This is a genomic window from Granulicatella sp. 20925_1_45 (assembly GCF_041433555.1).
Lineage (GTDB): Bacteria > Bacillota > Bacilli > Lactobacillales > Aerococcaceae > Granulicatella.
Window position 1 is genome coordinate 57672 of the sequence record NZ_JAPWBR010000003.1, and the last position, 57334, is coordinate 115005.

The window sequence follows — 57334 nt, forward strand, 5'->3', positions numbered from 1 at the left end:
ACAGGACTGACGTCCACTTCCTGATATGTCCGCACGACTCGTTCCGAGTCCCTTGTGGCATATCAGTCCAGTGTTTCAGTCCTGAGCGTTCGCCCTCGTATCCTTTAAAAAAGAGTCTGAAACTGTTGCTTCAGACTCTTCGTGTAGTAGAATCTTACCCGTTTACTAAGTTTGATAAGATACCATTAATAAATTTCGCTGATTTTTCGTCACTGTATGTTTTTGCGATTTCAATTGCTTCGTTTAACGCTACAGTTTGTGGAACTTCTAATTCTGGAGAAGTCATTTCGAAGATAGCTACTCGCATGATGATTAAGTCTAAACGAACGATACGGTTTAGCTTCCATCCTTTTAAGTACTTTTCGATTAACGCGTCGATTTTCTCGACGTTATTTTGAACTCCTCGTACTAATGCTATGCTGTACGCAATTTCTGGAACTTCGTTAAGTAACTCTTCTTCCGTAATTGCTTCGATAGAATAAGGTGAATCTTCTGAGCATTCCAACGCAAGACTAAGCGCATCTACAATGTGCATTTCAGGCGACACATCTAGTTGGTATAGGGCTTGAATGGCCAATACTCGTAGTGCTCGTCTTTTTAATGGTTTACGACTCACTATTCATCCCCCAATTCAAATAATTCAGCATCTTCGTGATGCACTGGTAAAATTTCTTGAACGTGAACATTCACTTGTGAAATCACTAATTCACAGCTGAATAATAATTGTTCTTTAATTTTGTTTTGCAATAATAGAGCTGTTTTTGGAATTGAAACACCGTAATCTACATTTCCGTAAATATCAATTACGAATGATCCGTTTTCTTCAGTTAAATAAGCCCCTTTAGATAATTGTTTTCCACCAAAAATAGTGTTCAAGAATCCAGGAACTGGATAGAAGCCTTCCACTTGTGCAGCTACAATCCCAGCAATGCTTTCGATAACTTCAGGAGCAATCTCAATTGCACCTAGTTCTTGTTCTTTAGAATATGTTTTGTTTTGTTCCATTTTGTAACCTCCCCGTTTGATAGAAAATTACTCATAAAAAGATTTTCCAATTCTCATTTAGTTTACCATGAAACAGCTATTCTCACAACTACCGTCTATTTTAGAGAATAATGAGTTCACGAGGAACTTTTTGAATCACTTCGCCACCAGTTTCAGTAATAATAATATCGTCTTCGATACGAACGCCACCGATACCTGGTAAGTATACTCCTGGTTCATTTGTAATCACGTTTCCTGGAACAAATGCTTGTGTCGCAATACGAGAAACATTTGGTGCTTCGTGAATTTCAAGACCAATACCATGTCCTGTTGAGTGAGTGAAGTATTCGCCATAACCACGGCTAGCAATGTAGTCACGAGCAATCTTGTCTAATTCTACCCCTGTTTTGCCAGGAGCGGCTGCTTCGCTTACTTTTAATTGAGCTTGTAAAACAACATCGTGAATTTCTTTTAATTGGTCGATTGGCTCACCAACAGCAATTGTTCTAGTCATATCAGATACATAACCGTTGTAGTAGCAACCAAAGTCAAGCGTTACTAAGTCTCCAGTTTCGATGACTTTAGCACTTGCAACTCCGTGAGGCATTGAAGAACGAACACCACTTGCGATAATCGTATCAAATGAAACACCACTTGCTCCAAGTCCGCGCATGTAGAAGTCTAATTCATTTGCTACTTGAATTTCAGTTACACCTGGTTTGATGAAATCTAAGATGTGTAAGAATGCAGCATCTGAAATACGGCAAGCTTCACGAATAGTTTGGATTTCTCCTTCATCTTTTACTTCACGAATTTTTTCTACAATGTTTTGTGTTGGAATTAATGCTGTATCAAATGCATCTTCGAAGATTTCTAATTGAGAAACTGAAACATGATCTGCTTCAAATCCAACAAATTTTAAGTTGTTTTCACGAATGATTTTTTCAAACGCTGGAACCCAACCTGTCTTATGTTCAATCACATGGAAGCCTTTTGCTTGTTGTTGTGCTTGTTGTGTGTAACGTGCATCTGTTACAAAATAAGCATCTGTCAACGTGATTAATGCAAACCCTGTTGTTCCTGTAAAGTTTGCTAAATAACGTAAATTGTATGGGCTATAAACAATAAGTCCATCAATTTCTTGTTCTTTCATGGAATTTCTTACTTTTTCTAAACGTGTCATAAATTGTTCCCTCCAATGAAAATGATAACTCTAGTATAACAAAAAAGAGCCTAACAAAAAAGTCAGGCTCCTTGGAATTTTCATCAAATTCTAATATTGATTAAATCGCTCTAAACGTTGGCTTACAATTTCTTCTTTCGATTTCTGTGACCACTCATTTAATTGAACTTCTAATTGTTCTCTCATATCTAAAGCAATCTCTTCATTTGTCTTTTTCTTTTCTGGAATAATACGGTCTACAATCTTTTGCGCCAACAAATCCTTACTTGTAAATTTCATAAGTTCAGCGGCTTGACTAGCTTTTGAACCGTCTTTCCACAAGATGGACGCAAATCCTTCTGGAGAAAGAATTGAATACATCGCATATTCCATCATCCAGACTTCATTGGCAACAGCAAGCGCTAATGCACCACCACTTCCACCTTCACCACAAAGAATGGCAATAATCGGAACTTTCAAGTGGCTCATAATACGAAGATTATCCGCAATAGCTTCACCAATACCACGTTCTTCTGCAGTAGCCCCGCAGAATGCACCAGCCGTGTTAATAAACGTCACAACAGGACGATTAAACTTCTCAGCTTGTTTCATCAAACGCGCACTCTTACGGTATCCTTCTGGATGGACTTGTCCGAAGTTTGTCTTCAGGTTTTCTTGAAGCGTATGCCCCTTCTCCATCCCAATCACCGTAACAGGTTTGCCGTTTAATGTCGCAATTCCACCTACAAGAGCTTTATCATCGGCATAGTAACGATCACCATGTAATTCAATAAAATCGTCAAATACGGCGTTAATCCATTCTTTTGTGGTTGGACGTTTCACATCACGTGCCAACGCAACAATTTTCATTGGTTTCATGCATTCGACCCCTTTCCATGAAGGACAAGTAGACGATGAATCATCTTCTTCATTTCTTTACGGTGAACAACCGCATCAATAAATCCTTGTTCAAGAACAGTTTCTGCTTGTTGGAAATCATCTGGGAGTTTTTGGTTCATGGTTTGTTCCACAACACGTTTTCCAGCAAATCCAACGATCGCTTTTGGTTCTGCTAAAATAATGTCGCCTTGCATCGCAAAGCTTGCAGTGACGCCTCCTGTAGTTGGATCCGTCAATACTGTTAAATAGAATAATCCAGCTTGATGGTGTTCTTCCACAGCTCCTGAGATTTTCGCCATTTGCATCAGAGAAAAGATTCCTTCTTGCATTCTGGCACCACCTGAAGCGGTAAAAATCACAACTGGCAATTGGCGTTTGATTCCCTCTTGAAAAGCCTTCGTGATTTTCTCACCAACGACTTGTCCCATCGACCCCATCATAAAGAATGAGTTCATGACGCAGCAAATAAAGGATTCTTCCCCAATCGTTGCCACACCGACTGTTACAGCTTCATTTTCTTTGGCTACTTTTGAGGCTTTCTCCAATTTCGCTTCGTACCCAGGAAAGGCTACATCCACTTTTGGTTTTTCATCCTCAAAAAGTTCTTGGAAAGTATCTACCGTAATGGCCAATCGTTCAGCCGCATTAATTCTAAAATGAGCATCACAGTGCGGACAAACTTTTAAGGATCCTAAGTCTTCTTTGTAGACAATCTTGTCACAAGAAGGACATTTCACCCATTTCCCATCCGGAACTGTAGGTAACTCAGACTGTTCAGATAAGTCTACTTTGGTACGATTAATAGTGATATACGACCGTTTTCTAAACAGACCCATCTAATCACTCCTTTACTAAATCATTCTATTTCTCTTTTGGTTGATTCCAGTGTTTCAAAAATTCAGTTTCAACATACGCAGTTGTATAATCTCCGCGTCTAAATGCTGGTGAATCTAATAAATCTTCAACGAATTCTTGGTTAGTATCGACACCTTCTACCACGAGTTCAAAAAGCATTCGTTTCATGCGAAGAATCGCTTCTTCACGTGTTTTACCGTGCGCAATTAGTTTCGTTAACATTGAATCGTAGAATGGTGGGATTTGATACCCTGTATACAATGCGGATTCAATACGAACGCCCATACCACCAACAGGTTGGTGTAAGAATGTTACTTTCCCTGGAGAAGGACGGAAGCCTTCAAATGGATTTTCAGCGTTTAAACGACATTCAATCGCATGTCCTTGGAAAGTAATATCCTCTTGGGTAAATGGTAACTCTTCTCCTGCAGCAATTTTAATTTGTTGTTGCACAAGATCCACATTCGTAATCATTTCTGTAATCGGATGTTCAACTTGAATACGCGTATTCATTTCCATGAAATAGAAATGTTTTTCTTCATCCACAAGAAACTCAATCGTTCCTGCATTTTGATAGCCGACTGCTTTAGCAGCACGAACAGCTGCTTCCCCCATTTCTCTTCTGAGTTGAGAAGAAAGAGATGGACTTGGCGCTTCTTCGATAATCTTTTGATTTTTACGTTGAAGTGAACAGTCACGCTCTCCTAGGTGAACTACATTTCCGTGTTGATCGGCTAAAATTTGAAATTCAATATGTTTGGCTGGATAAATAATACGTTCCATGTACACATCGGCATTTCCGAAGGCTTGTAAGGCTTCTTGACGTGCTGTTACGAATTGATGTTCAAATTCTTCAACTGTTTCAACACGACGAATCCCTTTACCCCCACCACCGGCAACAGCCTTAATTAAAAGCGGGAACCCGATACGCTTGGCAAGTTCAATTCCTTCTTCAACCGTTTCAACTACATCATCACTACCAGGAATTACGGGTACATTGGCCGCAATCATTTGCTTACGTGCTTCTGCTTTATCCCCCATTTGAGAAATGACTTCGCTTGAAGGTCCAATGAAAGTGATATTGCATTCCGCACACATTTTGGCAAATTTGGCATTCTCCGATAAGAATCCAAATCCAGGGTGAATCGCTTGTGCGCCTGTTATAACAGCTGCGCTCAAAATATTTTCAACTTTTAAGTAAGAATCTTTTGAAGCAGCAGGTCCGATACAAACGGCATGGTCGGCTAATTGTACATGAAGAGCATCTTTATCCGCTTGGGAATAGACAGCTACCGATTCAATTCCTAACTCGCGACAAGCACGAATAATGCGGCAAGCAATCTCTCCACGGTTTGCGATTAGTACTCTATTAAACATAGGCTTAACGTCCAATAATAAAGGTTAATTCAGCTTCTGCGACTTTCTTACCATCGACATAAGCAACGCCTTTACCGATTCCTGCATATTCTTTTAATTTCACGATATCCACTTGAAGTGTTAATACATCTCCTGGAGTTACTTTTTGACGGAATTTAACATTGTTTAATCCACCTAAGTAAGCTGTTTTTCCTTTGAAAGAATCTAATTTCAATAATGGAATTGAACCCGCTTGTGCTAATGCTTCAACGATTAACACACCAGGCATTACAGGTTCACCAGGGAAATGTCCTTGGAAGAAGCTTTCGTTAAATGTCACGTTTTTACGTGCCACAACGTGCTCACCTGGTACTAATTCATCTACACGGTCAATAAATAAAATTGGGTAACGGTTAGGGATTAACTCAGCTACGTCAGTTACAGTCATAATGTTCATCTTAATTTCCTCCTAAAATTGGGTTTAGCGAATCGCAAATAGTTTTTGTCCGAAATCAACCATTTGGCCGTTTTCTACAAGGACTTCTAAAACTTCACCATTGAAGTCGCTCTTAATTTCGTTCATGATTTTCATTGCTTCGATAATACATACAGTGTCGTTTGAAGTGATTTGTTTACCCACTTGTACAAATGGATCTGCGTCTGGTGAAGATTGTAAGTAAACCACCCCAACGATTGGGCTTGTAATGTATTTTGCATCTGTTGCTACTTGTGGAGCTTCTTGAGCTTCAGCAGAAGGCGCGGCACTCACTGGTGCAGCTTCTACTGGGCTTGCCACGTTTGCGACTGGTGCAACGGCATTAGAAACGACTTGAGGATATTCCTCACGTTTACTAAATTGCACTTCGAACTCTTCGTTTGATAAATGAAACTCAGTCATGTTTGAATCATTGAACAAAGTCATTAGTTCTTTAATTTCTTCTACATTCATGTATTAATCCTTCCATTTCTTCACGCAGATTACGGCATTATGTCCACCGAAACCTAACGAATTACTAATTGCTACGTCTACTTTTGTAGAAACTCCAACGTTTGGAGTTACGTTTAAGTCACACGCTTCGTCTTGCTCTGTTAAATTAATCGTTGGTGGTACGAAGTCTTCTTCAACTGCTTTGACGCAGGCAATCGCTTCGATAGCACCAGCAGCTCCTAATAAGTGTCCTGTCATTGATTTTGTACTTGAAACATGAACCTTATCGGCAGCTTCTTTTAACGCATAACGAATTGAAGTTGTTTCAGCTGAATCGTTTGCTGGAGTACCAGTACCGTGAGCATTCACGTAATCTACTTCACTTGGAGCCACTCCTGCTTCTTCGATAGCTTGTAAGATAGCTTTACCAGCACCGCTTCCATCAGGATTTGGAGCTGTCATATGGTAAGCATCTCCTGTAGCACCATATCCAACGACTTCTGCATAAATTTTAGCGCCTCGTTTTTGTGCGTGTTCTAGACTTTCAAGAACAAGAACTCCTGCTCCTTCACCCATTACGAATCCACCACGTTTTTTATCAAATGGTAATGAAGCTGCATCTGGATTATCACTGCTTGAAAGGGCCGTTAATGCTGCGAATCCTGCAATTCCGATTTCACAGATAGAACCTTCAGCACCACCGGCTAAAATCACATCTGAGTATCCATGCTTAATGTTACGGAACGCTTCTCCGATGGCATGTGTTCCTGTTGCACAGGCTGTCACTAATGATGTACATACACCACGAGCTCCGATTTTCATTGAAATGTTTCCTGCAACCATGTTTCCGATTGCCATTGGAACGAATAATGGTGCAACACGTGTTGGGCCTTTATCATGCATTTTGATGATTTGACTTTCCATCACTGTTAACCCACCGATACCAGAACCAACCATGACACCAAAGCGGTCGTAATCTGTGTTTTCTGGAGTAATACCGCTATCTTCAACGGCTTGGATTGCTGCAGCTAGTCCGTATTGACAGAATAAATCCATACGTTTTGCTTCTTTACGATCCATGTATTTTGTAGCATCGAAGTCTTTTACTTCAGCCGCCACATGAACATCTAAGTCTTTTTTATCAAATTTTGTAATTGGAGCAATTCCGTTCTTACCTTCTTTAAGGCCTTCCCAGAAGCTATTAACATCATTTCCTAAAGGAGTGATTGCTCCCATTCCTGTAATTACTACTCGATTCATTGTTTTCCTCCTTTAAGAGATTACATATATAATCCGCCGTTAACGTTTAACACTTGTCCTGTAACGTATTTTGTTTCCGCTAAGAACACACAGGCTTCTGCAATATCTTCTACTGTACCGAAACGACGTAATGGAATTTGTTTTTCCCATTCGTTACGAATCTTTTCAGGTAATGCTTGTGTCATATCTGTATCGATGTATCCAGGAGCAATAGCATTCACTGTAATCCCACGAGAACCGATTTCTTTAGCAACCGATTTTGTTAAACCAATGATTCCGGCTTTACTTGCAGCGTAGTTTGCTTGACCTGCATTTCCTGTAACTCCAACAATACTTGTAATGTTAATAATGCTTCCTGATTTTTGTTTTACGAAAAATGGAGTCGCAAAACGAATCATATTGAAGTATCCTTTTAAGTTAATATTCATTACATCGTCAAAATCAGATTCACTCATACGCATTAATAAACCATCACGCGTAATTCCAGCGTTATTGACTAACACGTCGATGCGTCCAAAACGCTCTTTTACTTCGTTAATAAAGTTTTCAGCTACGTCGAATTTCGAAACGTCTCCAACAAATGTCATTACTTCACCAGGATAAGCATCAAATTGTGCCAGTGTTTCTGCATCAATTTCACGAGTACCGTTTAAGACAACGTTAGCGCCAAGTTTAGCGAATTCTAACGCGATTCCAAGTCCGATACCACGACGGCTTCCTGTTACAACAACTGTTTTATCTTTAAATTTCATTTCGTTATCCTTTCAGTTCCTTTACTTTTTCAATTGTTTCTGTCACCGCTTTAAGGTTATCTGTGTGGAATAATTGAACAGAAGCACCTTTTGCTTTGGCAATTTGTTTCACCATTTGCGTCAATGTTTTTCCAGGCCCTACTTCAATAAAGACATCTACGCCCTCTTGAAGCATCCACTCTACATTTTGTTTCCATTTCACGGCATTTGTAATTTGATCACAGAGAACGTCTTTTGAAGGAATCCCTTCATGCGGTGTACCAAGCGTATTGCTTAATACAGGGCATTTGCTTTCGTGTAACTCTGCCACTTCCATCACAGGAGCAAAACGAACTTTCGCCTCTTCCATTAATGGTGTATGGAAAGGTCCAGATACCACAAGTGGTACGGCTCTTTTAGCGCCGGCTTCTAAGCATTTTTCACTCGCTACATCTACTGCAGAAGCGTGCCCACCAATCACTAATTGTCCTGGCGTGTTGTAGTTTGAAGGAACGACAAGCGCTTCTGGAGTAGAAACTTCACGGCAAATGTCCTCGATTACATTATCTTCAAGACCTAGAACAGCCACCATTTTCCCTTCGCCTTCAACAACTGCTTCTTGCATATATTGACCACGTTTTGCGACTAAGTTTAATGCTTCCTTGAAATCAAGGACTCCTGCTTCCACTAATGCTGAGTATTCACCAAGAGATAATCCCGCAGTCACATCCGGTGTGATACCTTCTTGTTTTAAGACGCTTGCGATTGCATGTGAAACCGTCAATAACAACGGTTGCGTATATTCTGTTTGATTGATTAGTGCGGCAGGTTCTTCTGAAAGAATGTCAGTCACACGATAGGACAGAACGCTACTTGCTTCTTCAAAGACAGCTTTTGCCACTTCGAAGTTGTCAGCTATTTCTAAGCCCATTTGTGCTTTTTGACTCCCCTGACCTGGAAATAAAAATGCGATTTTCATGAGTTTCCTCCTATTGCGCTGTAAAAAAAATGGTGGAAGTATGCTAAATAAGCATATTTCACCATTCCCTTTTTCATTTAATTAAAAACGTGCAAGTTGTTTTTGGATGACTTCATGAGATTCTGCCATCAATTCTTGGATAATTTCAGAACAGCTTTGTTCTTTTGAAATTAAACCAGCAATTTGACCAGCCATCATTGATCCCATTTGAGTATCCCCTTCAACTACGATTCTACGTAGAGCTCCACGTCCAATATCTTCTAAGCGTTCAAAGTCTGGATTTTCTTTACTAGTTTCCTCTTTCTCAGCTTGTAAGTAGATTTTTGTTAATTTATTACGTAACACACGTACAGGGTGTCCTGTAATTTGTCCTGTAATCACAGTATCGATATCTTTAGCTTTTAATACAGAAGCTTTGAAGTTATCGTGCGCAGTACATTCAGTTGCAACAAGGAAACGAGTTCCAAGTTGAACTGCATCGGCACCAAGCATTAAAGCCGCTGCCATTCCGCGCCCGTCACCAATTCCTCCAGCACCGATTACTGGAATGCTTACCGCATCAACTACTTGTGGTAAAAGAGCCATGGTAGTAGACTTACCGATATGTCCGCCCGCTTCCATTCCTTCTACAACAACAGCGTCCGCGCCTTCTTTTTCCATTCTTTTCGCTAGAGCAACTGAAGCTACTACTGGAATTACAGTAATTCCTGCTTCTTTAAATTTCGCCATGTATTTGCCAGGGTTACCAGCACCGGTACAAACCACTTTCACGCCAGCCTGACAAACGACATCCACAACTTCATCAACAAATGGACTTAATAGCATAATATTTACACCATATGGTTTGTCTGTTAAACGTTCCATCTCCTCGATGAATCCTTTAACGACATCGCCAGGAGCGTGTCCACATGCAACGATTCCTAAACCGCCGGCATTGGACACTGCACTTGCAAGCGCAGGATTTGCAACCCATGCCATCCCTCCTTGGATAATCGGATATTCAATTCCAATCATGTCGCAGATTTTTGATTTCATGTGTTACCATCCCTTTTTAAAATTATTTGTCAGCTAATTGAGCATCAACGTAGTTTACTAAGTCTTGAACTGTTTCTAGTCCTTCTTCAGTATCGATTTTCACATCGAATTCATCTTCGATATCGTTGATGATTTGGAATAAATCTAAGCTGTCTGCGTCTAATTCATCTTTAAGACGAGTTGTTAATTGTACTTCTTCTTCCTCTTTACCTAATTGATCTACGATAATTGCTTGAATTTTTTCAAATGTCATTGTGTTTTCCTCCAGTAGTTTAAAAATTATAGTGTGATTGTGATACTTCCCCAGGCTAGGCCACCGCCAAAACCTGATAAAAGTAATTTTTTATGTTCTCCGATTTTCAATGTCCCGTTTTCTACCAGTTCATTTAGTAAAATCGGAATACTTGCAGCCGAAGTGTTTCCAACATGATCGATATTCATTGGGAATTTTTCGATCGGTTGTTTTAATTTCTTAGCCACTTGTTCGACTAAACGACGATTTGCTTGATGTAACAAGTACAAATCAATATCGTCGGCAGTATATCCAGCCTTTTGTAAAGTATCTTGGATATTGACTGGAACAGTTTTGCTGACTAATTCATAAACGCCTCGACCATCCATTGTCATGGTTGAAAGTGTTTGATTTGTCATTCTTTTTCCAGCGACTAACGCCTCAGATTTCTGTCCATCATTTTGTAATGTTTCCGCCAATAAAAATGGCTCTTCATCTTTTTGTAAAAGAACAGCTCCAGCGCCATCTCCAAAGAGAATAGCCGTTGAGCGGTCTTCCCAATCGAGTGAACTGAGCATTGTTTCAGCACCAATAACGATTCCGTATTTTCTTTGTCCGTGTTCCAACATTTTTAATCCTGTTGATAAGGCAAAGACAAATCCGCTACAAGCCGCACTGACATCGAACGCAAATGCATTCGTTGCCCCGATTGCTCCTTGTACAAGTGACGCGCAAGAAGGACTTGCTGCATCAGGTGTCATCGTTGCTACAATGATAAATTCAATGGATTCAGGAGAGATATTGCTCTTTTCAACTAAGCGTTTTGCGGAAATTGTCGCAAGTTCACTTGTTGTCTGTTCTTTAGCCCAATAACGGGTTTTGATTCCTGTTCTCTTAACGATCCATTCATCAGAAGTATCTACTCGTTTCGCCCAGTCATCGTTTGTAATGACGGACGTTGGGAGATAGGAACTTGTCGCTATCACTTGAACCCCCACAATGTCTACTTCCCTTCTTGATTTGCTAGTACAGCCTCGTGTAAGAAATCATATAAATTATGAAGTCCTTTAACAAGAACTGCTATTTCTTCAGCATTCATTCCCTCGATTGTTTTTAAAACTAACTTCTCGTGGAATTTACGATGAAGACGATAAAGTAAGCGACCTTTCTTGGTCAGACCTAAAATTACAATTCTTCGATCGGTTTCACTCTTCAAACGAACAACATAGCCTTTTTTCACTAAAGCATTAACCGCAACTGTTAGCGTCCCAACTGTTACATTTAATTTATTAGCGACTTCTGTTGTCGTATGTTCGTTATACATTCCAATCGCTTCAATGGCATGCATCTCTTTAATGGATAAATCATTAAATTGGCTTTGCGCCAGCGAAGATTCTTCAATGTCGAGCATTTGATTAAAGACGTCCACCAAATACCCGTTTATGGTCTCTAGAGTTGGTTCCATAAAAGATGTTCTCCTTTTTGTTTGAATATCAAATCATTTGATAATCAAAGTATATAAGAAAGATAGTTTGATTGTCAAACCTTTTTTAGTTATTTGTTTTGAATTTCAAACTATTTTCAAAATTTAAAAAGCTTACATTCCTTTCAAATTAGGAATTATTGTTTGTAATTTTCATAAAAAGAACAATTTTGAAAGAACTCTAGGCAAACAAATAAAGGCTAGATAGATTACACTATCTAACCTTTTATTTATTTTTTATAGGCACATTTTCCATTAACGTATGTTGCAAGTACGTTCGTGTTTAACAGTTGAACAGCTTCACCTTCAAGAATATTTTGGTCTAGAATAACAAAATCCGCTAACGAACCAACTTCTAGTGTGCCAATATCTAAACGACTGAGTGCTTTTGCTGCCCCACTCGTGTGTGCTTTTAATGCTTCACCAATCGAAATACGTTGTTCTGGCATTAAACATGGCACTGGTAGCTGCTCTTTCGTTTGACGAGCTACCGCATTAAATAGCGATTCAAACGGTGTCACGTCCAGTACAACTGGAGTGTCTGTTCCAAACCCAAGTGTTGCGCCCTCTTCTAAGAAAGATTTAAACGGAAACATATGACGCGCACGCTCTGCCCCGACTTCTTCATCCAGAGTCTCATAACCAACCAATAAATGACTCGGTTGTACCGAAACGATTAATGATGGTTGAGCCGTTAATGGAAGGTCTGTTGGATCCATCACTTCCAAATGTTCAATCGTGTTGAATTTATTTGGTGCATCAAAAGGAGTCTCTTCCTGCACTTTTTTAAAGTTTTTGAGTGTTAATTCAATCGCCTTATCTCCAACGGTATGAATCCGCATTGGCCACCCTTCTTTGTTAGCAAGAAGCGTTAAGCGTTCCATCTTCTCTTCTGTTAAGAGTGGCCCACCCACGTCTCCTTCAAAGAAAGGCATCGGATATGGCTCTTTTAAATAAGCCGTATGCGAACTTGTCACGCCATCATAAAATTGTTTTACGCCCCCCATTTGGAGCATATCTGAACGGTATGTCTTGTAGAGCTCGCGGTTACGTTCGACCTCTTCACGCATCGCTGGGAAGAAGCTTACACGGACGGTTGCATCCTTTTCCACTTTACTATAGAGTTCTGGATACACAATGTCATCTGGGCTCTCACCCGTTAAGGCAACATCTCCAACAGCCGTCACGCCCATTTTGTTTAAATACGACATATACTCTTTTAAGGCTTGTTCTTCATCGTCTTTATAGACAGACAATACTTTCGATAAATAATAAATGGCTTTTGCTTCAAGGAATACCCCTGTCAGTTCGCCATTCTCCACGACCGCTTCTCCACCGATATTTTGCGGGATTGCTTCCGGTGTTAATTTCAACACTTCTAGTGCCTTGGAATTCAACCAAATCGTATGCGCATCCCCTGCGATTAAACAAATCGGTACGTCTGTTGAAGCTTTATCTAAGTCTTCTTTCGTTGGTAGGATTTGTTGACCAAAGTCACTCGCATACCAACCAATTCCGATTTTCCATCCATTATATTCAGGAATAGACGTTGCTTGAAGAACGACCTCATCAATGGTTGGGCCTCCTACAGCCTTCATCTTTCCTAAATGAATCAACGCTGATAAGTATAAATGCACATGAGCATCAATAAAACCAGGAACCACTAGCTTATCGCCAGCATCTAGCACTTCACCTTCAACAGGCGCATTGTAATCCAAATGGTTCACAATGCGCCCGTCTTTAATTTCTAAAATACCAGCTACTGCAGTCGTTGTAATACCAATAAAGAGATTTTTAGCTTTTAAATAGTAATGCATATTATAACTCCATCTTGAAGTCTAAGAAGGCTTCGTTATATTTTTGAATCCAGTCATTTCCTAGATATTCATAGTGTTCTAATGAATTGATAATTTCTTCTGAAGGATAGAATGTTTCATCAGCAGTGACTTCTGGATCCATCAATTCTTTTGCTTTTTCGTTTGGTGTTGAGTAACCTACGTATGCTGCATTTCTTGCTGCATTTTCTGGTCGAAGCATAAAGTTAATAAAGGCATACGCACCTTCGACATTGACAGCCGTATGCGCAATCGCAAAGTTATCTGTCCAAACCGCACTACCATCTTTTGGCAAGATATATTGTACATTTGGATTCTCTTCCGCAACTGCAGCAGCGTCCCCTGAATACCCCATTCCGATTGGAGCTTCTTCGAGTTTCATCATTGTTTTAATTTCTTCGTTAAGGACTGCGCGAACATTTGGTTTCAATTCTTTTAACTTCACTTCTGCCGCATGTAATTCATTCTCATTCTTCGAATTTAATGAATATCCTAAAGATTGAAGAGCCATCCCTAACGCTTCACGGTTTCCATCTAGGACGAGCACTTTATTTTTGAAATCTTCTTTCCATAAATCACTCCATGTTTGGATGCTTTCTGGATCGATATATTTCGTATTGACCATAATTCCAACGGTTCCCCAGAAATACGGAATCGTATATTGATTTCCATTATCCACTGGACTGTTTAATAAGAAAGGAGAAATATTCTCTAGTCCTTTAATTTTTGAATGGTCGAGTTTTTGAAGTAAATTTTGATTCACTAATTTTGTAATGCTCGATTCACTCGGAAAGACAATATCATAACGCGTCCCACCTTGTTTTAATTTGGCTTCCATCGCATCATTTGAATCAAATGTTTCATAGACCACTTGAATGCCTGTTTCAGCCTCGAATTCCTTAATTAATTCTGGATCGATATAGTTTCCCCAGTTAAATAGGAATAGTTGCTGTTGTTCCCCTGAAGTTTCTACTTCTTCTGTAGATTCCTTTGCTTGAAGCATGTTTTTTACTCCAAATAAAATGGCAACCATTGCAAGAATTGCAACAATTAAAGATACTAGTTTTTTCATTTATGACCCCTTCTCATTAAAAAAACTGCTTTTAATACAGTATGGCACCTAGATTAAAAGCAGTTCTCATTCTTATTTAGATTTTACGTAGTTCTTACCGTTAGCGGCTGGTCCTTCCGATTTTCCAATGAATCCTACCAATACAATGATAGTAATCAAATATGGAGCAATCGTCAAGCCAATTGATGGAATATCTTTAATTACTGGTATATAGTTTCCGATAACCCCTAAACTTTGAGCGAGTCCGAAGAGTAACGCCGATAGCATAACGCTCACTGAATTCCACTTACCAAAGATCATCGCAGCCATCGCAATGAACCCTTGACCAGCAATCGTTGTCGCTGAGAAGTTCAGTGTAATCGATTGAGCAACGATGGCTCCTCCGATACCTGCCAAGAACCCTGATATTAATACTCCTGCAAAACGCATATGGTAAACATTAATTCCTAATGTATCTGCTGCTTGCGGATGTTCCCCTACAGAACGTAATCGTAATCCAAATTTTGTCTTATTTAAAACCGTCGCACAAACAAATGCTAATCCAATTGCTAAGTAAGCCGGAACAAATGTATCTGTAAAGAAGATTTTCCCAATGACTGGAATCGAACTGAGTACTGGAATCGTTGTTTTACCAAAGTAGTTTGTAATGATTTCCGTTTGTCCGATTTCGTTATACATCAAGCGACATAGGAACACGGTTAAGGCAGGTGCTAGTAAGTTTAACACTGTCCCTGAAATAATATGGTCTGCACGCAGATAAACTGTTGCGAACGCGTGAATCGCTGAATACAACATTCCAGCAACTGCCGCGACAATTAGAGCAACCCATGGCGTCCATGAACCAAATTGTGATGCGAACGCTAAGTTAAAGACGGCTGATGCAAAGGCTCCAATCACCATTGTTCCTTCAAGACCGATATTTACAATCCCGCTTCGTTCTGAGAAGATACCCCCTAAAGCTGTTAAAATCAGCGGTGTTGAGTAGATGAGCATGTTCCCAACAACTACTTGTAAAAGTGTTACTAAATCCATTTCTCATTACCCCTTTCTCTTCCCAAATTGAGGGAATTTATCAACAATAACTTCCATTAAATAGTTCGCACCCACAAAGAAGATGATAAATGCCACCACAATAGATACGACTTCTGTAGGAATCTTTGCTAGTAGTGGCATTGAAATCCCACCGATACGAAGAATGGCAAATACTAATGCAGAGAATAGAATACCGATTGGATTATTCAACCCAAGAAGCGATACCGCCATTCCGTCCCATCCAATACTTGGAAGACTTTCTGAAGCGAATGCGTTTTGGAAAGTTCCTAACCCTTCCATTACTCCACCAAGACCTGCTAAGGCACCAGAGATAACCATCGCAAGAATAATCGTCTTTTTCGCACTCATTCCTGCATATTCTGCAGCGTGTTTATTTAATCCTACTGTTTTTAATTCGAAACCAGTTGTTGTTTTATTCATAATTAACCACACAATGAAGACAGCCAGAATCGCAATAAAGATACCTCCATGCAAGGTTGATTTTCCTGTCAATTGATACAAGAATTGCATTCTTAAGCTTGCTGCTTCTGGAACTGAAGCTGTGATTTCTGCTTTTTCTGTTAATACTTCACGAATCACATAGTTTACGATATGAAGCGCTGTATAGTTCAACATAATCGTCACAATTACTTCACTTGCGTTAAAGTACGCTTTTAAGTAACCAGCAATTCCTGCCCAAATAGCCCCTGCAAACATCCCCATGAAAATACATAATGGTAATAGAATGATCTTAGGTAAATCTGGCAGTAAGAGACCTGTTGCAACGGAAGCAAACCAACCGACTAACGCTTGACCAGCAACCCCAATATTGAAGAAACCTGCGTAACTTGCAAATGCAAATCCGAGCGCGACAAGAATTAAAGGTGTGGCTTGTCTTAAGGTTTCACCAATATAAAATGGTTTTCCAAGCGATCCTTTGAGTAATGCGGAATATCCTTTAACAACATCAAAGCCGAATACCCACATAATAAGAGCTCCGACTAATAATCCAAGCACAACTGAAAGGACTGGAATAAGAATCTTTTTGTATTCTGCACCCTTCATCTTATAACGCCTCCTGTTCCTTGGCTCTTACTTGTTCTCTTGTCGAACCCGCCATTAATAATCCTAATTCAGTTTCATTTGTTTCTTTTGTATCTAACACATCAACGATTCGACCTTCATACATGACAGCAATGCGGTCCGCAACGTTTAGAATTTCATCTAATTCAAAGCTCATGAGCAATACGGCTTTTCCTTTATTCCGTTGATCAATCAAACGCTTATGAATGTATTCAATCGCACCAACGTCAAGTCCACGGGTTGGTTGTGCTGCAATGAGTAAACTTGGGTCACGGTCGATTTCACGCGCGATAATCGCTTTTTGTTGGTTCCCACCAGAAAGAGCTCCAGCTGCCACCGTTGGACTTGGAGTACGCACGTCAAACTCTTCGATTAAGCGTTCCGCTAAGTCCACAAAAGCCTTCTTATTTAAGAAGCCGTTCTTCGATAACGGTTCTTTATAGTATGTTTGAATACCGATGTTTTCATCGAGTCCCATTTGAAGAACAAGACCATGTTTATGACGGTCTTCTGGAATATGCCCAAGACCTCCTTCAGTCCGTTGTCTTGTAGGTAACTTCGTGATTTCTTTTCCATCTAGTTGAATCGAACCACTCTCGATAGCACGCAAACCAGATAAGGCTTGAATGAGTTCTGATTGTCCGTTTCCGTCAACCCCTGCAATCCCTACAACTTCACCATGTCTTACAGTTAAATCTAATCCTTTCACCGCTTCGATACCACGGCTATCTTTCACAATAAGATTTTTAATGACTAATGCATCTGTTGTTGGTTTAGCAGGTTCTTTTTGCGTCTTGAAAGATACCGAACGTCCCACCATCATATCCGCTAACTCTTGGTCTGAAACATTACCAATCTCAACAGTTCCAATCACATTGCCTCGACGAATAACCGTACAGCGATCCGCAACCGCTTGGATTTCTTTAATCTTATGCGTAATTAAGAAGATCGATTTTCCTTCTTTAGTTAATTGCTTCATGATGACAATAAGCTCTTCGATTTCTTGAGGAGTTAGTACTGCTGTTGGTTCATCAAAAATCAAAATATCGGCACCACGATATAAAGTTTTCAAGATTTCAACACGTTGTTCCATTCCAACTGTAATATCTTCTACTTTTGCATCAGGGTCTACAGCTAGATGGTATTTCTTAGAAAGTTCCATAATTTCTTCTTTTACCGCATTTTTATCGATAAAACCGAACTTTGTTTGCTCCTTACCCAGGATAATGTTCTCCACTACGCTGAATTTCTTCACAAGCATAAAGTGTTGGTGAACCATTCCAATTTTTAAGCGATTCGCTGTATTTGGCGAATCAATTTTTGTTGGAACACCATTTACTTTAATTTCTCCTTCCGTTGGTTCTAATAACCCTGAAAGGATATTCATTAATGTCGATTTTCCCGCTCCGTTTTCTCCAAGAAGCGCATGGATTTCGCCTTTTTTCAATGTTAAATCAATCTGATTATTGGCTACAAAATTACCAAACTTTTTTGTGATGCCTTTCATCTCAATCACAAATGTTTCTTCTACCAATCGTCTCACCCCACAAAGTGTTCTATGTATAAAAAAGTAGGAGCGAAGAAATTCGCATTCTCTTCAACTCCTACTCCTCTCAATTCAAGTTCGTTTATTTAAAATTAAGGTTTCGCAGGAACTTCTTGTTTTCCTTCGATAATTGCTTTTTTGAATACAGCAATTTTTTCCTTAACTGAGTCTGATAATTGACCATCTGTTAAACCAACACCATTATCAGATAATCCGTAAAGTACTTGTTCACCACCGTGATAGTTCCCTTTAGAAGCATCTTCACTAAATTTGATTAGTGCTTGTTTTACACCTTTAAGTGTAGATGCCAATGTTACGTTACGAGAGTCGTTCACTTTACCTTCTGCTTGTTGGTCTTGGTCAACCCCGATTACCCAAATTTGACGATCTGGATTTGCTTCAACGATTGATTTAGCTGCTGCAAATACTCCAAGTCCTGCACCACCAGCTGCTGCATAAATAATGTCAACATCTGAAGCGTACATTGCTTCTGCAAGAGATTTTGCTTTAGCACCATCTGAGAATGATTCAGCATATTGAATTTCAACAGTTGCTTTAGGGTTAACTGCTTGAACTCCTGCTTTGAAACCAGCTTCGAATTTGTCTAATGCTGGACCGTGCATACCACCGATGAAAGCAACTTTATTTGTTTTAGTTGTTAAACCAGCTGCAACCCCTGCAAGGAATGCTGCTTCTTGGTCTTTATAGTTGATTGAAGCAACGTTTGGTTGTTCAACCACACTATCGATAATCGCAAAGTGTGCATCTGGATTTTGTTTCGCAGCTTCATCAACAGCTTTTTGTAATTTAAATCCGATTGCGAAAATAATATTGTATTCATTTAAAACCGCAGTGTTAAGGTTTGTAGTATAGTCAGATTCTGCTTTTGAAAGAATGTAATCAATACCATTCCCTTTTGTTTTACCACCGTTGTTTTTACCCCATTCTTGAAGGCCTTCCCAAGCGCCTTGGTTGAATGATTTATCGTCAATACCGCCAGTATCAGATACCATTACCGCTTTAAAGTTGTCTGAAGAGCCAGAGTTTTGAGAAGATGCTTGTGAGCTATCAGATTTTGATCCGCCACACGCTGCTAATACAGCAGTCGCACCAAGTGTCAATGCAAATAAAGCTAAATTCTTTTTAGTTTTCACGATAAAAAACCTCCAATAAATGATTTACTACAGTCATTCTAACATAAATAGAATGAAAATCAAGCTAAATCTTTTCATTGGAGGTATTTTTTATGAAAAACGTTCGGTTTTTACATTTCTATGCGTTCGTTTCACCTGTTTCGGAAGCGTCATTTTCATTGAAAACATGAACATTCACTTTTCTTCCTTTACTTCCATCTGCAGGTCCAACATAACCACGCGCTTCTAAATCATCAATCATACGAGCTGCGCGGTTAAATCCGATACGGAATCTTCTTTGTAAATAAGAGGTACTAATCGTTTCTTGTTCTTTTAATAGTTCGATGACTTCGTAGAATAATTCGTCTTCTGGTTCACTTCCACCAGCAGAAGCGGTATTTTCTGAAGGCATCATCGCTTCATCATACTCTACTTCTTGTTGATTCTTGACGAAATCAACGATACGTTCGACTTCTTCGTCCGTTAGGAATGCTCCTTGTACACGAATTGGTTTATTTTCACCCATTGGCATATAAAGCATATCCCCACGCCCTAGAAGTTTCTCAGCACCATTGGCATCGATAATCGTACGAGAGTCTGTACCACTGGATACCGCAAAGGCGATACGAGAAGGAACGTTGGCTTTAATAATCCCTGTAATAACGTCAACAGATGGACGTTGTGTTGCAAGAATCATATGAATTCCGGCAGCACGAGCCATTTGCGCAAGACGGATAATCGCATCTTCCACTTCATTACTTGCAACCATCATTAAGTCCGCAAGTTCGTCTACGATTACGACGATATAAGGAAGTGTCGGGTTATTTTCGCCAGTTTCACGGTTATATTGTTCGACATGAGCGTTATATCCATCGATATTACGCATTCCCATTGAAGCGAATAATTCGTAACGTTTTTCCATCTCAGCTACAACCTTTTGTAAGGCTTGAGCGGCTTTACGAGGGTTCGTTACAACCGGAGTTAATAGATGAGGAATGCCATTATACACATTCAACTCCACCATCTTCGGATCAATCATCATTAATTTCACTTCATGTGGTTTTGTCTTCATTAAAATACTTGTAATAATGCCGTTAATACATACCGATTTACCAGAACCAGTTGAACCGGCAATTAACATATGCGGCATTTTTGTAATATCGCAAAGACGAACATTACCAGAGATATCTCTTCCTAATGGTACGTCTAATGGTTTTGGTGATTGAATTGCTGATTGGATCACATCGCTAAAGGAAACAAAACTTGTTTGGCTATTTGGAACTTCAATCCCTACATAAGGCTTCCCTGGAATTGGAGCTTCAATACGAATATCTTTAGCAGCAAGTGCAAGCGCGATATCATCACTCAAGTTAACAATCTTACTTACCTTTACACCAATCGCTGGTTGAATTTCGTATTTTGTAACGGCTGGCCCTAGCATTGGGTTAGGCATTACTTTAGCATCTACCCCGAAACTTGCAAAGGTACGCTCTAAAATACGCATATTGCGTTCTACAATCGTACGTTCATTCGATTGATCCGATTGTTGTACAGGATTTAATAAAGTCACTGGTGGCAACTGATAATCTTCATCATTTTGTTCACCACTCATTGAAAGTTCCCCGATGTCTTCACCATCATCCTCAAACTCAGGCTCTTCTGGCTTTTGAACTGAAACAGGAGCTACTGGTTGCGGAGGAATCACTGGCGCTACTGGTTGAACAGGAGCTACTGGTTCCACTGGCGGAATCGGTTCAATAGGTTCTACCATTGGAGACGTTGCATATTCGTCCTCTGTTAATGTTTCATCTTCATATTCATCAAAGAACACATCTTTCATTCGGTCTAATAACGAATGCGGTTTTCTTGGTTCTTTTGGCTTTTCAGGTGTTTCTGTTTGTACTGGAGCAGGAGCCGGTGCTACAGGTGTTGCCACAACTTTCTCCTCAGCGTCTTGTTCTTCTTCCAAACGGCGTGCTTCGCGTTCGGCTTTACGCTCAGCTAACTTTTCAGAAGCATTCGCTGTTTGAGTACGTACAAAATCCATCACGTCACTTAAATGCACGTTGAAGATTAAGAGTCCGCTACATACTAATAATAAGAAGACGATTAAATACGTTCCCCATTGTGAAACAAGGAAATACGTACATGAATAAAGAAGAGTTCCTAATACACCACCACCGAGTCGTTGAGAAACGGTATTAGACGTAAAGTCCACCATGAAACGATTCATCATTTCTTGGAAAACAGGAGAACCTGAACTTGTAAAGCTACTATAAGTCATCACTGACACGAATAAGAGAAGTGCCACGCTTGATGAAATAGCTGCAGCAGTCCATCTCCACATAATCTTAGGCATGCGTCCACGAAATAACATACCGAATCCTGCAAGAACTCCGCACACCCCACCGAAGGCATATAAATCCCCGATAAAGAAACGAATCAGGTTTGCAAAGAATTTTCCTAAGAATCCTAATTGAAAAGTTGCTAATAAACTATAGACAATAATAAATACGGCTACAGCTTCAATCGATAAAAACGGATTGGTATTCTTTGTATTTTTTCTTTGTGTTTTTTTCTTCGTTTGTTTAGCCACGTTCTTCTCCTTTCTCTTCTACTAATTGATTATTTTCATCGACTAAAATCAGTCCATGGAAAATTTGAACATCACATTCACACGCCACACAATAATCTTGTTCTTTCTCATTCCAAAAGGCAATGGCGCTTGTTCCTTTTGATCGTTTTTCTGGATAGTTAGAAGCAAGTCTTGCTTCATGCTGTTGGAAACTATTTTTCGCTTCTTCTAAAGAAGAAAATTCTTCAGTCGAAACAATCATTTTTTCCCAGTCATCGAAAAACCACCACGGTTCATCTTGACCTGCTGTCTCAATTACTTTAAACATGTTTTCACCTCGTCTATTAGTATACCAAATTTTGCGAAATCATGGTAATCTTGTTTCATAGAGATGACAAAATAATTCTACTTTTTGGAGGTCTTTCTATGATTACAAGACAAATTCGTGTCTGGGGACGTGTTCAAGGTGTCGGATTCCGCTTTTTCACGCACCAACTCGCGATTCAATTAGATATTTGTGGCACTGTTCAAAATAAAATGGATGGCTCTGTATTTGTGATTGCACAAGGCGAAGATAAAGCCGTCACTCGTTTTATCGAAAGAGTTAAAGCTTCCGTTTCCCCTTACGGACGTGTTGATCGCTATGAAGAAAGTGAAGTCCATGACGCACCTCTATACACAAAGTTTCAAATTATATAAAGAACGTTGCTATTTCAACGAAACACGTGTACAATAAATCATGTTATTAAATGAAAAGGAAAGTGATTATGAAACTAACTAAAAAAGCTCAACTGCTATTAGTTGCAACAGTTCTTCCCCTACTACTTGCGGGATGTACCGTTCAATTTAATGAAAATAAGGAACCTATTGGTTGGCTCTATAATTATTTAGTAGTCCCAACACAATGGTTATTAAACCAAATTGCTTCCGTATTTAACGGAAACTACGCGATTGCAATTGTGATCGTATCAATACTTGTTCGTGTCTTATTGATGCCAACACAATTCCATCAAATGAAAGCAATGCTTGTCCAACAAGAAAAAATGGCAGTATTAAAACCATATATTGCTGAGATTACTGCTCGTGCAGAACAAGCAACCACTCCTGAAGAGAAACTTGCGATCCAACAAGAACAAATGGAGTTATACAAATTAAACAATGTCTCCTTAATGGGTGGTATCGGTTCAGGATGTTTACCAATCTTGATTACATTGCCAATCTGGAGTGGATTGTATAACGCGATTCTTTTATCAAACGAAATTTCAAGTAGTGATTTCATGGGAATCAACCTTGGAGCACAATTCTTACCAATTGCCCTTGCGACAATGGCGGCTTACTACGTTCAATCACTAGTCAGCCAAATGGGAATGGACGAAGAAACGAAAAAACAAAGTCGTTCAATGAACTACATTCTTCCAGTAATGATGTTCATGATGACTTTCCAATCACCAGCCGGGGTTGGTATTTACTTCTTCATCTCTGCCCTTATCCAAATTTTACAATCATGGATTCAAAATACTTATATTCGTCCAAAAATTAAAGCTCAAATCGACGAAGAATTAAACCATGAAAACATTGTGTTACCACAACGTACAACACCACGTAAAACAGCTCAAAAAGCAACACAACAAGAAACGTTCGCACAACGTCAAAACAAACCTGGTGGCCGTAACGCTGGTAAACAAAACCGCAAATAATAACGCAAAATACCTTTGAGAATTTCTCAAAGGTATTTTTTTGATGCAATATGTATCATGCATGATACGTATCACGGATGATACATCTTAAATTTAAAAACTCTTTTTGTATCAATTTTGATACGTATCATTTTTGATACAACTGACTTTTTTCAACGGAAGATGTAACAATTATGAACCGTAACAAAAATGTTACACGCGCAAAAAAAGACATAGCGAATCTCTTCGCTATGTCTTTCCTATTTGTTTTATTCTTGCATCATCCCTGCTTGGAGTTGATACATCTTATAATAGAGCCCTTCTTTTTCAAGAAGCTCTGTATGCATACCGCTTTCTACGATTTCTCCTTTATCGAGCACAAAGATTTGGTTAGCATCTTGAATCGTCGATAATCGGTGAGCAATCGCTAATGTCGTTCTTCCGTTTCTCATTTTCTTAAGAGACGTTTGAATGACTTCTTCGGTTTGCGAATCGATATTAGCAGTTGCTTCATCCAGAATCAAGATTTTCGGATTGGCCGCAATCGTTCTGGCAAAGGCGATTAATTGACGCTCGCCGCTAGAGAACGTTGAGCCCTTTTCAGAAACTTTATTGTCATATCCTTGTGGCAATTGCTCGATAAAATGATGCGCATCTACGAATTCGCTCGCTTGTTTCACTTCTTCATCTGTGATGTCTTGGTGCATACGAATATTGGAAGCCACTGTTCCATGGAACAAGAATGGATCTTGCAGCACGAGTCCGATTTTGTCGCGAAGGACTTCCTGTGAATAGTGTTGAATTGGAATATCATCGATCAAGATTTCTCCTTCTTTGAAATCATAGAATCGTAAGAAGAGATTCATGATAGACGACTTCCCTGACCCAGTCGAACCAACAAATGCGACAGTCTCTCCTGGATTCACCACAAAGTTAATATTCTTTAAGACATTCCGTTTTCCATCATAAGAGAAAGTGACATTCTTAAACTCAATCTTCCCGTTCTTAATCTCATTAACCTTTCCAAGTTGTTCAGGTTCGTAATCCGTATTATCGATGATTTCAAAGACACGAGTCGCAGCAATCATCGACGTTTGAATAATCGAGAAGTTTTGCGTCACATCGATTAATGGATTAAATAACTGATTTGAGAATTGAATAAAGGCGTACATCACCCCTGCTGTCACTCCAGCTACTTCCCAAGTAAGGCCAAAGTATAAAATAATGACCGCATAGGCAACAAGTTTCAACAGCGACATCGCTGGGCGAAGGAACAGACTATTCACGTTAATCGAACGATTCGAGAATTGCACATGCTCTTCGTTAATTTGTTCGAATTCTTTTCTTAACCGTTCTTCTTGGTTAAATGCCTGAATCATCTTCATCCCGTCAATACTCTCTGCTAGCTTTACGTTAATCTCGCTGAGCTTCTCACGCGTCTTACGAATCACGCTATGAGAGAGACGGTTATAGATTTTAACGGATGCAAACATCACTGGAATAAAGAGAACCATTAATATCGTAAGTCCAACATTCATGCTAAACATCGCAGCTAATGTCGCCACGACGATAAATAAGGTACTTAAAAACGTCGAGAAGATCGAGCTAAACATATCGCTCACAGCCTGTGTATCGTTGGTTAAGCGAGATACAATGGCTCCAGCTGGTGTTGTATCGAAATACGTCATATTGAGTTTTTGCATATTCGAAAAGGCCTCTTGACGCAAATCGCGAACAACACTATTGGAAACATAACTAAAGGCATAGGTCCCAATATACGTTAATAAAACGCGCAGTAAAAATAGTGAGTAGTACACAATAAGGATCCAGTATCCTTCATTCCATGCGCCCTTTTCAATATACGTATCAATATAATAACGAGCCATCAACGGAATCACTGTTGCGGTAATACTCGATAAGAGGATAAATAAAATCGCAATCGTACTCGACTTCTTATAACGCCATAAGTAGGCAATGAGTCGATTAAAGGTCTTCATGTTCAACTGCACTTCCCCCTTCCTCAAGTGTCGCCTCAAGCTGTTGACGGTCGTATGTTTTAGCATACCACCCACCAAGCGCCATTAATTCTTCATGCGTTCCTTTTTCAACAATACGTCCATCTTGGAGCACGATAATAAGGTCCGCATGTACAATCGCTGATAGACGGTGCGCTGTAATCATCGTTGTTTTGTCGCTGCGTTCACGTTTCAAGTTTTCTAAAATTAAATGCTCGGTCTTTGCATCAACAGCCGATAACGAATCATCGAGCATTAAAATTTCAGGGTTCACAACCAGCGCGCGTGCCATCGATAGACGTTGTTTTTGACCGCCTGATAAAAGCACACCCTTCTCTCCGATTAATGTATCGAACCCTTCCGCCATCGCCATAATATCGTCATACAATCCACAAATTTTAGTCGCTTCTACAACAGCTTCGTCAGGAAGAGTTGGATTTCCAAAACGGATATTCTCTTTAATCGACATCGCAAATAAAATCTGTTCTTGTGGCACATATCCCATAAGCGCACGCAAGTCTTTAATACGATAGTCTTGAATAGAACGTCCATTGATCAAAATCTCTTCTTTTCCTGCATCATATTGACGAAGGAATAATTTTAAGAGCGTTGATTTCCCAGAACCTGTTGGGCCAACAATCCCCAGCGTTTGCCCTTGGTGAAGGCTAAATGCTACGTCTTCTAATGTTGGGACATCTTCGTATTGGAAGTTATGAATTGCCATAACCATCTCACGAGCTTCTGTAATTGGAAGGGCCTGTGGAGATTCTTCTACTTGGCTTGTTTCTTCCATTAATTTTTCAATACGACGATACGAAATACTAGCACGTTGACCGATATTCAGGAGCCAACCAATGGCTTGAAGCGGCCACACTAGCATATCTAAATACGTCATAAAGGTAATCATTTCCCCAACTGTAAATTCTCCGCGTTGGATTAAATATCCACCATATCCCAAACTGATTAAGTAGCTGAGACCCACGAAAATCAAAACGATTGGATCGAATAGATTATTATATTTTGCAGCGTGATTATTCTTCTTCCATGCATCTTCGTTCGTTTTCCAAAACGACGCTGTTTCTTTTTCACCATAACCAAAAGATTTCGTCACTTTTATTCCAGAAACACTCTCGTTCACATGATTATTCAGTAAGGAGAAAGCTTCTTGTGATTCCTTATAGCTCTGATGCTCTGCACGAACGACGATATTCGTTGCAATCGCAAGTAGTGGCAATGGAATAATCGCAACGAGTGTCATTCGCCAATCCAGCATAAAGAACATCGTCGCTAGCGTCACTAACGCTGTAATCGAGGCATCAACAGCCGACATCACACCTCCGCCTGCAGTCATGACAATAGCACTCACGTCATTGGTCGCATGCGCCATTAAGTCTCCAGAGCGATACTTTTGATAGAAGCTTGGAGACATGCTTGTAAAGTGTTCGTATAATTGATTTCTCAGTCTCTGGCCTAACGAGTTCGCAGTCCCGAAGATAAAGAGCCGCCATACAAAACGAAGCCCGTACATGGCTACTGCTGAAAGGAGCAATAACAGTAAGTTCCATAATAAAGACGACGTTGTTAGCGTCTTGAGGTCGATGGAATCGACAACTTCCCCAATCACTCTTGGCGGAATAAGATTGAATACACTGACTAGCGACAATGCAATAATTCCAATCGTGTATCGTTTCCACTCTAATTTAAAAAACCATGATAATTTCTTTAATAAATACATTTCTCTCTCCTTTCACGCGTCAATCTATTGTACTATAGTCGTCTTTCTATTTCATATGATACGTTCTAAAAAAGACAACCCTTCTCCAGATGGAAAAGGATTGCCTAAGGATTTTAATTTTTCTTTTGTGTTTGCGGATAAATCCATAAGAAGACAACTAATGCAATGACTGCTAGCGTTGTTACAAAAAGGATACTTGTTTGTCCTGCTGTTACTAAGTTCGAATCAAATGAGCTGAAAATACGCGCGATAATTGTTGTCGAAATCGCACCAGTGAACTGTTGTAAGGTATTCACGATACTATTTCCATCCGCTTGAATTTCTGGTTTCAACTGAGCTAACGAATACGTGACGTTACTTCCCATTACAAATCCAATCCCTGTCATAAAGATGACGTTGAGGGCTAATAAAGGATAAATCGTTAATCCTGGGAAGAAGAAGCTGATAGAAACTCCTCCAATCACCGCAAAGATTAACCCTGTTAAGATTGGTTTTAGTGGACCTGATTTATCATACCAGCGACCAGATAACGCTGAAAGAATGGCTACCATCGCAGCCCCTGGGAACATAAAGAGCCCTGCCACTGTGGCTGTTTCGCCCCACGCTAGTTGAATGTAGTTTGGATAAATAAAGGATAATCCAAGTACAATTCCTTGGAAAGCCAAGACGATATATAATGTTGCGTTGAACGTCGCAAACTGGAACGGTTTAAACGACAAGAGTGCATTTTCTCGGTTAAAGTAGAAGAACGCTGCAAATGCCACGACCACTACTCCAAGATAGAGGACTGATAAATGTTCAATCGCCATCAATAAGCTTGCAAGTCCAATTCCTAATGTCACAAACGCCATCAAGTTGAATGGTTGTTTCTTCGGAGATTCTTCTGTTGGAATCGCCCAAAGTCCCATCACTAACGAGAATACTAAGAATGGAATCAATGCGAAGAAAATCGCACGCCATCCAAATGCGCTTGAGACAACCCCGCCAAATGTTGGTCCAATTGGTGGAGCTAGTGCTGTTGTCATTGCACCAATCCCAATGACAGTTCCATGTTGATGCAGCGGCACTTTAGATAATACGATATGGAACATTAACGGAAGTGCAATCCCGGTTCCAATCCCCTGCATAAAGCGTCCGAGTAATAAAATTATTAAGCTTGGTGAAATACAGTCAATTAAGACCCCGCCGATAAATAAAAGGTTCGATGCCAAGAAGAGTTGGCGAATCGTGTAGTTTCGTGTTAAATAAGCCGTAATTGGCACGACAATCGCAATGGCTAGTAAGTATCCAGTTGTTACCCATTGAATCCCTGAAGAATCCGTATTGAATTCTGTCATCAGTGTCGGGAAGGTAACGTTCATTGCGGTTTCAATCAACACGCCACAAAAGCTCATAATCGCCGTTGCGACTACTGCTGGAATGACATGTCCTATTTTTGTTTTGTTTCCCATTGAGTTCTCCTTTCTTTGCGTTATGATCGCCATAAAAAAACCGCAACCTTACTCGAGAGTAAGATGTTGCGGTTTAAATTATTTTATAACGCTGTTTCCTAACGTTTTTTCTTTAATTTTTTCAATTTATTTTGTTTTTGACGGCGTGCGTATTGTTGCATACCGATTTGAGCGAGCTTGTTTCCACGTCCGCCCATGCCCATTTGGTTCATCATGCCTTCTAGGCCTTTCATATTCCCGTTGGACATTTGGTTCATCATCTTCTTAGATTCGTTGAACTGTTTAATTAAACGGTTCACCTCTGCTAAAGGACGAGCCGAACCTGCAGCAATACGTTTACGACGAGCTTGTGATAAGATATCTGGATTTTCACGCTCTTGTGGAGTCATTGATAAGACAATAGCTTTCATACGAGCTGTATCTTTAGGATCCACTTTTAAGTCGTTTAGACCAGCCATTTTATTTAACCCTGGAATCATCTTCAAGATATCTTCTAGTGGTCCCATCTTATTCACTTGGTCTAATTGGTCGATAAAGTCATTAAAGTCAAAAGTGTTGGCTTTAATTTTATCTGCCATCTCTTGCGCTTTTGCTTCATCGAAGTCTTGTTGCGCCTTCTCGATAAGGGTCATCATATCCCCCATACCAAGAATACGAGAAGCCATACGTTCTGGGTAGAAGATTTCGAAGTCTTCTAATTTTTCCCCACGACCTGTAAATTTAATTGGTTTTCCTGTAACAGAACGGATAGATAGAGCCGCACCACCACGAGTGTCCCCATCAAGTTTTGTAAGGATAACCCCTGAGATATCCAGACGTTCATTAAATGTTTGAGCTACGTTTACGGCATCTTGCCCTGTCATTGAGTCGACAACGAGTAAGATTTCGCTTGGATTTACGACTGCCTTGATGTTTTGTAATTCTTCCATCAAGTTTTCGTCAATATGCAAACGACCGGCCGTATCGATAATTACTAAGTCGCGACCATCGATTTTCGCTTTTTCAATCGCTTGTTTGGCGATTTCCACTGGGCTTACTTGATTTCCAAGTGAGAACACTGGAAAGTTTAATTGTTTCCCTAATGTTTGTAATTGGTCAATCGCGGCTGGACGGTACACGTCGGCAGCAACTAATAATGGACGTTTCTTTTCATGTTTTGCCATGAAGGAAGCTAATTTACCAGCAGTCGTTGTTTTACCGGCCCCTTGTAGACCGACCATCATCACTACTGTTGGTGGTTTTGCTTCGAAACGGAACGGCGCTTGTTCGCCCCCCATTAATTCTGTTAATTCTTCGTTAACGATTTTAACGACTTGTTGTGCTGGTGATAATGCTTCAAGCACATTAGCCCCTAATGCACGTTCGTTCACTTTACGCACGAAGTCTTTTACAACTTTGAAGTTAACGTCGGCTTCTAAAAGCGCAAGACGTACTTCACGCATCATTTGTTTTAAGTCAGCTTCCGTAATTTTTCCTTTTCGTGAAACGGAAGTCATCGCATTTTGCAGACGATCTGATAATCCTTCGAATGCCATAATTTCACTCCTTGAGTTTATTTATTCATCTCTTGTAATTTTGAAACGATTGAAGCAAGCTGTGTTGCCTCAGGATAGTTCTTTTGAATCTCTTTTTCTAATTCATCATAGTGCTCTTGGCGTTTATAGAAATCAGCGACGAGATGTAATTTCTCTTCGTAGTTTTCTAATAACTTTGCCGAGCGGCGGATATTATCATATACTGCTTGACGGCTCACGTCAAATTCTTCGGCAATTTCACCAAGCGAATAATCATCCCCATAATAGAGCTCCATATATTCGAGTTGTTTATCGGTTAAAAGGCTGCCATAGAACTCTACAAGCAAGTTCATTTGCGTTGTTTTTTCTAATTCCATTCGTTGCCCTCCCTTAAACTCATATCCTTTATTATAGCAAAATTAGGGTTATTACGCTAACAAAAAACGGAGTAGAACTTCCACCAGAACTTGCATCATTCCAGTTTACTTTTCCACTCCAATAATAGAACTACATTCGATTTATTTTGTTGTCACCCTTTTTACACAGAACATTCTACCAAACTGTATCAACAGTTGAAGAATACTCCATCCCATCATCAAAAGAACTAGTTTACTACAAATCCTAAAAGCTCCTTGTAAGAAAAGTGGAATGGTGCTCTCCACAAATGCGTCGGTAATCATAATGATACTTGCAAAGATTTGGTAAAAAAGTAAAAGAAGGATTAAAGCTTCCCCTACTCCAATTAGCCAATCGTGTTGCTTGTTACTTCGTTGCACTATTCCAATCACCAACAGTCCATTTAAGGATAGAAAAAGTATTTGTACTCCTTCCTCAAAAAATACACCACTTTGATTATAGAAATAGATTGAAAAAAGAAATTGAATCAATAAACAGATAAAAGACAAATACTGGTAGACCTTACTTAACGACTTCATCATTAGCTCATTCCCCTTTCTATTAAGCTATTCACTAAGTAAATTATATAAAACATAAAATCGATTTTTAAGTAAATGCACTCGAAATTTAAACTTATACCAACCCAATAAGTGCTTCAATTTCCGCCAAAGTTTTCGCAAAATGAATTTGGCTTCTGTCTTCTGTACTCAGCAAGTTTGTCTCCACCATTTTATCGAAAAAGGCTTCTAAATGGTCGTAGTAGCCTTCCATATTATAGAAGATACAAATACCATTGGTTTGGCCTACACGTACCCAAGAAACGACCTCTGCGATTTCTTCGAGGGTACCAGGACCTCCAGGAAGCGAAATGTACACTTCACTGAGTGCGATCATCTGATTTTTACGCTCGGACATCGTATCGACAATATGAAGTTTCGTGATATCTTGTTTCGCAATTTCTCGGTCTACAAAGAACTGTGGCATCACGCCAATGACTTCGCCACCTTCATTCATCACGGCAGTCGCAACGACTCCCATGAGCCCTGTATTTCCACCACCATAGACAAGTGTGTGGTTGTGTTTTGCCATCCACTTCCCTAGTTCTTCTGTCTTTTTGTCAAATGCAGGGCAATTACTTTGGCTTGCCGCACAATAAACTGCAATATTCATACGTTCTCCTTTAAAAGAAAGAGGCGTAATCTCTTACGCCCCTCCACTCATTTTTATTTAAATGCTGCGATAATTTCGTCAGCAATATTTTTAGAACAGATAACACCTGTTGTCTTTTTGTTAGGAACTAAGAAGTCCACTTCTTTTCCATCTACTGTACTGTAGTGTAATCCTAATTCTTTAGCGATAACCATACCTGCTGCGATATCCCAAGGAGCAAGTAATGTAGAAACATATGCTACAGATTTTCCTAAGATTACTTGGATATGCTCGATTGAAGAAGCACCGTAAGTACGTGTAACCATTGCTTTACGGATCATTTCTGCTTCTTTTTCGTTGGCTTCTAATAACATAAATCCATTCACGTTAATTGAGCTATCGCCAATGCTGTGAATTTCAGGAGTTGAAAGACGACGGCCGTTGCAGTATGCACCGTAATCTTTAATACCGTACACGAAGCGATCACGCATCACATCGTAAATGTATCCTAAAAGACCTACGCCATCTTTATATAAAGCAATCATAATACCGAAGTCTTCTTGACGTTTCACGAAGTTTAAAGTGCCATCGATTGGGTCGATTAACCAAACGTAACCGTCCATTGAAGTTAATTCGTCACCGAAACCTTCTTCTCCCATGATTTTATGTGTTGGGAATTGTTCGCGAATTTTAGCGATAAAGAATTGTTCGATTTCTTTATCCACGTTTGTTACTAAGTCGTTACGGCTTGTTTTTGTATCTACTTTTAATGGTTCACCAAAGCTGTGACGAATTTTTTGTCCAGCCTCCATAATCCAGTCATTTACTAATAGGTGTGTTGCTAATAAATCCATTATTTTTTCAATCCTTCCATACGAATAATTTTTGTTACGTTTTTACTTGCTTGGACTACACGATAAAGGCTATATCCAGATGCTTCCTCGAATTCACGACCGAGTCTCTTCTCTTCACCGATACTACGGACTACCGTTTTAAATTCTTGGTAGGCTTTTTTAAAAGCTTCTACTTGGATTCCTTTTTCGTAAGCCTCTTCGACCGCATTCCAAAGTTTGATGACTTTATTCATCTCTTCATGCGACCATTCCAAATCAATTGGATAACTATAATTGGCCATCTCGCCACCTCACAATCATACCTATTTAGTATACACTTTTTCTGCAAGAGTTTCCATTTATGCATAACAAAAATTTCTTAAAAAAGAAGATGATTCCTGCGAATCCTTGCGGATTTTTTCATTGTCGTTGTAATGGGGCACCGGCTCAAGCCTTATGTCTTTCGCCTTTAAAGCCTCAAAGCAGGAGTAAGAAAAATATTTCTAACTCCTGCTAATTCGCATTTAATGCACTTTCCCATTACTATGACAATGAATCCGCCAGATTCTCCGTCATCATCTTCTTGGTGCTTTATATGAATGAACACAACTCTTCCAGAGTTTACTATATAGGTTGATTCCTCGAAAATTAGAGACGAGAGCTCAAATTTAATTACTGCTTTTCATTTTAATTTGTTTAAAGCACTCTTCTAAATTAATTCGCTTCACTCTCTAACTCGAGAAGCACCGGTTCCTATCCCTTGGGCACAAATCCCAAAAGAAAATCATTCATTTATGGATTACAGAGAATCCGTGGATTTTGTAGTTACAGTGACAGGAAGTGCATCAAAACGAGGGAGAAAGACAGAAATGCCATAGATACATTGTATCTATGGCATTTCGTTTTCTTTCCCCCACAAAAGTTGAATAGGAATGAGATAGCTGTTTACAGCGAAACTCATTCCATTCAACCACTGTGCTAAGAGGGCGTAGGATTTTTAATCCATACGCCCTCTTTGAGGCTTTAAAGGTGAGAGACCTTGGGCTCGAACCGATGCCCCGTTATCGCTAATATGAAGATATCCGTAAGGATACATAGTAATCCATAAGAGTACTTTTAAGTACTGAATTATTTTCCTTCTTGGTATTCTTTTGCGATTTGCGCACCAAGCTTCGCGTTATTGTAAACAAGCTGAATGTTTGTCTTCAAGCTTTCCCCGCCTGTTAACTCAACGATTTTCGCTAATAAGAATGGTGTGCTGTCTTTTCCGTGAATTCCTTTTTCGTCCGCTTCACGAACCGCTTGATCGATAATGGCATCGATTTTTTCGTGTGGAATTTCATATTCTGCAGGAATTGGGTTTGTAACTAAGATACCGCCTTTAAGGCCTAGTAAATCAGAGTAACGAATCATTTCAGCTACTTCTTTTGCTGAGTCTACACGGCTGTTTAATTTATACTCGGAAGTACGAGTGTAGAATGCTGGTAAGTAGTCTGTTTGATAGCCTACAACAGGAACTCCTTTTGTTTCTAAATATTCAAGAGTACGTGGTAAATCAAGAATCGCTTTTGCACCAGCACAGACAACTGTTACTGGAGTTTGTCCTAATTCATCTAAGTCTGCTGAGATATCCATTGTTTCTTCAACGCCACGGTGAACCCCACCGATACCGCCAGTTACGAATACTTTAATTCCAGCTAAGTGCGCACCAATCATTGTTGTAGCCACAGTAGTTGCTCCTAAAACACCTTTAGCAAACACTTCTGCTAAGTCACGGCGAGATACTTTTGCGACTGGTTTTTCTTTCGCAAGACGTTCTAAGTCTGCTTCTTCTAAACCGATTTTGTATTTACCATCCATGATAGCGATAGTTGCTGGAATAGCGCCATTGTCGCGAATAATTTGTTCTACCGTTTTAGCCATTTCAACGTTTTGTGGATATGGCATTCCGTGTGAAATGATTGTTGATTCTAACGCAACGACTGGTAGGTTGTTGTCTAATGCGTGTTGCACTTCTTTACTGATTGATAATAATGGATTCATGATAAACCTCTTTCCTTTAATTGTTGATATTCTTTTTCAAATGACTTAGCGTTTAAGTCTTTTCGAACTGTTTCAATGGCTTGGACCGTATAGTACGAATTCGTTAATCCGTATCCAATCGACTCTTCCAAGCTTGCTCCTTTAAGAGCCCCGTAAAGCACTCCAGAAGAAAATGAATCTCCTGCTCCTGTCACGTCACAGACATGCTCTGCTTTTATTGGTGTAAAAGTTTTTACGACTCCTGTAGCATCTGCAAAGACACCACATTTCGTCCCTTTTGTAATGACGATATTTTCAACGCCATCCTTCTGCCACAAATTAGCTAGTTCCGAAAGCGTGTGTTCTCCGTACCTCGTCCTGGACTCATCTGCATTGACGACAATCCAAGTCACTCCTTGTAAATCGTCTGGGATTCGTTTCATCTTCGGTCCACTCACTGGAATAATGGCCAGTGGAATCTTCTCAAGACTTGTTAACTGAATGAGCGCTTGTAATGTTTCTTGCGGAAGATTCAGATCCGCAATGACTAGTGCTGCTTGTTTCACCGCTTCTTCGTGCGAAATAAGCCAGTCAGGCGTCATTTCCTCACAAATGGTCATATCGGCTAAAGCTAGACACATATCTCCTTGGAGGTCCAAAATCGCTGTATAATTCGACGTTGTTTTTCCTTTTAATCGGTCTACAAGTGAAAAATCGATAATGCCTTCAGTCTCTTTTTCAAGCCAAGTAAAACTTTCGTCATCGCCTGCAACTGACAACATCTTGACAGGTACGCCTAGACGTCCCAGATTTTCGGCAATGTTTCTTGAAACACCACCAGCACTCAGCGACGAGACCACTGGATTACTCGTCTCAAGCACGAGATTTTCGAGCAATTGAACTTTCTTATCCACGTTCATTCCGCCGATACAAAGTACATAGGAATCTTTAAAATTCTTCTCTTCTGACATGAAACATCCCCCTTCGTTTACAAAAAGGTTCGATGAATGGAGGTTGATGAAGCCTTTCCTTCATTCGGTCTTATACGCTTCATTATACGCGATAACCCCTACTCCAATCAAGATATCCAGGAGAAAACCACAAATATTTCAAAATTCATTCAGATAATTGTTCGGATTTAAAACATAAACAATAACATCTTTCCTTTGATTAAAACAAAAAAGGACTCGAAAACTCGAGTCCTCTGTCGTATTCTTTAGAATTATACGTGAATTGGCATACCTAATGCTAATTCAGCAGTATCCATAACTACTTCTGATAATGATGGATGTGAGTGGATTGTTAATGCGATATCTTCCGCATTCATTCCAGCTTCAACTGCTAAACCTAATTCAGCAATAATGTCTGAAGCGTTCACGCCGGCAACTTGTGCACCAACGATTACGTTATCTTCTTTAGTAGTGATTAAACGAACGAAACCTTCTGTAGCGTTCAATGATAATGCACGACCATTTCCTGATAATGGGAATTTAGAAGCTTTTACTTGTAAACCAGCATCTTTAGCTTGTTGTTGAGTGTAACCAACTGAAGCTAATTCTGGATCAGTGAAGGCAACAGATGGCATTGCACGGTAGTCAACAGCAACTGCTTTACCTGAGATTGCTTCTGCAGCGATTTTTCCTTCGTAGCTTGCTTTGTGAGCTAAAGCTGGTCCAGGAACGATATCACCGATTGCAAAGATTGATTTAACGTTTGTACGTCCTTGGTTGTCAACTTTCACTAAACCACGTTCAGTCATTTCAACACCAGCAACGTCTAAACCTAATTCATCAGTGTTAGGACGGCGACCTACAGCAACCATTACGTAGTCAGCTTCAACAGCTTCTTCTTTGCCGTCAACTGTGTACTTAACAGTTACGCTATCACCATTGTCAACAGCTTCTTTAGCCATTGCGTTTGTTACGATAGTAACACCTTTTTTAGCCATGTTATCTTCAACAAGTTTAACCATGTCTTTGTCAAACATTGAAAGAATGCTTGGAGCACCTTCAAGGATTGTCACTTCTGAACCTAAGTTAGCGTATGCTGAACCTAATTCTGAACCGATAACTCCACCACCGATAACAACTAATTTTTTAGGAACTTCTTTAAGACCTAAACCACCTGTTGAATCGATAACGCGTCCGCCAAATTTGAAACCTTTGATTTCGATTGGACGGCTACCAGTAGCTACGATAGCGTGGTTGAATGAGTATGTTTGAGCGCTGTCTTCAGTAACAACACGTAAAGTGTGTTCGTCTACTAAGAAAGCTTCTCCACGAATGATTTCAACTTTGTTTTTCTTTAATAAGTACTCAACACCAGCAGTTAATTTCTTAACAACTTGGTTATCTTTCCATTCTTGAGTTTTAGCGAAGTCTAAAACAACTTCTTTAGCAGTCACACCAAATACTTCTGAGTGTTGTGCTTCTTGGTAATGATGTCCAGCAGCAATCAATGCTTTAGAAGGAATACATCCAACGTTTAAGCAGACACCACCAATATATTCTTTCTCGATAATTGCAACTTTTTGACCTTCTTGTGCTGCACGAATAGCTGCAACATATCCACCAGGGCCGGCACCGATTACGACTGTATCTAGTTCAATAGCGAAATCGCCTACTACCATTTTTTTCACCTCTTAAAAGTTTTCAAATAAGGAACCGACGTAAACACGTGTCTACGTCGTTCCTAACAGTTTAATGAATTAAGCTTCCATTAATAATAATTCTGGATCGTTTAATAGACGTTTGATTTCGTTCATAGCTTTTTGAGCAGTTGCGCCGTCCACGATACGGTGGTCAAAGCTTAATGATAATTTCATGTTACGTCCGATTACGATTTCATCGTTTTCGTTGATTACTGGTTCGCGAACGATTGTACCAACACCTAAAATCGCAACTTCAGGGTAGTTGATAACTGGAGTGAACCAACCGCCACCTACTGAACCGATGTTAGAGATTGTAATTGTTCCTTGTCCCATTTCTGCAGCTGTTAATTTACCTTCATGAGCTTTTGCAGCTAATGCGTTAATTTCATCTGCAATACCGAACATGCTCTTAGTGTTCGCATCTTTGATATTTGGAACGAATAAACCTAAATCTGTATCTGTAGCGATACCGATATTGATGTAGTTTTTGTAAACAATTTCTTGAGATGCATCGTCGATAGAAGCATTCAATACTGGGAATTTCTTCATTGCTACTGCTAAAGCTTTAACAACGTAAGGTAAGAATGTTAATTTAGTACCTTGTGCAGCTGCAACATCTTTGAATTTCTTACGGTGATCCCAAAGTTTAGAAACTTCAACTTGGTCATGTAATGTAACGTGTGGTGCAGTGTGTTTGCTGTTAACCATTGCTTTAGAGATTGCTTTACGCATTGGAGTTAATTTAACGCGTTCTTCACGTTCTGCTGATCCAACGAATGGTTTAGCTGGAGCTGGAGCCGCTACTGGTGTAGATGCTTGAGCTGGAGCTGCTGCAGGAGCTTCTACTGCTGCTGGAGCTGCTGGAGCTGCTACTGGTGCGCCACCGAAGTTATCGATGTCTTCACGAGTTACGCGTCCACCTTTACCAGTTGGAACTACTGCTGTAATATCAACGCCTTTTTCACGTGCGTATTGACGAACTGAAGGCATCGCTAATACTAATTTACCAGGGTTGCTTGCTGCAGGAACTCCTGTTGGAGCTGCAGGTGCCGCTGGAGCTGCTGCTGGTGCTGGAGCTGCAGGTGCTGCTGGAGCCGCTGCTGCAGGTGCGTGAGAACCGCCTTCTGTTGCGATTTCAACGATAACATCACCAACGTGAGCTACTGTTCCTTCAGATACTAAAACTGCTGTTACAGTTCCAGATACTGGAGAAGGAATTTCTTCTACAGATTTGTCGTTTTGTACTTCGAATAAAATGTCATCTTCAGCAATCTTGTCGCCTACTTTGATGTCGATTTTAACGATTTCACCTTCTGCAATTCCTTCACCGATGTCAGGTAATTTGAATTGGAAAGTGCTTGATGCTGCTGGTGCAGCTGGTGCAGGTGCTGCCGCTGGAGCCGCTGCTGGTGCAGATGCTTCTGCTGGGCCAGAACCATCGTCGATAACAACGATAACGTCGCCTACGCGAGCTACTGTACCTTCTTGAACTTTAACTTCTAATACTTTACCACTTACTGGAGAAGGAATTTCTTCTACAGATTTGTCGTTTTGTACTTCGAATAAAATATCATCTTCTTGAATTGTATCTCCGACTTTAATGTCGATTTTTACGATTTCGCCTTCTGCGATACCTTCACCGATATCAGGCATTTTAAATTGGAAAGCCATGCTTGTACATCCCTTCTTATTTTTATAAAACTCTAAAGAGCACACTCATGCGAGAGGCTCTTTAGAATGAAAATTGTTGAATTAGAAGTTCACTGTTTCGCGAACTTTAGCTTCAATATCGCTAGCATTTGGTAACCAGTCGTTTTCTGCTTGACCAAATGGGAAGATTGTATCTGGAGCTGCAACACGTCCGATTGGAGCTTCTAAACTTAAGATTGCACGTTCAGAAATTTCAGACATTACCATTGCGCCGATACCAGCTTGACGTTGTGCTTCTTGAACAACAACTACGCGACCAGTTTTTTCAACTGAAGCTAAGATTGTGTCTAAGTCTAATGGAGAAACAGTACGTAAGTCGATAACTTCTACTGAGATTCCTTCTTTTTCTAAGTTTTCAGCAGCTTTAACAGCTTCACGAACCATTGCACCGTAAGTAATTACAGATACGTCTTTACCTTCACGAGTTACTGCAGCTACTCCTAGAGGAACTGTGTATTCTCCTTCTGGAACTTCTTCACGGAATGAACGGTATAATTTCATGTGTTCTAAGTAAACAACTGGATCGTTGTCACGAATAGCTGAAATTAATAATCCTTTTGCATCGTATGGGTTTGAAGGGATAACCACTTTCAAACCTGGAGATTGAGCTACTAAACCTTCTAAGTTATCTGAGTGTAATTCAGGTGTGTGTACCCCACCACCAAATGGTGAACGGAATACGATTGGCATGTTACGAGTTCCACCCATACGGTAACGTGTACGAGCTGCTTGAGCTACCACGCTATCCATTACTTCGAATACGAATCCGAAGAATTGGATTTCAGGAACTGGACGGTAACCTTCTAAAGCTAAACCGATTGCTAAACCACCGATACCAGATTCTGCTAAAGGAGTGTTGAACACGCGGTCTTCACCGAATTCATCTTGAAGCCCTTGAGTTGCACGGAAAACCCCACCGTTTTTACCAACGTCTTCCCCGAAAATTAGGACATTTTCATCACGTTTTAATTCGACAGCCAAAGCATCAGTAATGGCTTGAATCATTGTCATTTGTGCCATAATTATTTATTCTCCTTTGCTTTAAAGTATTCGATTTGTTCTTTAATAACGTTTGTTGGTTCTTCAAACATTGTTTCTAAGAAGAATGAAACTTTTTGTTTAGGTTGTTTGTCAGCCTCTTTAATCGCTTCTTTGATTTCTTCTTTAGTTGCTTCAATTACTTCGTTTTCTTTTTCTTCTGACCATAAGCCTTTAGCTGTTAGGTAGTTACGGAAACGAATTAATGGATCTTTCTTAGCCCATTCATCTTGAATTCCTTCTGGTTGGTAACGAGTTGGGTCGTCACCTGATAATGTATGAGGACCATAACGGAAGCAGATTGTTTCGATTAACACAGGACCGTTTCCAGCAACTGCGTATTCACGAGCTTTTTTAGTTACAGCGTAAACTGCTAATGGGTCCATACCATCCACTTGGATACCAGGGATACCAGCAGCAACTGCTTTTTGAGCTAATGTTGGAGCAGCTGTTTGTAACTCACGAGGAGTTGAAATTGCCCAACCGTTATTTTGAATGAAGAATACTGCAGGAGCTTGGTATGCACCAGCGTAGTTAATACCTTCATAGAAGTCCCCTTGTGAAGATCCTCCATCACCAGTATAAGTCACTGCAACATTTTTCTTACCACGTTTTTTAAGACCTAAAGCAACACCGGCTGCTTGAACATATTGAGCACCAATGATGATTTGTGGTGGTAAAGCTTTTAATGATTCTGGGTACATGTTACCTGCAACATGTCCACGAGACCATAAGAATGCTTGTGATAATGGTAAACCGTGTTTTACTAATTGAGGTACATCACGGTAACCTGGTAATAGAACGTCGTCTTTTTCAAAAGCTTTGATAGAAGCTAATTGAGATGCTTCTTGTCCAGCTGTTGGAGCGTAGAAACCTAAACGTCCTTGACGGTTTAATGCAGTTGAACGTTCGTGTAAAATACGTGACCATACCATGTCAGTCATTAATTGAACTAACTCATCGTCAGATAAATCTGGTACTAAGTCAGGATTTACAACTTTTCCTTCTGCGTCTAACACTTGAACCATTTCGAAGTTCGTGTTACTTGGTGTGAAAAGTGCATCGAGATTGAATTTTTTCTTCGTTGCCATACTTCTTTTTTCCCCTTTTCTATAAGAAATTGTGCTTAACAGACAAAACAGGTGGTTAAAACTGTACTATTCCCTCTGCTATCGTATAATAATTTAACAAACTTTTGTGAAATATGCAAGCAAAGAAGACTTTATGGAGCGTTTTTGTAAACTTTGTGAAAAAACTACCACTATCTTACGCTAAATAAAGTCTTCTTTTATTCTGATTTGTTCATTCAATTTTCTGTTTTCACGTTTTTTCAGTAAATGAATTCTTAATTTTCACAATGAAACTGTACTAGTCTGTTGGTGAAAACTGTACTAATATTTTAAAACAGTTTTAATTGTTTATATAGTCTATTTGTATTTTCCAGATGCGAAACGGTGAGTCCTATCAGTCTTATCGGGCGTTCTTGCATCATTTCTTCAAAAAGCTGAAGTGCAATCGAATAGATTTCCTCCTGTTTATTCAAATAATCACGCATTGTAACACTCTTCGTCATTGTATTAAATTCCAAATCTCTTAATTTAAGCGTGACGGTTCTTGCGGCAAGACTTCTCTTCTTCAACATCCGTTCTAATTCTTCTGAAAACTCCTCCAAGTATCCCGTTAGAATACCATGGTCGGTCGTATCCTTTATTAAGGTTCGCTCTGTCCCGATGGATTTACGTTCCCTGTGAAGCGTCAGTTGGTCATTTGACTCCCCTCGTACTTGCAAGTACAATCGTGGACCAAGAGTGCCAAACTTCTTCTCCAGTTCTTCCTTAGACAATGGAAAGAGATCTTCTCCTGTTAGAATACCCGCTTGTTTCAATTTCTCTGCGCTCACTTTTCCAACTCCATAGAAATCTTCAATAGGAATTGTTCGAATAAACTCTTTAGCATTTTCAGGTGTAATGACGGTCACTCCAGAAGGCTTATGATAGCCTGATGCCATTTTCGCGAGAAACTTATTAAAGGACACGCCAACGGAACAAGTGAGTCCTGTTTTTTCATAGACATCCTTTTGAATCGCGTGTGCAATTATGGTTGCAGACGTCATCCCTTTTTTATTATCTGTGACATCTAAATAGGCTTCATCAATCGAGAGTGGCTCGATTAAATCTGTGTAGGTTCGAAACACTTCATGCACCTGAGCAGAAACTTCTTTATATAACTGATATCGCCCAGGCGTGAGTATGGCTTGTGGGCAGAGTTTCATGGCTTTTACTGTAGGCATCGCAGAACGCACGCCAAAAGCTCTCGCCTCATATGAACAAGTAGACACAACACCTCTTTGGTTAGGTTTCCCACCGACAATCACAGGCTTTCCTCTCCACTCAGGATGGTCCCTTTGTTCCACCGATGCGAAAAACGCATCCATATCTACATGTAAAATTTTCCGCATCGATTTCCCTCTCTTTCTATCAACGTTTCTTCTCTATCTTATCGATTTTTGATGAAAAATAAAAACGGAATGCACATTGGCACTCCGCTTGCGTCTATTCATTGTTTGCTATGAATCTTTTTCTTGCAAAATAGCGAATGATTTTTGCAACCACGATTCCATTTGTGATGGCAAAGATGACTATCTGCACAACGCCTGCTCGTTGGATGACTTGCTGCATCCATTCATCAAGTGCTAAATCTGTTGCGTATTTTAAAACAGTAACACCAAACGCTCGAACGACTAATGTAAGCCATGCGATACAAAGTAGCCCCGCATTTTCAATAATAAATTCAAAGAAATCATCCGGGAATTTCTTCTTCGCAAATTCCATTCCAAATACAATGACTAAAATCAGTATACTGAGAATGACAACATGCCATCCTTGAGTTGTAATAAAAGCATTCCCTAAGTTCATTAAGGTTGCTGTTAGCACTAAATAGAGAATGGTTAAAACAGCGACGATATTATAGTAAATCAACATCAGTTTTTTCATCATTATCCCTCCATTTCAACTCTTCTATCTACTTCTATTGTACTCCTCCTAAAAGCGGACTTCAATCATTCATTTTCTTATTCATTTTGGAAATAAAAAAAGACTGACAGAGAACCTGCCAGTCTTACTTATTTAAATTAATTTTTGCTTTCTTCGTCAGAATCTTTTTTCTTAGCGAATACTAACACTCCAACTGCTGCAACTACTAAAAGTGCACCAATCACCATATAGATTGTTTGGTTGCCAGTACCTGTGTTTGGAAGTTCTTCAGTTACAGTTGTTGAAGTTTCTTCAACTGTTGTAACTGTTGTTTCTTCTGTTGTAGAGGTAGTTGTTGTTGCCGTTGTATTTGTTTCTTCCTCTGTAGAGGTAGTTGTTGTTGTCGTTGTAGTTGTTTCTTCCTCTGTAGAGGTAGTTGTTGTTGTCGTTGTAGTTGTTTCTTCCTCTGTAGAGGTAGTTGTTGTTGTCGTTGTAGTTGTTTCTTCCTCTGTAGAGGTAGTAGTTGTTGTCGTTGTAGTTGTTTCTTCCTCTTTAGGAGTATCTTTCACATGTAAGATGCTTCCATCTTTACCAAGAGTTACTGTATATTCAGTTTCATCTAATTCGTAACCTTCTGGAGCAGTTTTCTCTTTAATCTTGAATTCTTTACCAGCATATTTTTCATCGAATTGTGATGAAACCGCATGACCTTCTTCGTCAGTAGTCACTTCAACTGTATTTCCATCTGGATCTGTAATGACATATACAGCACCTTGAACAGGATTCAATGTTTTCTCGTCTACTTTGCTCACTTTAACTGTGTAAGCACTCGTTGCTTCGATTGTACCTGAGAAGAGTGAAGTTGCACTTGCTGTGAATGTTGTTTCAGTCGTATTTGTACGACGAGTGACAGGTGTACCGTCTGCTTTTGCTACAGAAACCATATTTTGAACTTTACTTCCATCATTTGGAGTTGTTGTGTCATAAGTGACATAGTATTTTTTAGTTCCATCTTTGAATGTGATTGTAAAGTTCGTATAGTTTTCATTCCAGTTTACTGTGTAGTCAGTTCCTTCTACTAATTGTACGAAATCCGATTCTTTACCAGATGTTGTTTCGTTCATTGAAGGTGCATTGTACACGACTAATGATTCAGGAATATATTGAATCGAAGCAGTAGATGGGTCACTTGGCAATGTATCAGTTAATACTAAGTTTTCCCCTAAGTTATCTCCACTCGTGTTTACACGTACTTTCCATTCTGAAACGTATTGGCCAGAACCTTTTGAACCTGCAGCTTCTAATTTTGCTGATGTCCAAGCTTTATTAGCTGCTTGCCCACCAATTTTTGCAAAGTTTTCTTTACCAATTGAATCTGTTTCATTTGAAAGAGTTTGGACATTATGCGTTTGCGTAATTGTTGTCTTCATTGAAGGTGAATCAAATGTTACGGGTTGGTTCGAAACATTCTTCTTATATAAGAAGTTTAGCGCCAAAGTTCCTTTGACCTCTTTGACTGTATCCGCACCTTTTGCTGCTAAATATTGGTCAAGGTTCTTCAGTGTGACTGTAATCGTCCCACCTTGGTTATCTCCATGGCCTTCAAAATGTGCATCCGCAATTGGTACATTCGTTGCTAAATCAACTAATTCCACGTCATGATTATCATAGAAAGTAATCTCAGCCGGAACCTCTAATTTAAAGAAATCACCATTTTGAATATCTCCATTGTAATGCTCTAAGTCAAATACCGCTCTTAATTTATAGGCTCTATTTGTAAGGATTTGATAGACTCCATTTGCATCTGGACTTAATTTTGTATCCGATTGATCAAGAAGTTCTAATCCTGAAATTACGTTTTGAAGCTCTTTTCCTTCAGCTGCTTTTGCTGAAGTGTTTCCTAAAAACACCAATGATAAAATCACCAATAAAGTTGCGAACAAACCAAACCATTTACTCTTTTTCTTCATAAAAACCCTTCTTTCTTTTAACCGTTTTCACTATGGTACCACAAACTTCATACTAAAGGCAAAAAAATAGAGCAAGTGGGCATATTCCACTTACTCTACACGCCAATCAATTGGTTGTTGACCTGTTTTCTTTAAAAATTCATTAATTTGACTAAAAGGTTTGCTTCCAAAGAATCCGCGGTATGACGACAGCGGGCTTGGATGTGGCGCCTTTAAAATCAAATGATTGGGATTAGTAATCAGCTTTTCTTTTGATTGTGCTGGTTTCCCCCACAATACAAAGACGATTGGATGATCACTTTGATTAAGAGAAGTAATGACTGCATCGGTAAAAGTTTCCCAACCTTGACCACGATGACTATTCGCCTCATGTGCACGAACTGTCAATACTGTGTTCAAAAGCAACACGCCTTGCTTTGCCCAAGCGGTTAAATCCCCACTCTTTGCAACAGGAATGCCAAGGTCGCTTTCAAGTTCCTTATAAATATTGAGTAATGAAGGTGGCAAGGCGATTCCTTTTTGCACGGAGAAACTTAGACCATGTGCTTGGTTATCGCCATGATAAGGATCTTGACCAAGAATCACCACTTTCACGTTATCAAATGGTGTCAGTTCCAAGGCCTTAAAGACATTCTCTGCAGCAGGAAATACTTTGTGATGATTTCGCTCGCTTTGTTCAAAGGCACGTACTGCATGGAAATACTCTTTTTTCTTCTCCTCACCAATAACATCATGCCACGTTGTCATAGAGTATCCTCTTTTCTCTCGTAGATTTCAAACGTATGTGGGTAGACATTTTTTTCATCCACTTCACCTTCGAGTGACTTCACTTTCACGAAATCGCCCCATGGAAAATCGGTTGGGAAATACGTATCCCCTTCAAATGTATGATGTATTCGTGTGCAATATAAAAGCTCCACATGGTCTTTTAGAAGACGGTAGACTTCTGCACCACCACACACATAAATATCCTCGTGTTTGGAATCTTCGATAATCGCATCAATATCAGTAACGACTTCAGCACCTGGTACTTCATAATCGTTGCTTCTTGTTAAAAGAACAGTTTGACGTCCTGGAAGCAAGCGACTCCCCATCCCTTCGAACGTTTTACGTCCCATAAGGATGGTTTGTCCCATCGTTACTTCTTTAAAGAATTTCAAATCATTCGGCAATCGCCAAGGAAGCGTGTTGTCTTTTCCAACAAGTCCTTGTTCATCTTGAGCCCAAATATAAATTAACATCTGTCTCCTCCAGTATTACACGGCAATCGGTGCTTTAATCGTTGGATGCGGATTATATCCTTCTACAATTACATCATCAACATCGATATCAAACATTGATTTTTCAGGATGTTTTAATACGAGTGTTGGCAATTCTCTTTCTTCACGCGCTAATTGCGTTTCTACTTGTTCCATATGGTTTAAGTAAATATGCGCATCGCCTAATGTATGAACGAATTCACCAACTTCTAAGCCTACTTCATTTGCGATTAAATGTGTTAATAAAGCGTAACTTGCAATATTGAACGGCACTCCTAGGAACACATCCGCACTACGTTGGTATAATTGGCAGCTTAATTTACCATCAGCCACATAGAATTGGAACATTGTGTGGCATGGAGGAAGCGCCATGCTAGGCACATCTTCTGGATTCCATGCTGAAACAATCATACGACGTGAATCTGGAGAATTCTTCAATAAGTTGAGTAAGTCTGCGATTTGGTCAATCGTTTCCCCTTTTGTTGTTTTCCAGTGACGCCATTGGGAACCATAAATATTTCCAAGTTCACCGAATTCAACCGCAAAAGCATCATCCGTTAAGATTTTCTCACAGAAGTCTTTCTTCACTTCTTGGTATACTTCGTTGAACGCTTCGTCTTCTAAGCAACGACGTCCAAAGTCTGTCATATCAGGACCAGTATATTTTGGAGAAGAAACATAACGCTCAAACGCCCATTCGTCCCAGATGTGGTTGTTGTGTTCTAATAAGTATTTGATATTCGTATCGCCGTGCAAGAACCATAACAATTCGCTCTTAATTAAACCGAACGCCACACGTTTTGTTGTCAACAGTGGAAATCCCTTTTGTAAGTCAAAACGCATTTGGTATCCGAACACACTCTTTGTACCCGTACCAGTACGGTCAGTTTTTGTTGTTCCTTCTTCTAAAATCTTTCTTAGTAAGTCTTTATATTGTTTCGTCATATCTGTTCCTTTCTTTAATTCCCTGCTAATTCTGCTAAATATTCCCAACGTTCGTAAGCTGCACTTGCCGCTTCTTCCGTCTTGTCTAGTTCCTCTTGTAATTCTTGAAGTTTAGCAAAATCTTGTGCATGGACACTCATTTCCTCTTGCAAGAATTCCAGTTTTTCTTCGAGTTCTTGAATGGTTCCTTCAATCGTCTCCCATTCCTTCTTCTCTTGATACGTCATCTTCTTAGCCGGAGCAACTTTTGGTGCCTCCACTTTTTGTGCTTCCGCCTTAGGAGCTTCCACTGCAACTTTTGCTAGTGATTTTTCTTGTTCTAAATACTCACTCATCGAGCCATAGAAGAGTTCAGTTTGTCCATTTCCTCGGATAACAAATAATTGCTCGACCGTCTTATCTAAGAAGTAACGGTCATGGGATACAATAAGAACCGCTCCATTAAATGACTCTAAGAAGTCTTCGAGTACGGTTAATGTATCGATATCCAAATCGTTGGTTGGTTCGTCTAATAATAACACATTTGGTTTTGTCATTAATAAGCGAAGTAAGTAGAGTCGTCTTCTCTCTCCCCCAGACAAGGTATGGATATACGCTCCATGTAAATGTCTTGGGAATAAGAAGGTCTCGAGTAATTCTGAAATCGATGCTACTTCTCCGTTTTCACGTTTAATCTCTTCCGCTTCTTCTCGTAAATATTGGATTAGCTGTTTATCCATTGGAATATCTTCATCTTGTTGTTTATAGTACGCGATTCGAACGGTCTCACCGACAACAAATTGGCCACTATCAAATGGAATCTGGCCGGCAATGGCATTTAAGAAGGTTGATTTTCCAACACCATTCACCCCAGCAATCCCGATACGCGCTTGACTTTGAATAATCCAATCAAGATTCTTCACGATGGATTGCCCATTAATCGAAAGACTTACATCTTCCATTTGGAAGACACGTTTTCCGATACGCGCTTGGTCGAATTCCATCACTAGCTTGTCGTTTGAAGTCGTCTGCTTCACTTCTTTTTCTAAGGCTTCAAAACGATGAATTCGAGCCTGTTGCTTCGTTGAACGAGCCTGTGCTCCTTGACGCATCCATTCTAGTTCACTTAAATATAATCTTTTTTGTTTCTGACTCATGCGTGCCGCGATTTGTTCTCTTTGGCTTCGTTGTTCTAGATACGATTCATAATTTCCTTCGTAAGCTTCGATTCGTCCATTCACTAGTTCAAACATATGCGTTACCGCACGTTCTAAGAAGTAACGGTCGTGAGTCACGAGCATCATCGCACCTTTGTAATTGGCTAAATACCCTTCTAACCATTCGATGGCTTCTAAGTCTAAGTGGTTCGTTGGTTCATCGAGCAATAGTAAATCCGGTTCTTCCATCAATACTTTTGCAAGTCCCACACGTTTCTTCTGACCACCAGAGAGTGTGCCCACTTCTTTCTGGATATCCGTTAGTCCCATCTTTTGAAGAATGGTCTTAATTTGAACTTCCACTTGCCATCCATCGATTTCATTCATCTTTTGCTCTAAGACGCTGTATCGTTTTGTGAGGCTTTCTGAAGTCGGATTTTCACGTAATTGTTCCACCACTTCTTCAAAGTCATGAACGACTTTTAATGTTGGATGGTCTCCTTTATATAAGGCCTCAAAAATTGTATCTTCGTCATCTAATTCTGGTTGCTGCGATAAGTATCCAATTCTGTAATCGTTAGACGTTGTGATGTCACCTGATTCGGCAAAATCAACCCCTGCTAGAATGGATAATAATGTACTCTTACCAGTCCCATTTTGACCGATTAACCCCACGTGTTCTCCTTCATTAATAATAAAGGACACGTCTTCTAATAATGATTTCGCACCATAAGATTTTTTCAAATGATCGACTCTAAAATCTTTCATGCAAACTCCTTTCAAGTCTCTTAATATAACCCTTGAATTTTCCCATTGTCATCAACACTAATTCCAAGTGCTGCTGGAACTTTAGGAAGTCCCGGCATCGTTAAAACTGTTCCCGTTAATGCGACAATAAATCCAGCACCTAGTTTTGGAATCAATGAACGAATCGTGATTTCAAAGTTTTCTGGACGCCCTTTTAACTTGGCGTTGTCTGAGAATGAATACGGTGTTTTTGCAATGCATACATTTAAATGATTCCATCCAGCCTCTTCAATCTCTTTCAATTGTTCTAATGCTTCAGGTGTATAGTTCACCTTCATGGCTCCATAAATATTCTTAGCGACTGCATCGATTTTTTCTTGAATCGGTTGAGTCTCTTTATAAGTTGGATGAAAAGCAGCTTTGCCACTTTCACAGAGTTCAACAACTTTCTGTGCTAATTCAATACCGCCCTTGGAACCTTTTTCCCATACCGCAGTCATGATACAAGGAACTCCAAACTCCTGACAAAGCGATGCAAAGAGTTCTTGTTCTGCTTTTGTATCTGATACAAATTCATTCAGCGCTACCACTACAGGTAAACCATACTGTTGAACATTCTCAATATGTTTCGCTACGTTCTTAAATCCTTCGCGAACCGCCTCAAGCGATTCTCCTAGTGCTAATTCTTCAAGAGATAATCCGCCATGCATCTTCGTTGAACGAATGGTTGCTACCACTACGACTGCATCTGGACTCTTTCCAAGAACCGGCACCTTAATATCCAGAAACTTCTGAGCACCTAGGTCGGCCCCAAAACCTGCTTCTGTGACCGTATAATCTGCCAAAGTTAAGGCCATTTTCGTAGCGATAACACTATTACATCCATGTGCAATATTGGCAAATGGTCCGCCATGAACAATGGCTGGCGTTTCTTCTAAAGTTTGAACAAGGTTTGGCTTCACGGCTTCTTTCATAAGGGCCGTAATAGCTCCTTCAACTTGTAAATCAGCTACTGTCACTGGTTTCCCATTCACATCAAACGCCACTAAAATTTGCGATACACGACGTTGCAAGTCTTTTAAGTCACTCGCTAAACAAAGCACCGCCATCATTTCGGTTGCAACCGTAATATCAAAACCGTCCTTGCGAGGCACCCCATTTATCGGACCACCAAGTCCAATTTCAATTTGGCGTAACGAACGGTCATTCAAATCGAGCGCTCGTTTCCACAAAATGCGGCTTGTATCGATTTGTAGCTCATTTCCTTGGTGAATGTGATTGTCAATGATTGCAGACAATAGATTTGTCGCCGTCGTTAAGGCGTGCATGTCCCCTGTGAAATGCAAGTTGATTTCTTCCATCGGAACGACTTGCGCATATCCTCCACCTGTTGCTCCACCTTTAAGTCCAAGAGTCGGTCCTAGAGATGGTTCACGCAGCGCAATCGCTGTTTTCTTTCCAATAGCCGTTAGTGCGTCTCCTAACCCCACTGTTACCGTAGACTTACCTTCACCAGCAGGAGTCGGGTTCATCGATGTGACTAAAATGAGTTTCCCAAAATTCTCTGGGTTATGAATGTCATTCTTATCAATCTTTGCCTTGTATTTTCCATAAGGCTCTACTTCTTCAGGAGTTAAATTGAGTTTCTCGGCAATCACCGAAATAGGTTGCATTTGGTTTTCTTGTGCAATTTCAATATCTGTTTTCATGACGTCACCTCGCTTCATGCATATTCGTTTTATTATACCATAATTTAACGCAAAAAAAGAATGAGGATGCAACATCATCCTCATTCATCTCTTATTATTATAATCTTCTTTTTTCTTGAATCCTAACACACCAAAACCGCTAAGTAAGAATGCAGCTGCTGTACCTAATAGTGAGTCCGCTGTCCCTGTATTTGGAAGTTGTGGTGCTGGAGTTGCCGGAACTTCCGGTGTCACAGGTACTTCTGGAGTTGCCGGAACTTCCGGTGTCACAGGTACTTCTGGAGTTGCCGGAACTTCCGGTGTCACAGGTACTTCTGGAGTTGTTGGAACTTCTGGAGTTTCTGGTGTGACTGGTTTATAAATATAAGTTACGACAATTGTTCCTTCGATGACTTTACCAGTTTCTTCACCTTCATGACGAACAAGTTGATATGTCACGCCATCTTTCACAATCGTTCCTGGATTTTCTCCTTCTTCATTCGTGTTATATTCCGTATCGACAAGAGATGCAGGAGTATCTTCACGATCTTCTTTCAGGGTATTTCCCTCTTCATCTTGATACTTCACGATAACATTTCCGTATGTCAATGTTTCTAACTCTTCTGGAGTCGTAGGCTCTACAGGAAGTGCTGAAATAATCGCATATTTATTTACCGTTACACTTGGAGCTTCTGGTTCAGTTGGCTCACTTGGTTTCACTGGTTCTTCCCCTGGTGGTTGAGGAAACGCAATATTCGTATTAATCGCAAACCAATAAACTGTATTAAGCCCTACTGAGTTTCCTTGTACTGAGAACGTGTAGTGATTATCGTACAGACGAAGCGCTCCACTTCCCCAATAGAAGTTTGGTGCTGTTTCATCGTCCCAACCTTTTACATTACCCATGTCATTCCCGTTGAATTTTGAGCCATGTTCTAAGTATTGGTTGTCGTTCACTGAATAGATTTCACCATTTTGTTCACTTACAGAAGAACCTGGAATTGGAATAAATTTGTTGCTTCCAACACTCATTTTTTCAATATGCTTTGTATCATCCCAAGCCCATTTTGTTTCACCGTTTTCTGTATAACGAATGCCGTTGTAGTGGTTCAAACTGTTTACAGCAATAATTGAATTTCCATCGTAGACTGCTTGGACTTCATTTCCGTCAGCATAATAGTAATGATCCACAACATTAATCGTTAATGGGTTAGCTGAATCCGTGCTATCTCCCACTACAATCGTTTTAGCTGGATCACGATACACATTCGCAATGATTTTTCCTGAATTACCAGGCGCACTTGTAACTGTAAATTCACGGACGATTTTAGCGATGGCTGTGTCTTTAAAGCGTGAATTGGATAGATTTGTGCTTGTCACAGTCATAGTTTTACCGACCTCGAGCGCCACCCAAGCGTCATCTGTATCTGAATACGGATTCGTTGTTGTCAAATACTCGTCTTTTACTTTGTCTCCATCAAATCGAGCTAAGTAGTCTGATTGGTTTAAGGCATCCACCCCTGCTTGTGTGAGATAGTTGACATCTCCACTCACAACCGTATGCGCATCTGGTTCAGTCTTTAACGCTAATTCTTGTAATGTATTAATGACCCCCGCATCTGTACCGTTCGCAATTTGCTTTTGGTATTCTTCGTATGCGGCTTTCTTTTCGTCGTATTGAGCTTTTTTAATATTATATTCTTTTAAATCTTCGTCGTATTGCTTCTTCTCTTCGGCGTATTTTGCTTTATCTTCTTTATATTTATTAGTGACTTGTTCAATCTCAGCTGCTTTTTCGTCTTGAGCTGCTTTGACTTGTTCTTCATTTAAATTCGTAATCGTTTCTGAACTTTCATTAACGGTTACACCTTCTGCTTTTGCATTGTCGATGGCTGTCTTCAACGCATCTGAATTCTCAATAGCTTTCGTTGTTGTCGCGAGAGTTTCCTCTGCAGCAACCACTTCATCAGCCGAAACCGTATCTGCAGTGAAAACACTGCTTACAAATAAGAACACACTAGCTGTTGCCACAAAGCCACATAACCCAAATGCTTTTGATTTTTTATACCCAACTGTTGTCGATTGATGTTTAAACATAAATTTTCCCCTTTAATGAAATAATTGACTTAATCATACACCTGAAACAATTTATTTTCAACTCTTTTTCATTTGTTTTCCTTAGTTTTCACAAAATCTTCTTAAGTCACCTTAAGCCTCTCTACCACAACAAAAAAGCCGTATGGCATTGCCATACGACTTTAATCATTTAAATTATTTTTTCTTTTTAGAAACAGCTAAACCAAGACCAGCAAATAATGTTGCTAAACCAGTTGTGATCGCAGTTGTTGCAACCCCAGTATTTGGTAATTCTTTTTGTTTTGGTTCTTCTGGAGTAGTAGTAGTTGTTGTTACTTCAGCAGTTTCTTCTGTTGTTTCTTCAGTTGTAGTTGTTGTTGTTGTTACTTCAGTAGTTTCTTCTGTTGTTTCTTCAGTTGTAGTAGTTGTTGTTGTTACTTCAGTAGTTTCTTCTGTTGTTTCTTCAGTTGTAGTTGTTGTTGTTGTTACTTCAGTAGTTTCTTCTGTTGTTTCTTCAGTTGTAGTAGTAGTTGTTGTTACTTCAGTAGTTTCTTCTGTTGTTTCTTCAGTTGTAGTAGTAGTTGTTGTTACTTCAGTAGTTTCTTCTGTTGTTTCTTCAGTTGTTGTTGGTTGAGAAATCTTTCTATACCAGTGGATACGATTTCCTTCACGGTCTTTTTCTGTACTTACAAATTCATATCCATCGATAGTTGCTGGATCTTTCCAACCTTTGTCTGTTGCTTTAATTGATTCTTGTGTATCGATATCCTTATAATCTGTCACAAGTGAATCCAATACTAATTGTGCACTAGTAGAGTCACTAATAATACGATAGATATAGATTCCTTTAGAATCTTTACCGTCAATAGTAGCTGTAGCCACTGTTGAGACATCATACTGCATTTTTTCGATATCAATTTTAGATTTGTCGATGATATTAATTCGGTTTTTCCCTACACCAAAGAATACACCTAATTCTTTAGGAACATCTCCTGAAATCATTTCAAGTGTAATTTTCTTTGCACTAACAGAAGTCACTTTGAATTTTGGTTCTACACCTGTTGGGAACACATAAGCACCGTATTGGTTTACGCTGTAATTACTATATACAGGTAAGATGAAATAAGCTTGATGTGTATCGCCAACTTTAATTGCGTCAGCACCACTTGTTTTCCATTCAATTCCTGAAGCATCGTTGAATTCTAGTTCAACAGTTGAACCAACCTTCATTCCTTCACTTCCACGAACTTGGAATTGTGTAGACGTTTCATATGAGCCATCTGCATTGAACTTAATTGTATTTCCCGAAGGTGTGAAGTGAATAGAGTTTGTTTCAGTTGCAAATTTCTCTACTTTTGGAATATCCACTGTGCTTGTTACAGAAGAATCTCCCACTTTAATCACTTGATTTAAAGTGTAGTCTTTATTCGCAATAACAGCTCCGTTATAAGCGTTATCTGATTTGATTTGGAACTGTGCTTGTTTCAACACATCAGGTTTTACCGCTTCAACAGCATTAGTAAATGTAATTTTTAATGTAATACGTGTTGATTCCAATTCAGCTTGCTCCATTTGAGCTTTGTTGTTCGAACCTTGACGAGCTTTATTAATGTTTTCGAAGGATACAATTTTAATGGTCCCAATTTTCTTTCCTTCATAAATAACATCTTTACCATCTAACGAATTTAACACCGCTACATTTTCCAATGTAATCGTTACGTAGTCGCCTTCTTTCACATCGTCATCTGTTAAAGAAACAGCGATATCTACGTCTGTATAGTATTCATAGTTCTTAATATCATGGTTTTTAATCGTACCTGTTACTTTTGCATTTACTTCTTTAGCAGCACGCGTTGGAGCCGCAGTTGTTGCTTCTGTTGTTGCTTCTGTCGTTGCAGTTGTTGATTCTGTTGTAGCCTCTGTTGTTGCTGCAGCAGCTGTAGTCGCTTCTGTAGTCGTTGCATCTTCAGCAAATACAGATTTATCCGCTTGGAATGCTGTTAACAAAACACCGCATGACGAAATTGCTAACATCAGTTTTCCAATTTTACGAATTGATTGTTCTTTTTTCATCCAATCTTTCCTCCATAAACACTTTAGTTAGAGTCATTTTACTATAACTTTGTAAATTTTTCAACTAAATAATTCACATTTAATTCGAAAACTGTTTTCATAATTTTCATATGTTTCCAAAAAAGAACAGTAGCTTATACTACTGCTCTACTCCATGTTGAACTTTGTTTTTAAAGATATAATACGCAATCATGAGAGGCACCATCGAACCAAACCACGCCATTGGGTTGGCAACAGTTGCTCCGACGAAGCCGTACATATTTGAAAGAACCACTGCCGCAACAGAACGCATAATGAGTTCCATAATTCCAGCCAAGGTCGGTGTAAATGTTTTTCCCACCCCTTGTAAGGTATAACGGTAAATAAATAATAGCGAAAGGAAACTATACGTTGTTCCGTTTGTAAGGAAGAATAGTCGTCCTAACTCTACAACATCCTCATGTCCTTCTCCTACGAAGGCACGAATAAGAATCGGACTAAATAGGTTTAAAATAATCCCTACCACAATGGCAAATGTCAATGATAATTTGATACATTCACGCACACCAAGCCAAATACGATCGTATTTCTTCGCACCGAAGTTTTGTGCAGAATAGGTAGCCATCGTGACCCCAAACGACATCATGGGAAGAATCGCCAATTGGTCAATCTTTTGTGCTGCTGTGTGTGCCGCAACCGAAGTCGGTCCTAACTGATTCAATGCAATTTGAACCATAATCGTTCCGATGGCAATAATCGAAGCTTGGAAAGCCATCGGGAATGAAATACGACAATGTTCCCTTATATTTCGTTTCGTTGCAACAAGGTCTTCCTTCGTTAAGCGCAATACTGGAATTTTCTTCCAAATATAAACAATGCAGGCCACTGCTGAGAAGATTTGCGAAAGAACCGTTGCATAACCTGCCCCTTCAACTCCCATTCCAAAAACAGCAATAAAGACGATATCTAAAATAATATTCATCACACACGCCATTACTAGAAAATATAAAGGAGTTTTCGCATCTCCAATCGAACGGAAAATATTCGATAGTAAATTATAAGCCATTGAGGAGAAAATACCGCCAAAGATGACGATTAAATAATCATAAGCTCCATCAATAATTTCGGATGGTGTCTGCATGATTTCTAGAATTTGTCGACAGAAAATCATACTCAATGCAGTTAATACAATCGCTACAGCAATCGAAATTAAAATGGAAACATAAAAACTATGCTTCACGCCCTTATAATCCTTGGCACCAAACCGTTGCGCTAATGGAATCGCAAGGCCAGCCGTTAACCCTGTCGCAAATCCGATGATTAAAAAGACAATACTTCCAGTAGACCCAACCGCAGCTAACGCCTGCACACCAATGGTACGACCTACGATAAAGGTATCCGCCATATTGTATAATTGTTGGAATAAGTTCCCAATTAATAGCGGGATTGTAAAATTCCAAATCAGTTTTAGTGGTTTTCCATTTGTCATATCCTTTGCCATCAGACACCCTCCTCTTCAAAAAATTAGCAAGTAATAGTATAAAACATTCAAATGAAAATGAACAGTAGTTTTGAAAAATTTCTTTTAAGAAAACGTCTTCTATGCTAAAATAGGACTGAAAAGAGGCGAATGTTATGGCAGATTTTGATAAAAATAGAATTGCAAAAATGCAACAATACTTAACAGATGTAACAGACCCTGAATTTAAAGGGAGCGCCACCGACAAAACTGTCGCTATGGCCGAATTATTTAATTACTATCATTCGGATTGGAAAGCTGATGCAAGTCACTTTGTCGATCAAAACTTAGAACTCTTCGACGATGAAAAAATGCAAATGCTCTTTCGAAATTCAAACGCGGGACGCAAATCCCCACATACCATCATCCGACAAGAATCAAAAAGTAAGTATAAGAGACCTATGAGACCGGGGGAAGATTGAGGATGTGAGCAAAAGCGTCCAGAGGCGATGACGATTCGCAGTTTAGCCGTAAGCGGTCAGAAAGACCGTGCGGACTAAACTCGAAAGGCTTGAGCCTCTGCTTTTGCGAACTCAACTACACAGAGTTCAACTTCAAGGATGTACTTTGAATGCACCATGAAAATTATCATATATGATA

General features: G+C 39.7%; 52 protein-coding genes. 3 read left to right on the plus strand and 49 right to left on the minus strand.

What is annotated here, in order from left to right:
- Nucleotides 1-154 precede the first annotated feature (154 nt).
- From nusB to O3798_RS02015, 23 genes are all read right to left on the minus strand, one after another.
- On the minus strand, nucleotides 155-616 hold the full coding sequence (nusB, locus tag O3798_RS01905) for a transcription antitermination factor NusB (RefSeq protein ID WP_048783980.1): 462 nt from the start codon (nucleotides 614-616) through the stop codon (nucleotides 155-157).
- The gene (locus tag O3798_RS01910) at nucleotides 616-1005 is read right to left on the minus strand and encodes an Asp23/Gls24 family envelope stress response protein (protein WP_048710998.1); all 390 of its coding nucleotides are present in this window, start codon (nucleotides 1003-1005) and stop codon (nucleotides 616-618) included. Before O3798_RS01910 ends, nusB begins: the two co-directional genes overlap by 1 nt.
- A gap of 100 nt (nucleotides 1006-1105) precedes the next feature.
- Nucleotides 1106-2167 carry a M24 family metallopeptidase gene (locus tag O3798_RS01915; protein ID WP_371462835.1) on the minus strand — a complete coding sequence of 354 codons (1062 nt, stop codon included), beginning with the start codon at nucleotides 2165-2167 and terminating at the stop codon, nucleotides 1106-1108.
- A 90-nt stretch (nucleotides 2168-2257) separates the two neighbouring features.
- Nucleotides 2258-3025: an acetyl-CoA carboxylase carboxyl transferase subunit alpha gene (gene accA / locus O3798_RS01920; protein ID WP_371445035.1), complete on the minus strand. Its 768-nt coding sequence runs from the start codon at nucleotides 3023-3025 to the stop codon at nucleotides 2258-2260.
- The gene (gene accD, locus O3798_RS01925) at nucleotides 3022-3882 is read right to left on the minus strand and encodes an acetyl-CoA carboxylase, carboxyltransferase subunit beta (RefSeq protein ID WP_371445037.1); all 861 of its coding nucleotides are present in this window, start codon (nucleotides 3880-3882) and stop codon (nucleotides 3022-3024) included. Before accD ends, accA begins: the two co-directional genes overlap by 4 nt.
- A gap of 25 nt (nucleotides 3883-3907) precedes the next feature.
- On the minus strand, nucleotides 3908-5278 hold the full coding sequence (locus O3798_RS01930; protein ID WP_371462837.1) for an acetyl-CoA carboxylase biotin carboxylase subunit: 1371 nt from the start codon (nucleotides 5276-5278) through the stop codon (nucleotides 3908-3910).
- 4 nt (nucleotides 5279-5282) lie between these two features.
- The gene (gene fabZ / locus O3798_RS01935) at nucleotides 5283-5705 is read right to left on the minus strand and encodes a 3-hydroxyacyl-ACP dehydratase FabZ (RefSeq protein ID WP_192831712.1); all 423 of its coding nucleotides are present in this window, start codon (nucleotides 5703-5705) and stop codon (nucleotides 5283-5285) included.
- A 33-nt stretch (nucleotides 5706-5738) separates the two neighbouring features.
- The gene (gene accB / locus O3798_RS01940) at nucleotides 5739-6206 is read right to left on the minus strand and encodes an acetyl-CoA carboxylase biotin carboxyl carrier protein (RefSeq protein WP_371462839.1); all 468 of its coding nucleotides are present in this window, start codon (nucleotides 6204-6206) and stop codon (nucleotides 5739-5741) included.
- 3 nt (nucleotides 6207-6209) lie between these two features.
- Nucleotides 6210-7445, minus strand: a complete 1236-nt coding sequence (fabF, locus tag O3798_RS01945) for a beta-ketoacyl-ACP synthase II (RefSeq protein ID WP_371462841.1) — start codon at nucleotides 7443-7445, stop codon at nucleotides 6210-6212.
- Between the two features lie 20 nt (nucleotides 7446-7465).
- Nucleotides 7466-8197, minus strand: coding sequence for a 3-oxoacyl-[acyl-carrier-protein] reductase (gene fabG, locus O3798_RS01950; RefSeq protein WP_371462843.1), 732 nt, complete (start codon nucleotides 8195-8197; stop codon nucleotides 7466-7468).
- Between the two features lie 4 nt (nucleotides 8198-8201).
- Nucleotides 8202-9155, minus strand: a complete 954-nt coding sequence (gene fabD / locus O3798_RS01955) for an ACP S-malonyltransferase (RefSeq protein WP_285252241.1) — start codon at nucleotides 9153-9155, stop codon at nucleotides 8202-8204.
- Between the two features lie 81 nt (nucleotides 9156-9236).
- Nucleotides 9237-10190, minus strand: a complete 954-nt coding sequence (gene fabK / locus O3798_RS01960; RefSeq protein ID WP_285252240.1) for an enoyl-[acyl-carrier-protein] reductase FabK — start codon at nucleotides 10188-10190, stop codon at nucleotides 9237-9239.
- Between the two features lie 22 nt (nucleotides 10191-10212).
- Nucleotides 10213-10443: an acyl carrier protein gene (locus O3798_RS01965; RefSeq protein ID WP_048712258.1), complete on the minus strand. Its 231-nt coding sequence runs from the start codon at nucleotides 10441-10443 to the stop codon at nucleotides 10213-10215.
- 26 nt (nucleotides 10444-10469) lie between these two features.
- The gene (locus tag O3798_RS01970) at nucleotides 10470-11408 is read right to left on the minus strand and encodes a beta-ketoacyl-ACP synthase III (RefSeq protein ID WP_371462846.1); all 939 of its coding nucleotides are present in this window, start codon (nucleotides 11406-11408) and stop codon (nucleotides 10470-10472) included.
- Nucleotides 11409-11425: 17 nt separating this feature from the next.
- The gene (locus tag O3798_RS01975) at nucleotides 11426-11887 is read right to left on the minus strand and encodes a MarR family winged helix-turn-helix transcriptional regulator (protein WP_371462847.1); all 462 of its coding nucleotides are present in this window, start codon (nucleotides 11885-11887) and stop codon (nucleotides 11426-11428) included.
- Nucleotides 11888-12135: 248 nt separating this feature from the next.
- Nucleotides 12136-13722 carry an amidohydrolase gene (locus O3798_RS01980; RefSeq protein ID WP_371462849.1) on the minus strand — a complete coding sequence of 529 codons (1587 nt, stop codon included), beginning with the start codon at nucleotides 13720-13722 and terminating at the stop codon, nucleotides 12136-12138.
- A 1-nt stretch (nucleotide 13723) separates the two neighbouring features.
- The gene (locus tag O3798_RS01985; RefSeq protein WP_371462852.1) at nucleotides 13724-14812 is read right to left on the minus strand and encodes a PotD/PotF family extracellular solute-binding protein; all 1089 of its coding nucleotides are present in this window, start codon (nucleotides 14810-14812) and stop codon (nucleotides 13724-13726) included.
- Between the two features lie 72 nt (nucleotides 14813-14884).
- On the minus strand, nucleotides 14885-15844 hold the full coding sequence (locus O3798_RS01990; protein ID WP_371462854.1) for an ABC transporter permease: 960 nt from the start codon (nucleotides 15842-15844) through the stop codon (nucleotides 14885-14887).
- A gap of 6 nt (nucleotides 15845-15850) precedes the next feature.
- Nucleotides 15851-16909: an ABC transporter permease gene (locus O3798_RS01995; RefSeq protein WP_371462856.1), complete on the minus strand. Its 1059-nt coding sequence runs from the start codon at nucleotides 16907-16909 to the stop codon at nucleotides 15851-15853.
- 1 nt (nucleotide 16910) lies between these two features.
- A complete protein-coding gene (locus tag O3798_RS02000; protein WP_371462858.1) occupies nucleotides 16911-18461 on the minus strand; it encodes an ABC transporter ATP-binding protein in 1551 nt (516 codons plus the stop codon).
- Between the two features lie 104 nt (nucleotides 18462-18565).
- Nucleotides 18566-19627, minus strand: a complete 1062-nt coding sequence (locus tag O3798_RS02005; protein ID WP_371462860.1) for a BMP family protein — start codon at nucleotides 19625-19627, stop codon at nucleotides 18566-18568.
- A gap of 118 nt (nucleotides 19628-19745) precedes the next feature.
- On the minus strand, nucleotides 19746-22202 hold the full coding sequence (locus tag O3798_RS02010) for a DNA translocase FtsK (protein WP_371462862.1): 2457 nt from the start codon (nucleotides 22200-22202) through the stop codon (nucleotides 19746-19748).
- Complete coding sequence (locus tag O3798_RS02015) at nucleotides 22195-22509, minus strand: DUF1033 family protein (protein ID WP_371462864.1); 315 nt, start codon at nucleotides 22507-22509, stop codon at nucleotides 22195-22197. The genes O3798_RS02010 and O3798_RS02015 overlap by 8 nt, the downstream gene beginning before the upstream one ends.
- A 98-nt stretch (nucleotides 22510-22607) precedes the next feature.
- Here O3798_RS02015 and O3798_RS02020 point away from each other — a divergent pair, with 98 nt between their 5' ends.
- Together O3798_RS02020 and yidC are read left to right on the plus strand one after the other, a co-directional pair.
- Entirely contained in the window at nucleotides 22608-22880 is a 273-nt protein-coding gene (locus tag O3798_RS02020) for an acylphosphatase (protein WP_371462866.1), read from the plus strand.
- A gap of 68 nt (nucleotides 22881-22948) precedes the next feature.
- Complete coding sequence (gene yidC, locus O3798_RS02025; protein WP_371462868.1) at nucleotides 22949-23878, plus strand: membrane protein insertase YidC; 930 nt, start codon at nucleotides 22949-22951, stop codon at nucleotides 23876-23878.
- A 248-nt stretch (nucleotides 23879-24126) separates the two neighbouring features.
- Here yidC and O3798_RS02030 read toward each other — a convergent pair whose 3' ends face one another.
- The 26 genes from O3798_RS02030 to O3798_RS02155 form a co-directional block, all read right to left on the minus strand.
- Nucleotides 24127-25854 carry an ABC transporter ATP-binding protein gene (locus tag O3798_RS02030; protein ID WP_371462911.1) on the minus strand — a complete coding sequence of 576 codons (1728 nt, stop codon included), beginning with the start codon at nucleotides 25852-25854 and terminating at the stop codon, nucleotides 24127-24129.
- Nucleotides 25841-27607, minus strand: a complete 1767-nt coding sequence (locus O3798_RS02035) for an ABC transporter ATP-binding protein (protein ID WP_371462870.1) — start codon at nucleotides 27605-27607, stop codon at nucleotides 25841-25843. Before O3798_RS02035 ends, O3798_RS02030 begins: the two co-directional genes overlap by 14 nt.
- 113 nt (nucleotides 27608-27720) lie before the next feature.
- A complete protein-coding gene (locus O3798_RS02040) occupies nucleotides 27721-29058 on the minus strand; it encodes an MFS transporter (protein WP_371462872.1) in 1338 nt (445 codons plus the stop codon).
- A 98-nt stretch (nucleotides 29059-29156) separates the two neighbouring features.
- Nucleotides 29157-30593 (minus strand): signal recognition particle protein, encoded by a 1437-nt coding sequence (gene ffh, locus O3798_RS02045; RefSeq protein ID WP_371462873.1) that lies wholly within the window; start codon nucleotides 30591-30593, stop codon nucleotides 29157-29159.
- 17 nt (nucleotides 30594-30610) lie between these two features.
- Nucleotides 30611-30949, minus strand: a complete 339-nt coding sequence (locus O3798_RS02050) for a putative DNA-binding protein (RefSeq protein ID WP_048711172.1) — start codon at nucleotides 30947-30949, stop codon at nucleotides 30611-30613.
- A 141-nt stretch (nucleotides 30950-31090) separates the two neighbouring features.
- Nucleotides 31091-31510 carry a hypothetical protein gene (locus O3798_RS02055; protein ID WP_371462874.1) on the minus strand — a complete coding sequence of 140 codons (420 nt, stop codon included), beginning with the start codon at nucleotides 31508-31510 and terminating at the stop codon, nucleotides 31091-31093.
- 91 nt (nucleotides 31511-31601) lie between these two features.
- Nucleotides 31602-32138, minus strand: coding sequence for a TIGR00730 family Rossman fold protein (locus O3798_RS02060; RefSeq protein WP_371462875.1), 537 nt, complete (start codon nucleotides 32136-32138; stop codon nucleotides 31602-31604).
- A 53-nt stretch (nucleotides 32139-32191) separates the two neighbouring features.
- Complete coding sequence (locus O3798_RS02065) at nucleotides 32192-32971, minus strand: inositol monophosphatase family protein (protein WP_371462876.1); 780 nt, start codon at nucleotides 32969-32971, stop codon at nucleotides 32192-32194.
- Entirely contained in the window at nucleotides 32971-33252 is a 282-nt protein-coding gene (locus O3798_RS02070) for a UPF0223 family protein (RefSeq protein ID WP_371462878.1), read from the minus strand. Before O3798_RS02070 ends, O3798_RS02065 begins: the two co-directional genes overlap by 1 nt.
- An 826-nt stretch (nucleotides 33253-34078) precedes the next feature.
- Nucleotides 34079-34993, minus strand: coding sequence for a pseudouridine-5'-phosphate glycosidase (locus O3798_RS02075; protein WP_371462879.1), 915 nt, complete (start codon nucleotides 34991-34993; stop codon nucleotides 34079-34081).
- The gene (locus O3798_RS02080; protein WP_371462880.1) at nucleotides 34990-35943 is read right to left on the minus strand and encodes a carbohydrate kinase family protein; all 954 of its coding nucleotides are present in this window, start codon (nucleotides 35941-35943) and stop codon (nucleotides 34990-34992) included. The genes O3798_RS02075 and O3798_RS02080 overlap by 4 nt, the downstream gene beginning before the upstream one ends.
- 251 nt (nucleotides 35944-36194) lie before the next feature.
- Nucleotides 36195-37601 carry a dihydrolipoyl dehydrogenase gene (gene lpdA / locus O3798_RS02085; protein WP_371462881.1) on the minus strand — a complete coding sequence of 469 codons (1407 nt, stop codon included), beginning with the start codon at nucleotides 37599-37601 and terminating at the stop codon, nucleotides 36195-36197.
- A 78-nt stretch (nucleotides 37602-37679) separates the two neighbouring features.
- Nucleotides 37680-39293: a 2-oxo acid dehydrogenase subunit E2 gene (locus O3798_RS02090; RefSeq protein WP_371462882.1), complete on the minus strand. Its 1614-nt coding sequence runs from the start codon at nucleotides 39291-39293 to the stop codon at nucleotides 37680-37682.
- Nucleotides 39294-39374: 81 nt separating this feature from the next.
- Nucleotides 39375-40352 carry an alpha-ketoacid dehydrogenase subunit beta gene (locus O3798_RS02095; protein ID WP_371462883.1) on the minus strand — a complete coding sequence of 326 codons (978 nt, stop codon included), beginning with the start codon at nucleotides 40350-40352 and terminating at the stop codon, nucleotides 39375-39377.
- 2 nt (nucleotides 40353-40354) lie between these two features.
- Nucleotides 40355-41461, minus strand: a complete 1107-nt coding sequence (gene pdhA / locus O3798_RS02100) for a pyruvate dehydrogenase (acetyl-transferring) E1 component subunit alpha (protein ID WP_371462884.1) — start codon at nucleotides 41459-41461, stop codon at nucleotides 40355-40357.
- A 308-nt stretch (nucleotides 41462-41769) separates the two neighbouring features.
- Nucleotides 41770-42828 (minus strand): DNA polymerase IV, encoded by a 1059-nt coding sequence (gene dinB, locus O3798_RS02105; RefSeq protein WP_371462887.1) that lies wholly within the window; start codon nucleotides 42826-42828, stop codon nucleotides 41770-41772.
- 94 nt (nucleotides 42829-42922) lie between these two features.
- Nucleotides 42923-43363: a hypothetical protein gene (locus tag O3798_RS02110; protein ID WP_371445085.1), complete on the minus strand. Its 441-nt coding sequence runs from the start codon at nucleotides 43361-43363 to the stop codon at nucleotides 42923-42925.
- Nucleotides 43364-43500: 137 nt separating this feature from the next.
- Nucleotides 43501-45312 carry a prealbumin-like fold domain-containing protein gene (locus O3798_RS02115; protein WP_371462888.1) on the minus strand — a complete coding sequence of 604 codons (1812 nt, stop codon included), beginning with the start codon at nucleotides 45310-45312 and terminating at the stop codon, nucleotides 43501-43503.
- Nucleotides 45313-45402: 90 nt separating this feature from the next.
- On the minus strand, nucleotides 45403-46059 hold the full coding sequence (gene ung, locus O3798_RS02120; protein ID WP_371462890.1) for a uracil-DNA glycosylase: 657 nt from the start codon (nucleotides 46057-46059) through the stop codon (nucleotides 45403-45405).
- Nucleotides 46056-46553, minus strand: a complete 498-nt coding sequence (locus O3798_RS02125) for a dihydrofolate reductase (RefSeq protein WP_371462892.1) — start codon at nucleotides 46551-46553, stop codon at nucleotides 46056-46058. The genes ung and O3798_RS02125 overlap by 4 nt, the downstream gene beginning before the upstream one ends.
- Before the next feature lie 15 nt (nucleotides 46554-46568).
- Nucleotides 46569-47516, minus strand: a complete 948-nt coding sequence (locus tag O3798_RS02130) for a thymidylate synthase (protein WP_371462894.1) — start codon at nucleotides 47514-47516, stop codon at nucleotides 46569-46571.
- A 14-nt stretch (nucleotides 47517-47530) separates the two neighbouring features.
- A complete protein-coding gene (locus tag O3798_RS02135; RefSeq protein ID WP_371462896.1) occupies nucleotides 47531-49420 on the minus strand; it encodes an ABC-F family ATP-binding cassette domain-containing protein in 1890 nt (629 codons plus the stop codon).
- Between the two features lie 20 nt (nucleotides 49421-49440).
- The gene (locus tag O3798_RS02140; RefSeq protein ID WP_371462898.1) at nucleotides 49441-51108 is read right to left on the minus strand and encodes a formate--tetrahydrofolate ligase; all 1668 of its coding nucleotides are present in this window, start codon (nucleotides 51106-51108) and stop codon (nucleotides 49441-49443) included.
- A gap of 84 nt (nucleotides 51109-51192) precedes the next feature.
- Nucleotides 51193-53184 (minus strand): GbpC/Spa domain-containing protein, encoded by a 1992-nt coding sequence (locus O3798_RS02145; RefSeq protein WP_371462900.1) that lies wholly within the window; start codon nucleotides 53182-53184, stop codon nucleotides 51193-51195.
- Between the two features lie 174 nt (nucleotides 53185-53358).
- Nucleotides 53359-55236 (minus strand): LPXTG cell wall anchor domain-containing protein, encoded by a 1878-nt coding sequence (locus tag O3798_RS02150; RefSeq protein WP_371462902.1) that lies wholly within the window; start codon nucleotides 55234-55236, stop codon nucleotides 53359-53361.
- Nucleotides 55237-55375: 139 nt separating this feature from the next.
- Nucleotides 55376-56716: an MATE family efflux transporter gene (locus O3798_RS02155; protein WP_371462904.1), complete on the minus strand. Its 1341-nt coding sequence runs from the start codon at nucleotides 56714-56716 to the stop codon at nucleotides 55376-55378.
- Nucleotides 56717-56850: 134 nt separating this feature from the next.
- Between O3798_RS02155 and O3798_RS02160 the strand changes: the two genes are divergently transcribed.
- Entirely contained in the window at nucleotides 56851-57156 is a 306-nt protein-coding gene (locus O3798_RS02160) for a dTDP-glucose 4,6-dehydratase (RefSeq protein ID WP_298729369.1), read from the plus strand.
- Nucleotides 57157-57334: the final 178 nt, after the last annotated feature.

What these genes read in the sequence shown, in the direction of transcription:
- O3798_RS01910 (WP_048710998.1), bottom strand. Translation starts at nt 1,005, where the DNA reads ATGGAACAAAACAAAACATATTCTAAAGAACAAGAACTAGGTGCAATT.
- O3798_RS01915 (WP_371462835.1), bottom strand. Translation starts at nt 2,167, where the DNA reads ATGACACGTTTAGAAAAAGTAAGAAATTCCATGAAAGAACAAGAAATT.
- accA (WP_371445035.1), bottom strand. Translation starts at nt 3,025, where the DNA reads ATGAAACCAATGAAAATTGTTGCGTTGGCACGTGATGTGAAACGTCCA.
- accD (WP_371445037.1), bottom strand. Translation starts at nt 3,882, where the DNA reads ATGGGTCTGTTTAGAAAACGGTCGTATATCACTATTAATCGTACCAAA.
- O3798_RS01930 (WP_371462837.1), bottom strand. Translation starts at nt 5,278, where the DNA reads ATGTTTAATAGAGTACTAATCGCAAACCGTGGAGAGATTGCTTGCCGC.
- fabZ (WP_192831712.1), bottom strand. Translation starts at nt 5,705, where the DNA reads ATGACTGTAACTGACGTAGCTGAGTTAATCCCTAACCGTTACCCAATT.
- accB (WP_371462839.1), bottom strand. Translation starts at nt 6,206, where the DNA reads ATGAATGTAGAAGAAATTAAAGAACTAATGACTTTGTTCAATGATTCA.
- fabF (WP_371462841.1), bottom strand. Translation starts at nt 7,445, where the DNA reads ATGAATCGAGTAGTAATTACAGGAATGGGAGCAATCACTCCTTTAGGA.
- fabG (WP_371462843.1), bottom strand. Translation starts at nt 8,197, where the DNA reads ATGAAATTTAAAGATAAAACAGTTGTTGTAACAGGAAGCCGTCGTGGT.
- fabD (WP_285252241.1), bottom strand. Translation starts at nt 9,155, where the DNA reads ATGAAAATCGCATTTTTATTTCCAGGTCAGGGGAGTCAAAAAGCACAA.
- fabK (WP_285252240.1), bottom strand. Translation starts at nt 10,190, where the DNA reads ATGAAATCAAAAATCTGCGACATGATTGGAATTGAATATCCGATTATC.
- O3798_RS01965 (WP_048712258.1), bottom strand. Translation starts at nt 10,443, where the DNA reads ATGACATTTGAAAAAATTCAAGCAATTATCGTAGATCAATTAGGTAAA.
- O3798_RS01975 (WP_371462847.1), bottom strand. Translation starts at nt 11,887, where the DNA reads ATGGAACCAACTCTAGAGACCATAAACGGGTATTTGGTGGACGTCTTT.
- O3798_RS01980 (WP_371462849.1), bottom strand. Translation starts at nt 13,722, where the DNA reads ATGCATTACTATTTAAAAGCTAAAAATCTCTTTATTGGTATTACAACG.
- O3798_RS01985 (WP_371462852.1), bottom strand. Translation starts at nt 14,812, where the DNA reads ATGAAAAAACTAGTATCTTTAATTGTTGCAATTCTTGCAATGGTTGCC.
- O3798_RS01990 (WP_371462854.1), bottom strand. Translation starts at nt 15,844, where the DNA reads ATGGATTTAGTAACACTTTTACAAGTAGTTGTTGGGAACATGCTCATC.
- O3798_RS01995 (WP_371462856.1), bottom strand. Translation starts at nt 16,909, where the DNA reads ATGAAGGGTGCAGAATACAAAAAGATTCTTATTCCAGTCCTTTCAGTT.
- O3798_RS02015 (WP_371462864.1), bottom strand. Translation starts at nt 22,509, where the DNA reads ATGTTTAAAGTAATTGAGACAGCAGGTCAAGATGAACCGTGGTGGTTT.
- O3798_RS02020 (WP_371462866.1), top strand. Translation starts at nt 22,608, where the DNA reads ATGATTACAAGACAAATTCGTGTCTGGGGACGTGTTCAAGGTGTCGGA.
- yidC (WP_371462868.1), top strand. Translation starts at nt 22,949, where the DNA reads ATGAAACTAACTAAAAAAGCTCAACTGCTATTAGTTGCAACAGTTCTT.
- O3798_RS02030 (WP_371462911.1), bottom strand. Translation starts at nt 25,854, where the DNA reads ATGAAGACCTTTAATCGACTCATTGCCTACTTATGGCGTTATAAGAAG.
- O3798_RS02035 (WP_371462870.1), bottom strand. Translation starts at nt 27,607, where the DNA reads ATGTATTTATTAAAGAAATTATCATGGTTTTTTAAATTAGAGTGGAAA.
- O3798_RS02040 (WP_371462872.1), bottom strand. Translation starts at nt 29,058, where the DNA reads ATGGGAAACAAAACAAAAATAGGACATGTCATTCCAGCAGTAGTCGCA.
- ffh (WP_371462873.1), bottom strand. Translation starts at nt 30,593, where the DNA reads ATGGCATTCGAAGGATTATCAGATCGTCTGCAAAATGCGATGACTTCC.
- O3798_RS02050 (WP_048711172.1), bottom strand. Translation starts at nt 30,949, where the DNA reads ATGGAATTAGAAAAAACAACGCAAATGAACTTGCTTGTAGAGTTCTAT.
- O3798_RS02055 (WP_371462874.1), bottom strand. Translation starts at nt 31,510, where the DNA reads ATGATGAAGTCGTTAAGTAAGGTCTACCAGTATTTGTCTTTTATCTGT.
- O3798_RS02060 (WP_371462875.1), bottom strand. Translation starts at nt 32,138, where the DNA reads ATGAATATTGCAGTTTATTGTGCGGCAAGCCAAAGTAATTGCCCTGCA.
- O3798_RS02065 (WP_371462876.1), bottom strand. Translation starts at nt 32,971, where the DNA reads ATGGATTTATTAGCAACACACCTATTAGTAAATGACTGGATTATGGAG.
- O3798_RS02070 (WP_371462878.1), bottom strand. Translation starts at nt 33,252, where the DNA reads ATGGCCAATTATAGTTATCCAATTGATTTGGAATGGTCGCATGAAGAG.
- O3798_RS02075 (WP_371462879.1), bottom strand. Translation starts at nt 34,993, where the DNA reads ATGAATCCATTATTATCAATCAGTAAAGAAGTGCAACACGCATTAGAC.
- O3798_RS02080 (WP_371462880.1), bottom strand. Translation starts at nt 35,943, where the DNA reads ATGTCAGAAGAGAAGAATTTTAAAGATTCCTATGTACTTTGTATCGGC.
- lpdA (WP_371462881.1), bottom strand. Translation starts at nt 37,601, where the DNA reads ATGGTAGTAGGCGATTTCGCTATTGAACTAGATACAGTCGTAATCGGT.
- O3798_RS02090 (WP_371462882.1), bottom strand. Translation starts at nt 39,293, where the DNA reads ATGGCTTTCCAATTTAAAATGCCTGATATCGGTGAAGGTATCGCAGAA.
- O3798_RS02095 (WP_371462883.1), bottom strand. Translation starts at nt 40,352, where the DNA reads ATGGCACAAATGACAATGATTCAAGCCATTACTGATGCTTTGGCTGTC.
- pdhA (WP_371462884.1), bottom strand. Translation starts at nt 41,461, where the DNA reads ATGGCAACGAAGAAAAAATTCAATCTCGATGCACTTTTCACACCAAGT.
- dinB (WP_371462887.1), bottom strand. Translation starts at nt 42,828, where the DNA reads ATGCGGAAAATTTTACATGTAGATATGGATGCGTTTTTCGCATCGGTG.
- O3798_RS02110 (WP_371445085.1), bottom strand. Translation starts at nt 43,363, where the DNA reads ATGAAAAAACTGATGTTGATTTACTATAATATCGTCGCTGTTTTAACC.
- O3798_RS02115 (WP_371462888.1), bottom strand. Translation starts at nt 45,312, where the DNA reads ATGAAGAAAAAGAGTAAATGGTTTGGTTTGTTCGCAACTTTATTGGTG.
- ung (WP_371462890.1), bottom strand. Translation starts at nt 46,059, where the DNA reads ATGACAACGTGGCATGATGTTATTGGTGAGGAGAAGAAAAAAGAGTAT.
- O3798_RS02125 (WP_371462892.1), bottom strand. Translation starts at nt 46,553, where the DNA reads ATGTTAATTTATATTTGGGCTCAAGATGAACAAGGACTTGTTGGAAAA.
- O3798_RS02130 (WP_371462894.1), bottom strand. Translation starts at nt 47,516, where the DNA reads ATGACGAAACAATATAAAGACTTACTAAGAAAGATTTTAGAAGAAGGA.
- O3798_RS02135 (WP_371462896.1), bottom strand. Translation starts at nt 49,420, where the DNA reads ATGAAAGATTTTAGAGTCGATCATTTGAAAAAATCTTATGGTGCGAAA.
- O3798_RS02140 (WP_371462898.1), bottom strand. Translation starts at nt 51,108, where the DNA reads ATGAAAACAGATATTGAAATTGCACAAGAAAACCAAATGCAACCTATT.
- O3798_RS02145 (WP_371462900.1), bottom strand. Translation starts at nt 53,184, where the DNA reads ATGTTTAAACATCAATCGACAACAGTTGGGTATAAAAAATCAAAAGCA.
- O3798_RS02150 (WP_371462902.1), bottom strand. Translation starts at nt 55,236, where the DNA reads ATGAAAAAAGAACAATCAATTCGTAAAATTGGAAAACTGATGTTAGCA.
- O3798_RS02155 (WP_371462904.1), bottom strand. Translation starts at nt 56,716, where the DNA reads ATGGCAAAGGATATGACAAATGGAAAACCACTAAAACTGATTTGGAAT.
- O3798_RS02160 (WP_298729369.1), top strand. Translation starts at nt 56,851, where the DNA reads ATGGCAGATTTTGATAAAAATAGAATTGCAAAAATGCAACAATACTTA.